Annotated in this window: 50 protein-coding genes and 1 pseudogene (2 of these 51 only partly in view); 28 read left to right on the forward strand and 23 right to left on the reverse strand. The window is 66.0% G+C overall.

The genetic code is table 11. The features are described 5' to 3' along the window. A protein-coding gene (locus AC5RVS_RS09950; RefSeq protein ID WP_494108007.1) for an MFS transporter crosses the window boundary here: on the reverse strand, positions 1–405 show its beginning. Its footprint begins 999 nt before the window's first position; the window shows 405 of its 1,404 coding nt (coding positions 1–405); the start codon lies at positions 403–405; its stop codon lies beyond the left edge, outside the window. A 224-nt stretch (positions 406–629) separates the two neighbouring features. Here AC5RVS_RS09950 and AC5RVS_RS09955 point away from each other — a divergent pair, with 224 nt between their 5' ends. Continuing rightward, the gene (locus AC5RVS_RS09955) at positions 630–1,484 is read left to right on the forward strand and encodes an alpha/beta fold hydrolase (RefSeq protein WP_494108008.1); all 855 of its coding nucleotides are present in this window, start codon (positions 630–632) and stop codon (positions 1,482–1,484) included. 80 nt (positions 1,485–1,564) lie between these two features. Here AC5RVS_RS09955 and AC5RVS_RS09960 read toward each other — a convergent pair whose 3' ends face one another. Beyond that, entirely contained in the window at positions 1,565–2,260 is a 696-nt protein-coding gene (locus AC5RVS_RS09960; RefSeq protein WP_494108009.1) for a hypothetical protein, read from the reverse strand. Between the two features lie 200 nt (positions 2,261–2,460). Here AC5RVS_RS09960 and AC5RVS_RS09965 point away from each other — a divergent pair, with 200 nt between their 5' ends. From AC5RVS_RS09965 to AC5RVS_RS09980, 4 genes are all read left to right on the forward strand, one after another. After that, positions 2,461–2,652 carry a hypothetical protein gene (locus AC5RVS_RS09965; protein WP_494108010.1) on the forward strand — a complete coding sequence of 64 codons (192 nt, stop codon included), beginning with the start codon at positions 2,461–2,463 and terminating at the stop codon, positions 2,650–2,652. Between the two features lie 66 nt (positions 2,653–2,718). After that, positions 2,719–3,042, forward strand: coding sequence for a hypothetical protein (locus AC5RVS_RS09970; protein ID WP_493988037.1), 324 nt, complete (start codon positions 2,719–2,721; stop codon positions 3,040–3,042). A 30-nt stretch (positions 3,043–3,072) separates the two neighbouring features. Further along, entirely contained in the window at positions 3,073–5,595 is a 2,523-nt protein-coding gene (locus AC5RVS_RS09975; protein WP_494108011.1) for a Tex family protein, read from the forward strand. Between the two features lie 471 nt (positions 5,596–6,066). Beyond that, positions 6,067–6,438, forward strand: coding sequence for a hypothetical protein (locus tag AC5RVS_RS09980; protein WP_493988035.1), 372 nt, complete (start codon positions 6,067–6,069; stop codon positions 6,436–6,438). A 37-nt stretch (positions 6,439–6,475) separates the two neighbouring features. Here the strand turns inward: AC5RVS_RS09980 and AC5RVS_RS09985 are convergent, their stop codons facing one another. Beyond that, a complete protein-coding gene (locus tag AC5RVS_RS09985) occupies positions 6,476–7,456 on the reverse strand; it encodes a response regulator transcription factor (RefSeq protein ID WP_494108012.1) in 981 nt (326 codons plus the stop codon). A 123-nt stretch (positions 7,457–7,579) separates the two neighbouring features. Then, positions 7,580–8,983 carry an NAD(P)H-quinone dehydrogenase gene (locus AC5RVS_RS09990; RefSeq protein WP_493988033.1) on the reverse strand — a complete coding sequence of 468 codons (1,404 nt, stop codon included), beginning with the start codon at positions 8,981–8,983 and terminating at the stop codon, positions 7,580–7,582. Between the two features lie 169 nt (positions 8,984–9,152). On the opposite strand from AC5RVS_RS09990, the gene AC5RVS_RS09995 reads away from it, so the two are divergent. From AC5RVS_RS09995 to AC5RVS_RS10030, 8 genes are all read left to right on the forward strand, one after another. Beyond that, positions 9,153–9,953, forward strand: a complete 801-nt coding sequence (locus AC5RVS_RS09995) for a purine-nucleoside phosphorylase (RefSeq protein WP_494108013.1) — start codon at positions 9,153–9,155, stop codon at positions 9,951–9,953. 11 nt (positions 9,954–9,964) lie between these two features. Beyond that, the gene (locus AC5RVS_RS10000) at positions 9,965–11,761 is read left to right on the forward strand and encodes a phospho-sugar mutase (protein WP_494108014.1); all 1,797 of its coding nucleotides are present in this window, start codon (positions 9,965–9,967) and stop codon (positions 11,759–11,761) included. 275 nt (positions 11,762–12,036) lie between these two features. Next, a complete protein-coding gene (locus AC5RVS_RS10005; RefSeq protein ID WP_494108015.1) occupies positions 12,037–12,852 on the forward strand; it encodes a type IV toxin-antitoxin system AbiEi family antitoxin domain-containing protein in 816 nt (271 codons plus the stop codon). Between the two features lie 344 nt (positions 12,853–13,196). After that, positions 13,197–13,403, forward strand: a complete 207-nt coding sequence (locus AC5RVS_RS10010; protein ID WP_494108016.1) for a hypothetical protein — start codon at positions 13,197–13,199, stop codon at positions 13,401–13,403. A 124-nt stretch (positions 13,404–13,527) separates the two neighbouring features. Then, a complete protein-coding gene (gene deoC / locus AC5RVS_RS10015; protein WP_494108017.1) occupies positions 13,528–14,250 on the forward strand; it encodes a deoxyribose-phosphate aldolase in 723 nt (240 codons plus the stop codon). 34 nt (positions 14,251–14,284) lie between these two features. Beyond that, on the forward strand, positions 14,285–14,512 hold the full coding sequence (locus AC5RVS_RS10020; protein WP_493988027.1) for a hypothetical protein: 228 nt from the start codon (positions 14,285–14,287) through the stop codon (positions 14,510–14,512). 231 nt (positions 14,513–14,743) lie between these two features. Further along, complete coding sequence (gene nhaA / locus AC5RVS_RS10025; RefSeq protein ID WP_494108018.1) at positions 14,744–16,093, forward strand: Na+/H+ antiporter NhaA; 1,350 nt, start codon at positions 14,744–14,746, stop codon at positions 16,091–16,093. Positions 16,094–16,268: 175 nt separating this feature from the next. Beyond that, positions 16,269–17,984 carry a sensor histidine kinase gene (locus AC5RVS_RS10030; protein WP_493988025.1) on the forward strand — a complete coding sequence of 572 codons (1,716 nt, stop codon included), beginning with the start codon at positions 16,269–16,271 and terminating at the stop codon, positions 17,982–17,984. 22 nt (positions 17,985–18,006) lie between these two features. Here the strand turns inward: AC5RVS_RS10030 and AC5RVS_RS10035 are convergent, their stop codons facing one another. Continuing rightward, entirely contained in the window at positions 18,007–19,521 is a 1,515-nt protein-coding gene (locus AC5RVS_RS10035) for a M20/M25/M40 family metallo-hydrolase (RefSeq protein WP_494108019.1), read from the reverse strand. Between the two features lie 330 nt (positions 19,522–19,851). On the opposite strand from AC5RVS_RS10035, the gene AC5RVS_RS10040 reads away from it, so the two are divergent. From AC5RVS_RS10040 to AC5RVS_RS10050, 3 genes are all read left to right on the forward strand, one after another. Further along, complete coding sequence (locus AC5RVS_RS10040) at positions 19,852–20,295, forward strand: VanZ family protein (RefSeq protein WP_493988023.1); 444 nt, start codon at positions 19,852–19,854, stop codon at positions 20,293–20,295. A gap of 50 nt (positions 20,296–20,345) precedes the next feature. Continuing rightward, on the forward strand, positions 20,346–21,659 hold the full coding sequence (locus AC5RVS_RS10045; RefSeq protein WP_494108020.1) for a UDP-glucose dehydrogenase family protein: 1,314 nt from the start codon (positions 20,346–20,348) through the stop codon (positions 21,657–21,659). A 179-nt stretch (positions 21,660–21,838) separates the two neighbouring features. Continuing rightward, on the forward strand, positions 21,839–23,875 hold the full coding sequence (locus AC5RVS_RS10050) for a M1 family aminopeptidase (protein WP_494108021.1): 2,037 nt from the start codon (positions 21,839–21,841) through the stop codon (positions 23,873–23,875). A gap of 74 nt (positions 23,876–23,949) precedes the next feature. Here the strand turns inward: AC5RVS_RS10050 and AC5RVS_RS10055 are convergent, their stop codons facing one another. The 6 genes from AC5RVS_RS10055 to AC5RVS_RS10080 form a co-directional block, all read right to left on the reverse strand. After that, on the reverse strand, positions 23,950–24,210 hold the full coding sequence (locus tag AC5RVS_RS10055; protein WP_493968247.1) for an SHOCT domain-containing protein: 261 nt from the start codon (positions 24,208–24,210) through the stop codon (positions 23,950–23,952). Between the two features lie 165 nt (positions 24,211–24,375). Next, positions 24,376–25,359, reverse strand: coding sequence for a hypothetical protein (locus AC5RVS_RS10060; protein ID WP_494108022.1), 984 nt, complete (start codon positions 25,357–25,359; stop codon positions 24,376–24,378). Then, entirely contained in the window at positions 25,356–26,255 is a 900-nt protein-coding gene (locus AC5RVS_RS10065) for a hypothetical protein (protein ID WP_494108023.1), read from the reverse strand. Before AC5RVS_RS10065 ends, AC5RVS_RS10060 begins: the two co-directional genes overlap by 4 nt. A gap of 4 nt (positions 26,256–26,259) precedes the next feature. Continuing rightward, on the reverse strand, positions 26,260–26,940 hold the full coding sequence (locus tag AC5RVS_RS10070; RefSeq protein ID WP_494108024.1) for a signal peptidase I: 681 nt from the start codon (positions 26,938–26,940) through the stop codon (positions 26,260–26,262). Positions 26,941–26,951: 11 nt separating this feature from the next. Then, entirely contained in the window at positions 26,952–27,527 is a 576-nt protein-coding gene (locus AC5RVS_RS10075; protein WP_493988016.1) for a SipW-dependent-type signal peptide-containing protein, read from the reverse strand. 79 nt (positions 27,528–27,606) lie between these two features. Further along, a complete protein-coding gene (locus AC5RVS_RS10080; RefSeq protein ID WP_493988015.1) occupies positions 27,607–28,146 on the reverse strand; it encodes an alternate-type signal peptide domain-containing protein in 540 nt (179 codons plus the stop codon). A 378-nt stretch (positions 28,147–28,524) separates the two neighbouring features. On the opposite strand from AC5RVS_RS10080, the pseudogene AC5RVS_RS10085 reads away from it, so the two are divergent. Next, positions 28,525–29,366, forward strand: a pseudogene (locus AC5RVS_RS10085) (response regulator transcription factor). On the opposite strand, the gene AC5RVS_RS10090 reads toward AC5RVS_RS10085, so the two are convergent. Next, positions 29,333–29,797 carry a hypothetical protein gene (locus AC5RVS_RS10090; RefSeq protein WP_494108025.1) on the reverse strand — a complete coding sequence of 155 codons (465 nt, stop codon included), beginning with the start codon at positions 29,795–29,797 and terminating at the stop codon, positions 29,333–29,335. The pseudogene AC5RVS_RS10085 and the gene AC5RVS_RS10090 overlap by 34 nt on opposite strands. 316 nt (positions 29,798–30,113) lie before the next feature. Here AC5RVS_RS10090 and AC5RVS_RS10095 point away from each other — a divergent pair, with 316 nt between their 5' ends. Continuing rightward, positions 30,114–30,380, forward strand: coding sequence for a hypothetical protein (locus tag AC5RVS_RS10095; RefSeq protein ID WP_494108026.1), 267 nt, complete (start codon positions 30,114–30,116; stop codon positions 30,378–30,380). A gap of 7 nt (positions 30,381–30,387) precedes the next feature. Here the strand turns inward: AC5RVS_RS10095 and AC5RVS_RS10100 are convergent, their stop codons facing one another. Then, positions 30,388–30,804, reverse strand: a complete 417-nt coding sequence (locus AC5RVS_RS10100; protein WP_493988011.1) for a MarR family winged helix-turn-helix transcriptional regulator — start codon at positions 30,802–30,804, stop codon at positions 30,388–30,390. Between the two features lie 95 nt (positions 30,805–30,899). On the opposite strand from AC5RVS_RS10100, the gene AC5RVS_RS10105 reads away from it, so the two are divergent. Then, positions 30,900–32,705, forward strand: a complete 1,806-nt coding sequence (locus AC5RVS_RS10105) for an ABC transporter ATP-binding protein (protein WP_494108027.1) — start codon at positions 30,900–30,902, stop codon at positions 32,703–32,705. A 12-nt stretch (positions 32,706–32,717) separates the two neighbouring features. Here the strand turns inward: AC5RVS_RS10105 and mfd are convergent, their stop codons facing one another. Then, on the reverse strand, positions 32,718–36,332 hold the full coding sequence (mfd, locus tag AC5RVS_RS10110; protein ID WP_494108028.1) for a transcription-repair coupling factor: 3,615 nt from the start codon (positions 36,330–36,332) through the stop codon (positions 32,718–32,720). Between the two features lie 135 nt (positions 36,333–36,467). Between mfd and AC5RVS_RS10115 the strand changes: the two genes are divergently transcribed. After that, positions 36,468–36,968: a DUF2505 domain-containing protein gene (locus AC5RVS_RS10115; protein ID WP_493988008.1), complete on the forward strand. Its 501-nt coding sequence runs from the start codon at positions 36,468–36,470 to the stop codon at positions 36,966–36,968. A gap of 16 nt (positions 36,969–36,984) precedes the next feature. Beyond that, the gene (locus tag AC5RVS_RS10120) at positions 36,985–37,206 is read left to right on the forward strand and encodes an SCO4848 family membrane protein (RefSeq protein ID WP_494108029.1); all 222 of its coding nucleotides are present in this window, start codon (positions 36,985–36,987) and stop codon (positions 37,204–37,206) included. 70 nt (positions 37,207–37,276) lie between these two features. On the opposite strand, the gene sufU is transcribed toward AC5RVS_RS10120, so the two are convergent. After that, positions 37,277–37,738, reverse strand: a complete 462-nt coding sequence (gene sufU, locus AC5RVS_RS10125) for a Fe-S cluster assembly sulfur transfer protein SufU (RefSeq protein WP_493988006.1) — start codon at positions 37,736–37,738, stop codon at positions 37,277–37,279. A 1-nt stretch (position 37,739) separates the two neighbouring features. After that, positions 37,740–39,056: a cysteine desulfurase gene (locus AC5RVS_RS10130; protein WP_494108030.1), complete on the reverse strand. Its 1,317-nt coding sequence runs from the start codon at positions 39,054–39,056 to the stop codon at positions 37,740–37,742. 257 nt (positions 39,057–39,313) lie between these two features. On the opposite strand from AC5RVS_RS10130, the gene AC5RVS_RS10135 reads away from it, so the two are divergent. The 6 genes from AC5RVS_RS10135 (at position 39,314) to AC5RVS_RS10160 (ending at position 46,450) form a co-directional block, all read left to right on the forward strand. Then, complete coding sequence (locus AC5RVS_RS10135) at positions 39,314–40,957, forward strand: RecQ family ATP-dependent DNA helicase (protein WP_494108031.1); 1,644 nt, start codon at positions 39,314–39,316, stop codon at positions 40,955–40,957. A gap of 85 nt (positions 40,958–41,042) precedes the next feature. Further along, complete coding sequence (gene rfbA, locus AC5RVS_RS10140; RefSeq protein ID WP_494108032.1) at positions 41,043–41,921, forward strand: glucose-1-phosphate thymidylyltransferase RfbA; 879 nt, start codon at positions 41,043–41,045, stop codon at positions 41,919–41,921. 55 nt (positions 41,922–41,976) lie between these two features. Further along, entirely contained in the window at positions 41,977–42,975 is a 999-nt protein-coding gene (gene rfbB / locus AC5RVS_RS10145) for a dTDP-glucose 4,6-dehydratase (protein ID WP_494108033.1), read from the forward strand. Continuing rightward, positions 42,972–44,429, forward strand: coding sequence for a sugar nucleotide-binding protein (locus AC5RVS_RS10150; RefSeq protein WP_494108034.1), 1,458 nt, complete (start codon positions 42,972–42,974; stop codon positions 44,427–44,429). The genes rfbB and AC5RVS_RS10150 overlap by 4 nt, the downstream gene beginning before the upstream one ends. Beyond that, complete coding sequence (locus AC5RVS_RS10155; protein ID WP_494108035.1) at positions 44,426–45,220, forward strand: PIG-L deacetylase family protein; 795 nt, start codon at positions 44,426–44,428, stop codon at positions 45,218–45,220. The genes AC5RVS_RS10150 and AC5RVS_RS10155 overlap by 4 nt, the downstream gene beginning before the upstream one ends. Positions 45,221–45,283: 63 nt before the next feature. After that, on the forward strand, positions 45,284–46,450 hold the full coding sequence (locus tag AC5RVS_RS10160; protein WP_494108036.1) for a glycosyltransferase: 1,167 nt from the start codon (positions 45,284–45,286) through the stop codon (positions 46,448–46,450). Positions 46,451–46,559: 109 nt separating this feature from the next. Here the strand turns inward: AC5RVS_RS10160 and AC5RVS_RS10165 are convergent, their stop codons facing one another. Continuing rightward, a complete protein-coding gene (locus tag AC5RVS_RS10165) occupies positions 46,560–47,693 on the reverse strand; it encodes a GNAT family N-acetyltransferase (protein ID WP_494108037.1) in 1,134 nt (377 codons plus the stop codon). Positions 47,694–47,881: 188 nt separating this feature from the next. Between AC5RVS_RS10165 and AC5RVS_RS10170 the strand changes: the two genes are divergently transcribed. Further along, complete coding sequence (locus AC5RVS_RS10170) at positions 47,882–49,690, forward strand: right-handed parallel beta-helix repeat-containing protein (protein ID WP_494108038.1); 1,809 nt, start codon at positions 47,882–47,884, stop codon at positions 49,688–49,690. Positions 49,691–49,767: 77 nt separating this feature from the next. On the opposite strand, the gene AC5RVS_RS10175 is transcribed toward AC5RVS_RS10170, so the two are convergent. The 6 genes from AC5RVS_RS10175 to AC5RVS_RS10200 form a co-directional block, all read right to left on the reverse strand. After that, the gene (locus tag AC5RVS_RS10175; RefSeq protein ID WP_494108039.1) at positions 49,768–52,995 is read right to left on the reverse strand and encodes a PKD domain-containing protein; all 3,228 of its coding nucleotides are present in this window, start codon (positions 52,993–52,995) and stop codon (positions 49,768–49,770) included. Between the two features lie 50 nt (positions 52,996–53,045). Continuing rightward, entirely contained in the window at positions 53,046–53,855 is an 810-nt protein-coding gene (locus AC5RVS_RS10180; protein ID WP_494108040.1) for a hypothetical protein, read from the reverse strand. Further along, positions 53,848–54,645 (reverse strand): CDP-alcohol phosphatidyltransferase family protein, encoded by a 798-nt coding sequence (locus tag AC5RVS_RS10185; protein WP_494108041.1) that lies wholly within the window; start codon positions 54,643–54,645, stop codon positions 53,848–53,850. Before AC5RVS_RS10185 ends, AC5RVS_RS10180 begins: the two co-directional genes overlap by 8 nt. Next, positions 54,642–55,790 (reverse strand): DUF1972 domain-containing protein, encoded by a 1,149-nt coding sequence (locus AC5RVS_RS10190; RefSeq protein ID WP_494108042.1) that lies wholly within the window; start codon positions 55,788–55,790, stop codon positions 54,642–54,644. The genes AC5RVS_RS10185 and AC5RVS_RS10190 overlap by 4 nt, the downstream gene beginning before the upstream one ends. A gap of 84 nt (positions 55,791–55,874) precedes the next feature. Beyond that, positions 55,875–56,339, reverse strand: coding sequence for an FAD synthase family protein (locus AC5RVS_RS10195; RefSeq protein WP_494108043.1), 465 nt, complete (start codon positions 56,337–56,339; stop codon positions 55,875–55,877). A gap of 496 nt (positions 56,340–56,835) precedes the next feature. Continuing rightward, positions 56,836–57,542, reverse strand: the 3' portion of a protein-coding gene (locus tag AC5RVS_RS10200; protein WP_494108044.1) for an O-antigen ligase family protein. The gene runs 547 nt beyond the window's last position; 707 of the gene's 1,254 nt are visible here — the last part of the coding sequence; the start codon falls outside the window, past its right edge; its stop codon occupies positions 56,836–56,838.

Genomic DNA, 57,542 nt, shown 5'->3' on the forward strand with positions numbered 1-57,542 from the left:
GGCGAAGCGCATGACCACCAGCAGGGCGGGCGCCCAGAAGGACCAGCCGTCCACCTGGGCGGTGGGCAGGCAGCCGATCAGGAAGGTGGCGATGCCCATGGTGAGCAGCGAAGCCACCAGCGTTCCTTTGCGGCCGAACTTGTCGCCGAAGTGCCCGAAAATGATGGACCCCAACGGACGGGCGATGAAGGCTACGCCGAATACCGCGAACGAACTCAGCAGTGCGACGGCTCCGCTGGCATTCGGGAAGAACAGCGCCGGGAACACGAGCACGGCGGCCGTGGCATAGACGTAGAAGTCATAGAACTCGATGGACGTGCCAACGAGGCTGGCAACGATGACGCGGCCGCGGGAGTTCACCGGCGCGGCAGGCGCCCCCGCGGTAACTGATGCTGGTTTGGACATTGGTGTGTCGGCTTTCGCTCGAATGAATAACTTCTGAATCTTAGTCAGATGGGTCCGCGATCCGGACAATTGTTTCAATATGTGGACCGCTGTGCTAGGCGTCCTCACCACGCCCGCCGCGTCCCCCCGTGCCGCCGTGCCGCCGGCCAAGGCTCGCCGCGGTCGCCGGTCCGCCGTAGGCTGGGTGCGGACCGTAGGAGGCATGCGCGGCAAGGGAGAGCCCGATGGAGGCCGATGAACGGCACAGGATGCTGGCGCGCCCCGATGCGGCCCTCTCCGTTTACTCCTACGGCCCGCCGCACGGTTCCGGGATTCCAGCCGTCCTGCTGATCCACGGCTACCCCGATGACCACTCGGTCTTCGCCTCCGTCGCCACCGCGCTGAGCGCCAATAGCCACGTCATCTCCTATGACACCCGCAATGCCGGGGCATCCCGAACCACCGTCGCCCATCGCAGCGCCTATCGCCTGCCCGTCCTGGTGGACGATCTCTTTGCGGTGATCGATGCCTCCGGGGCACGGGGCGTGCACCTCGTAGGACACGACTGGGGATCGATCCAAGGCTGGGCAGCGGCCCAGGATACCCGTGCCGAGGGCCGGATTCTGAGCTTCACCAGCATTTCCGGCCCGGACCTGGGCCATCTTCATCGCTGGTTCGGCCGCAGGATACGCAGGCCCGTGCTCTGGCCGCAGGCGGCAGGCCAGGCATTGCGCAGCTTGTACGTCGCCGGGTTCCAGTTGCCGGTACTGCCGGAACTTGCCTGGCGGACGCTCCTGACCCGTCCGTACGAGCGGTTCGCCAGCCGGAGGATCGGCGACAACGGTGCCCGCGGACTCGCCCTGTACCGGGCGAACTGGTACCGCCCCCAGATCCTGTCGGCCCGCTGCCGGATTCCCGTGCAGGTGATAGTCCCGCGGCGGGACCCGTTCCTCTCGCCCCACCTCGTGGACGGGCTGGAGGATTGGGTGCCGCAGTTGAAGGTCGTTGAAGTCGACGGCGGCCACTGGTGGCCCGCAGAGGCCGGAGAATCAGCTGCGCGGATGGTGAGGAGCTGGATTGCAGATTTAGCGGGGACTTGAGGTTTCGCTTGAAGGCCCCCGGCGTGCCGGCCTGGCTATCCCAGCGGCCCCCCGGGCTGTCACCGAAGGCGCGTCCGGGGCTATCCCCGCGGCCGCGCCCGGCGTGACACGGCGTAGGACGGAGCGCGCAGCTTCTCGATCCACCGGTAGGTTGCCGCGCCCGGAAGCCGGTGCACGATCGGGTCAAAACGAAGGGCGGTGTCTCCCCCGCCCTGCGCGGGCCGCAGCGTGAGGGTAGCAAACCGGCGCCACGGGCCCCACGGCTGCGCATGGAACAGCGCCAGCACCCAGTCCTCGCTGCCCAGCGCCTGTCGGAATCCGACGGGATCCGCCGGAAGTCGCCCGTTCGGCCGGAGCGTGCGGGCGGCGAGCTGGACCGGGCCGCGTGCCCCTCGGTAGGGCATCACCGTGGTCAGCGCTGCCGCACGAACATCCCGCCGGGGCTGCAGAAGATACCTTCCGACCCGGGAGGCGCCGCTGGAAGCCAGCAGGATGTCGGCCTGCGCGCCCTCTGCGGTGACCCGCAGCGCGAGCCCGATGATGTCGGGAAACCGCGGCGGCAGCCCGGCTGACCTTGACAGCCGCGCCTCGACGTCGTTGTTCCCCGCTTCGTCCAGCCACGGTATGCCGCAGGCGATGGACTTTCCCGATCTCTCCAGCCGCCCTTCAAGGTGAAGTCCGATCGGATGAATGGGCCGGGCGGGCCGCAGCGTCTTGAGCGCCGAGAAGACAAAGGCCAGGCCCCGCCCCGCCGCTGTGCCAATGTGATCTGGCATGGCTGCCGGCTCCTTCCCCCGTGACGCTGTAGCGCTTCTGCAAACGCTCGCGTCATCGCCGTCCACTGTCATGCAGGCGAGCCATTCGGGCTGCGGCACCACCATAGACAGCATACTGAGCATCAGCCTACTCTGATTGGCATCGGGCACTACGCGGACTTCGCCAAACCGGGTCCGCCGCCCCTGGCGGGAGGAAATCCATGATGAGCAGCGGCAAGGAATATTCCGGTTCCGGGGAAGAGGAAGCAGCAGCTCCCCCAGATCCGGAGCCCGGCGACGAAAACAGCACGAAATCCGAGAATCCAATGGAAACCTCCGGTCCCGATTCCAAGGATGTGCAGGGGGAAGCCGCAGCCGAAAACGCCAAGGAATCGGGCGGATACGGCTACTGAAGCCGCCGCCCCTGACTCGAGGCTGTGCCGTCCGTTTCCGTCCGCGCCGGATGGCAAGGTTGCCACATGAACAAAGTAGACGTCAGGACCGCCAGCCGGTACGCACGGGCCCGCGCCGAACCCCGCGCCCGCGCCGAAGACCGCCATGCCGGGGCCACGCGCGAGCCCTACCGCCGGGAACCTTATGTCCGGGTGCGCCACGAGGGAAAGACCTTCGATGCCAAGGCCATTTCCTGGGACCGGACCAGCGTGCAGGTGAAGTGGATGGATACGCACGGCTCCGCCCGTACCGCCTGGGTTCCCGGCAGCGAGGTCCGCCGGATCCACCGTGACGAGTCCGGCTGGCGCGACCCCTATGATGACTACGCTTTTTACTATCCCGGCACCTAGGGCAAGCCTCGAATACGGCACAATGGATCGGTGACCGAATCATCCGCGCCTGCCCCGCCCGCCCCCGCAGCAACCCCGCCTCCTGTCGATCCGGCCGCGCTCAATGCCCGGATCCACGCCCAGCTCGCCCAGGAGCTCGGCGTCCATGCCTGGCAGGTCAAGGCCGCGGTGGAAATGCTCGACGGCGGTGCCACCGTCCCGTTTATCGCCCGGTACCGCAAAGAGGCCACCGGGACGCTGGATGACGCCCAGCTGCGTGACCTCGAGGAGCGGCTGCGCTACCTGCGGGAACTGGAAGACCGCCGTCGTGCCGTGCTGGAGGCCATTGCCGCACAGGGCAAACTGACCGCCGAGCTGGAAGCGACCGTCAACGGAGCCGAGACGAAGGCGCGGCTGGAGGACATCTACCTTCCCTACAAGTCCAAGCGGCGGACGAAGGCGCAGATTGCCCGCGAAGCAGGCCTGGAGCCGCTCGCCGACAGCCTCCTGGCCGACCCGTCCCAGGATCCGCTGTCAGCGGCTGGAGGGTTTCTCAATGCCGGGCACGCCATCAATGAGCCGGCCGATGCCTTGGCCGGTGCCCGGGCGATTCTGGTGGAGCGGGTCAGCCAGGACGCCGATCTGGTCTCCGAGCTGCGCGAACGGCTGTGGCAGCAGGGCCTGGTGCGGGCGGAGGTCCGCGAGGGCATGGCTGAAACCGGCCAGAAGTTCGCCGACTACTTCGACTTTGCCCAAGACCCCGCCGGCCTTCCATCGCACCGGGTGCTGGCGCTGCTTCGGGGCGAGAAGGAAGGCGTGCTGAACCTGGACATCAGCGAAGGCAATCCGGCTCATCCGGAGGACTTCGCCGAGGCGCGCGGCCGGTTTGAGAACGCCGTGGCGTCACGGATGGGCGTGGTTGACCGCGGGCGGCCGGCCGACCGGTGGCTCCAGCAAACCGCGCAGCTGGGCTGGCGGCGGGTCCTGGTCAAGCTGGCCATCGACCTCCGTGTGCGGCTGTTCACGGCAGCAGAAGACGAAGCCGTGCGGGTCTTCGCCGCCAATTTGAGGGACGTGCTGCTGGCCGCACCGGCCGGCAACCGCGCCACCTTGGGGCTGGACCCCGGACTGCGCACGGGCGTGAAGGTCGCGGTCGTGGACGGCACCGGCAAGGTGGTGGCGACCGATACCATCTATCCGCATGCTCCGGCCAGGAAATGGGACGACTCGCTCGCCACCCTGGCCAGGCTCGCGGACCGGCACGCCGTCGAACTCGTGGCCATCGGCAACGGGACCGCTTCGCGGGAAACCGACAAGCTGGCCACCGAGCTGATCAAACTGATGGAGCCCACCCGCAGACTGCAGAAGCTGGTGGTTTCGGAGGCGGGTGCGTCGGTCTACTCGGCCTCGGCCTTGGCCTCGGCGGAACTGCCCGAACTGGATGTCTCGCTGCGCGGTGCCGTCTCGATCGCGCGCCGGCTGCAGGACCCGCTGGCGGAACTGGTCAAGATCGACCCGAAGTCCATCGGCGTGGGGCAATACCAGCACGACGTCACGGCCAGCAAGCTGGAGCGGTCCTTGGACGCGGTGGTCGAAGACTGCGTCAACGCGGTCGGGGTGGATCTGAACACCGCCTCCCCGTCGCTGCTCTCCCGCGTGGCCGGCCTCGGTACGCAATTGAGCGAGAATATCGTGGCCTACCGCAACGCCAACGGCCCGTTCGCCAAGCGCTCCGAGCTGAAGAAGGTCCCGCGGCTGGGTGAGAAGGCGTTCGAACAGTGCGCCGGATTCCTTCGCATTACCGGCGGGGCGGAGCCGCTTGATGCGTCCAGCGTGCACCCGGAGGCGTACGGCGTCGCCCGGAAGATCCTCGCCGCCGCAGGCACAACCGCGACGGCGGCGGGACGGGGCGCCCAGTCCCTGGCCGTACTGGACCCGCAGCAGTTCGTCGACGAGCACTTTGGCCTTCCGACGGTGGTGGACATCATCACCGAGCTGGAGAAGCCGGGCCGCGACCCTCGCCCGACCTTCACCACCGCCTCTTTCACCGAGGGCGTGGAAAAGATTTCCGACTTGATGCCGGGCATGGTGCTGGAAGGCACCGTAACCAACGTCGCGGCGTTCGGAGCCTTCGTCGACGTCGGCGTCCATCAGGACGGGCTGGTCCACATCTCCGCCATGTCGAACAAGTTCGTCTCGGATCCCCATGACGTGGTCAAGTCCGGCCAGGTAGTGAAGGTCAAGGTTTTGGAAGCCGATCCGGAGCGCAAGCGCATCTCCCTGACGCTGCGGCTCGACGACGAAGCACCCGCCGGCGACCGGCGCCAGCCCGGGTCCGGCCAGCCAGGCCGCGCCGGCGAAACCAGCACCCCAAAGGGCGGGGCCCGTCCCGGTCCCGCCGGGGGCAAGACAGGGCGCCGCGACGGCCGGAAGCCCGGGCGCGGCGACGGTGGCAAGCCGGGGCGCGGCGACGGACGGAAGCCCGGCGGAGGTACCGGCTCCGCTCCCGGCCCCGGCGCCTCCGCCGACACCGCAATGGCCGAGGCGCTCAGGCGGGCAGGCTTGGGAAGCTAACAAAGGAACAGCCCCAGCACCACCCTCACGTCCGGAGCACTCCCTCCGGACGGGACGAGGGCAAGGTTCTGGGGCTGTTCCTTTGCGGATGGTGGACTAACGGAGACTGTGCCTCCGGCCCCGGTTACGGGGTCTGAAACCACAGTCACCACTGTGACTGACGTCGCTTAAGGTCGCGGAGGCATCCGCTGAAGATTTGCTCAGCTTTGGCCTAAGCGTGCCGCCTGGTCCGTGCCCAACGCCCGGCCGAGACCGGCGACGCCGCGGATACCGCCTGTCGGCCCGCCTGCCCGGGAGCACGGGCAGGCAAAATTGGTGCTCAAGAGTTACCCAAGGATGCGCCCGCACGCCTCGGTTGGCCCCGACAGTCGCTTACGATGTAAGTAGTTTGAAGTCGCAACAAGTTTGAAAGGAGCGCCGCCCGATGCTCCCTTCCGGGCAGTCCTCCGCGTCCGGCCATCAGGCGTTCTCATGACCGCCATCGCGCCGGAAATGCCTCTGGTTTCACCCGCAGTGCTGGAAAAACTGGCAACAGACCTCGACGACCACGACGGCAGCATGCGCCGCCGCTTCATCGGCAATTATGTGGGGCTCTGGGAACACCGCTATGGAAGGGTTTCCAACGCCATTCTCGCCCGGGACGCCGAAGCCGCCATGGACGCAATCCTCAGTTTGAAGATCTCCAGCAGCATGGTGGGGGCCGGACGGCTCGGCCAAATGGCAGAACATCTCGAAGGCCTGGTCAACGGCCGGCTCTTTGACGCCGCGGCTACCCTTTTGGACGACCTGCGCACCTGCGGGATGACGACGACGTCACAGCTGCGCAACCTGCATCTGCAGTAGCGCGCGCGTCAGGCGGGATTTTAGCGCCGGGGTGGCGTCACTGCTTCGGTGCCAGGCTGTAGCCCACGCCGCGGACTGTCTTAATCCAGCGCGGGGACTTGGTGTCGTCGCCGAGCTTGCGGCGGAGGTTGGCCATGTGCACTTCGATCGTGCGTTCGTCGGAATCCGAAATGTAGCCGCCGGTATTGTAGGGCTCGTTGCGAAGCCGGCGGACCAGATCGGCCTTGGTCCGCACCACCCGGCCGCTTTCCATCAGGGCGTACAGCAGGTCGAACTCGCTGCGGGTCAGTTCGAGCTCGCGCCCGGACCGGATCACCGTGCGGGCACGGTGGTCGACCACGATGCCGTTGTGTTCGAGCACCCCGTCACCGGCCGGGCTGGCCGCCCCGGCTGCGACAGGCGCTGCCCCGGCGCCGGTCTCGGCCGCGAAGGCTGGCGCCCCGCCGCTTCCTGCGAGCCCAGCTACCGAAACGGCACCGGACGTCGACAGCGACAGGCCCGGATGCCCCCCGGGGCCCACCCCTGCTCCCTGCAGGACGGGTTCCGGCGCCGGTGCGGTGACCGCCGTGCCGGCCCCGGCCGGCCCTGCCGGCGTGCCCCCGCGGGTACCGCCGTCCTCCGGCAAACCGCCGTCGCTGCCCTTGACGGTACGCGGGCGGCGCAGCATCGCGGTGATCCTGGCGCGCAGTTCCCGGGGGCGAAATGGCTTGGTGAGGTAATCGTCGGCGCCGGTTTCCAGGCCCAGCAAAGTGTCCAGTTCTTCGGCACGCGCGGTGAGCATGATGATGTAGGTGTCGCTGAAGCGGCGCACCTGGCGGGCCACCTCGAAGCCGTCGATGTCCGGCAGGCCGAGGTCGAGGGTGACGACATCGGGATTGTGGCGCTTGATGGCGGCAACGCCTTCCATCCCGGAGGAGGCGGTGTACACCGTAAATCCGGAACTGGACAGGACCGTCGAGATCAGCTCCCGGATGTCCAGGTCATCCTCCACAATGACGGCAGTACGCTGCTCGCTCATTCTTTATCCCCCAACTGACTAACTTCGGTTCATCGTTTCATTGCATAGCTATTTGATGATCATAGACCTAGAAACAAACAATGTGGCGAAATAGTAGTCGGGAATGACGGCGGAATCCGCCGCCTAGAGATGCACGTGCAGCCGCCTCGCCGCCTCGGAAATGGAACCGGTCAGCGACGGGTACACCGTGAACGTGTTGGCGATATCGTCCACGTGGAGTTTTTGGCTGACCGCCAACGCGATGGGGAAGATCAGTTCGGAAGCCCGTGGGGCCACCACCACTCCCCCGATAACCGTGCCGGACCCGCGCCGGGCAATGATTTTCACGAAGCCGTCGGAGACGTTCATCATCTTGGCCCGCGCATTCGTGTTGAGCGAGAGTTTGATGATGTCGCCCTGATACTTTCCGGCGGCAATTTCCTCCTCGGTCACCCCGACGGTGGCGATCTCCGGGCTGGTGAAGATATTGGACGCCACCTGCTTGAGCTTCAGCGGCTTGACGTAGTCGCCCAGCAGGTGGGCCACGGCGATGCGGCCTTGCATCGCGGCCACCGAGGCCAAAGCGAGGACGCCGGTACAGTCGCCGGCAGCATAGATGTTCGATGCGGTGGTGCGCGAGACGCCGTCCACCTTGATGTGGCCGCTCTCGGTCAGGGCAACCCCGGCTTCTTCGAGTCCAATGCCGGCGGTGTTGGGAACGCCGCCCACGGCCAGCAGGCAGTGCGACCCCTCGACCACCCGGCCGTCGGCCAAGGTGACCAGCACGCCGTCGTCCGTTCGTTCCACGCTGGCGGCGCGGGACTTGGACAGCACCGTCATGCCGCTGCGGGCGAAAACGTCCTCGAGCACCTCGGCGGCGTCGGCGTCTTCGCCTGGCAGCACCCGGTCCCGCGAGGAGACCAGGGTGACTTTGGTGCCAAGCATCCGGTAGGCGGAGGCGAACTCCGCTCCGGTCACGCCCGAACCGACCACGATCAGGTGCTCCGGGATCTCGGTCAGGTTGTAGACCTGGGTCCAGTTGAAGATGCGTTCACCGTCCGGCTTGGCCGTGGACAGTTCGCGGGGCGTGGCGCCGGTGGCCACCAGGATGGCATCCGCTGCGACCGTCTCGGTCCCGGTGTCGGTCGACACGGCGATGGTGTTCGGGCCGGAGAGCTTGCCTTCGCCCAGGATGACGCGCACCCCGGCACGTTCCAACCCGTGGTGGATGTCCGCCGACTGGCTTTCGGCCAGCTTCAGCAGGCGGTCGTTGACCGTGCGCAGGTCGGCGTAGGCAGCCTTGGAGTCCTCGTCGAAGCGCACCCCGAGGTCATGGGCACTCGCGACCCGGCGCATGGCATCGGCGGTCGCGATCAGGGTCTTGGACGGCACCACATCGGTCAGCACGGCTGAACCGCCGAGACCCTTCCGTTCGATGATGGTCACCTTGGCGCCGAGCGAGTTGGCCACCATGGCCGCCTCATACCCGCCGGGGCCCCCGCCCAGGATCGCCAGACGCGGGGCACTGAAATCTATTTGGCTAGTCACGGACTTCATTCTGTCGCATGCCCCGCAACGCCTCAACCTGCCGGCGCGGCGTGCGGCAGGCGGCCGCCGCCCGGCACCGCGCCGGGGGCATCCCCAATGCAGGGAACGACGACGGCGATGCCCGCCTGACGCTTTCAGCAGCAGTTCGCCAGCGGGTAGGTTAGGGGCTGTGACTACAGATCCCTTTGAACTGGCCGCCGAGGCAGCCGCTTTCCTCGCCCGGCAGACCGGTGTTGCCGCCCACGATGTTGCGCTGGTGCTCGGCTCAGGCTGGGGCGAAGCCGCCGACCTCGTCGGAGAAACCACCCACTCGATTCCGGCCACGGACATTCCCGGGTTCTCCGCCCCCGCCGTCGAGGGCCATGTCGGCACCATCCGCTCCGTCCGGACGCCCGACGGCAAGCGCGTGCTGGTCCTCGGCGCCCGCACCCACTACTACGAGGGCAAGGGCGTGCGCGCGGTCGTCCACGGGGTCCGGTCGGCCGCGGCGGCAGGGTGCAAGACGCTGGTGCTGACCAACGGCTGCGGCGGACTGAACCCGGCCTGGGCGCCGGGGACGCCGGTGCTGATCAGCGACCACCTCAACCTCACCGCTGCCTCCCCGCTGGAAGGCGCAACCTTCGTTGACCTGACCGACCTCTATTCGGGACGGCTGCGCACCTTGGCGCGGGAGGTGGATCCCAGCCTGGACGAAGGCGTGTACGCACAGTTCCCCGGCCCCCACTACGAGACTCCGGCCGAGGTGCAGTACGCCAAGCGGATCGGAGCCGACCTGGTCGGCATGTCCACGGCGTTGGAGGCCATCGCCGCCCGCCACGCCGGCATGGAGGTTTTCGGTATCTCCCTGGTGACCAACCTGGCCGCCGGCATCAGCGAGACCCCGCTCAGCCACACCGAGGTCCTCGAGGCGGGCCGGGCCGCGGGGCCGCGGATCTCGCGGCTGCTGGCCGGAATTGTCGCCAAACTGTGAACGGGAGCGACATGACCGCAACGCCCGACGAGTTGAAGGCCGCCGCCGAGGCCTGGCTGCAGGCCGATCCGGACGCGCAGACCCGCCGGGAATTGCAAGACCTGTTGGCAGCGGCCGGCGGCAGCGGCCCGGAAGCCGCCGCGGTGCGGGCCGAACTGGTGGACAGGTTCTCCGGAACCTTGGCCTTCGGTACCGCCGGGCTGCGGGCCGCGCTCGGCGCGGGCCCCTTCCGGATGAACCGGGTGGTGGTGCGCAGGACCGCGGCCGGGCTGGCCCGCTTCCTGCTGGACACCGCCGCCGGCGCCTATGCGCCGCGTGCGGTGGTCGGTTACGATGCACGCCGGAACTCGGATGTCTTTGCCGCCGAATCCGCTGCCATCTTCACCGCCGCCGGCATCGAAACGTTCCTGATGCCTTCCGCCCTGCCGACACCGGTGCTGGCGTACGCCGTCCGGGCGCTGGGCTGCGAAGCGGGCGTGATGGTCACCGCCAGCCACAATCCCGCGCACGACAACGGGTACAAGGTGTATCTGGGCGGACGTGCCGTGGACGAAGGCGGCCGCGGAGCGCAGATTGTGGCACCCTACGACGCCGAGATCGCCGCCCGGATTGATTACATCCCGCCGCTGGAGTCCATCCGGCTGGCCGAGGAGGGCTGGAACGTCCTGCCGGACGGTATCGCCGACGACTACATTGCGGCGGTCACCGCGCTGGCCGACCCGCGGCTGTTCCCGCAGCGGGACCTGAGGATCGTGCTCACACCGATGCACGGCGTCGGCGGAGCCACCATGAGGGCGGTCTTTGAGCAGGCCGGATTCACCGACGTGACGCTGGTTGCCGCCCAGGCAGAGCCGGATCCCGATTTCCCGACCGTGGCCTTCCCCAACCCGGAGGAAGCCGGGGCGATCGATCTGGCCTTGGAAACGGCAGCGGAAATCGACGCGGACCTGGTGATCGCCAATGACCCCGATGCGGACCGTGCGGCGCTGGCTGCCAAGGATCCGATAACCGGCGCCTGGAGGATGCTTCGCGGCGACGAGGCCGGTGCCCTGCTCGGAGCGCACATGGCGGCACGTTTCGAAGGCCAGGACCGGCTGCGCACGGACCAGGACGCCTCCACCGATCCGATCGATGCACGGGCGGGCGAGAGCGCGGCTGCATCCCGGGTCTTCGCCAACTCGATCGTGTCTTCCCGGCTGCTGGGCAAGATCGCGGCCGATGCAGGGATAGCCCACGTGGAGACACTGACCGGCTTCAAGTGGATTTCCCGCGTCCCCGGCCTAACCTACGGGTACGAAGAGGCCCTGGGTTATTGCGTGGCACCCCATCTGGTCCGGGACAAGGACGGGATGTCCGCCGCCCTGCTGCTCGCAGAGCTCGCCGCCAACGTCAAAGCCGCGGGCCGGACGGTCTTCGACGTCCTCGATGAACTCGCGCTGAAGCACGGGCTCCACGCAACGGACCAGCTGAGCATCAGGGTGGACAACCTTGCCTTGATGGGAACGATGATGTACCGGCTCCGGGAGCGGCCGCCGTCGTCGCTGGCCGGCTCCCCGGTGGTGACCAGCACGGACTTGTCCATCGGCAGCGAAGCCTTGCCGCCGACCGACGGGCTGCTGTTTTTAGGCCAGGACGATACCCGCGTCATCGTGCGGCCGAGCGGCACGGAACCCAAGCTCAAATGCTATCTGGAGGTCATCCGGCCGGTCGCCGGCGCGGACCGGCTGGCGGAGGAACGCTCGGAAGCGGCCCGGCTGCTGGAGGCCATCAAAACCGACATCCGCACCACCCTTGGGGTGCCCGGATAGCCGGTGCGGGTCTCCGCCAATCGGGAACGGCCAGCATTCCTCCAGGGCGGCCGAGCTGTGCCAGAGCGGCCTTACGCGACGGGCCTGTGTGGACTTTCGGCCACCCTGGAGCCGGCCCGGGAACCCCAGCCTGTTCATCGGCACGGCTCCGGGCCCTCCCCCGGGCACCCGGACCACCAACACAGCCGCTCCGCCAGCGTTCCTTCGGAGTGGCGGTATCCACAACCGGCAAGGAGGCCGGCGACGCTTTCATGCCGTTGGCCAACACTGGTGCCATGGCTCGTGCAGTTCTCGACTCTCGACTGGCAGCGCTCTGGCCGCAGCAGTATGAGGTCCTGACTTCCCAAGAACTCCGACAGTACGGTGCCGGCGAGCGCTTGATCCGTGATGCTGTTCGTCACGGTGCTTTGATCCGCATTCGGCATGGTGCGTATGTCCTGGGTTCGCGGTGGATTGCCAGCACTTCCAGGCGACGAAATCTGCTCCGCATTCAGGCCCACGCCCTTGTGCCTGGTCCTGCCGGAACCTACAGCCACGCCTCCGCTGCGCGCCTGCATGGCCTGCATGTCTGGGATGTTCCGGCAACTGTTCATCTCACCCAGCCATTCCCCCCGACCAGGCACACCAGAAGCCCGGACGTCAGCCCGCACCACTCGGTCTTGCCACCCGGTGAAGTCACCGTACTGCGTGGTCCGCGCGGCGAGCCGGTGCCCGTCACCAGCTTGGAACGGACAGTTGTGGACTGTGCCAGGACCATGCAGCTTGACCGGGCTGCCATCATCGGCGATCACGCCCTTCGTAGCGGCGCGGTCCGCGAGCGGATTAACGAGATCCTCGATTCGATGCCGGGTTCTCGGGGAGTCCGCCGCGCCCGAACTGCCGTGGCCTTGCTTGATGGCCGGGCCGAGTCACCGGGAGAAACCCGCACCAGGCTGTTGCTTGGCACGTTCGGTATTCCGATGCCCGTGCCGCAGGTTGAACTAACCACGAGGTTGGGCAGGCACCGCGTCGACTTCGCATGGGAGGACCTCATGCTGATTTTGGAATTCGATGGCCGGAGCAAATACTTCGACTACAGGCCTACGGAATAGGTACTGCTTGAGGAACGACAGCGAGAGAACGCCTTATCGGAAATCCACTGGAACTTCATCCGTGTGGACTGGGCGCAGCTAGGCCGGCCGCACGAATTCCGGGGCCGGATCGCCGAAGCCATGGTGCGCGCCGCCAGCAGAACGGCCGCCCTGAAAAGTCATCCTCCGGGCGCCAAACGGGACGCGCCCCACCCCGGCCCGGGATGATGTGGCAGGGCGAGGCACACACATCGGAGCATCGACCGTGCAGCGCCTAACAGACACCCTGACCGGGGGCGAAACCTCCAGTGATTCATCACCTTCGGCACCTTTTCGGCACGGGTGCCATGTGGGACGATGCAGCCATGGGCATCGAAGAACAGCTGCCCCGTTCCGCAGGGACAAGGCATCAAAGCCCTGAGGAGGAGCCGGCGCACAAGGCCTCGGAAGAGCACATTCCTGCCGACGACGCCCGGGCCATCGCGCGCCGCCGGCAGGAAGCCGAGGAGAAGCTCGAGGAGCACCGCCGTGCGGCCGAGAAAGAGGGCCATTCCACCGGTGGCACTTACTGACCCGTAACCGGTCCCGCAACGCCCCGCGGCGGCCGTCCAAGACGGCGTGCGCCGCTCCTGTCGACGCCTGTCCGGTATGCGAGGATAGAAGTTCCTTCGAACCCAGCAGATGAAAGGGATGGCCATGTCTGAAGACATCACATCCGGATCCGCTCCGAGCGCGACCTATCACGATCCGACGTCGATCGCTTCGGTCATCGACCACACCCTGCTGAAGCCGGAAGCTTCCCGCGAAGACATCCTCACGGTCTGCGGGGAGGCGGTCGAGTACCGCTTTGCCGCCGTGTGCACGAATCCTGTCTGGACGGCCTTGGTGCACAGTACGCTCAAGGGGTCCGGGGTCAAGACCTGCGCGGTCGTCGGCTTCCCGTTCGGTGCCACTCCCAGCGATGTGAAGGTGCACGAGGCCCGCGGCGCCACGCTGGACGGCGCCGACGAAGTCGACATGGTGATCAACATCGCCGCGGCCCGGGCGAACGACCGCGCCGCGATCACCGAGGACATCGCGGCGGTGGCCGAAGCCGTCCACGCCGGCGGCGCCATCCTCAAAGTCATCCTGGAGACCCATTTCCTGACCGACGAGCAAAAGCGGATGGTCTGCGAAGCCGCAGCCGAGGCCGGAGCGGACTTCGTCAAGACTTCCACCGGGTTCAGCGGGGGCGGAGCCACCGTCGAGGACATCGCCCTCATGCGGGACGCCGTCGGGACGCGCCTGGGAGTAAAGGCCTCCGGCGGCGTGCGCTCCGTCGACGACGCGCGCGCCATGCTCCGGGCCGGCGCAACACGAATTGGCGCCAGCTCATCAGTGGCTATTGTTAAAGGTGAGCAAGCCGCCGGCGGCTACTGACGCCGCACCGCACTATTGAGGAGAAACACACCCCATGGCCCACCCCAAGCAGCGCACCCACTCGGGCGAGGGACACCTGGTCAGCAATTTGATCACCTTCGCGGTCATCATGCTGATCTTCTTCGGTTCCCTGTACGCCTTCAGCCTGGAGCCGGTCATCGGCGCCATCCCGGCCTTCGGCATCGGGCTCGGCCTGTTCACGCTGGCGTTCTTCATTCCCAAGCAGTTCATGGGCCGTTCCGACACGCACCACAACGCCTGACGTTTTCGGGTTTCCCCGGGCGCTCAGCCAGGGGGCAGGCTGGTCCTGTCCCCCTGGCTGGGCGCCGGCGTCTTTAAGGGCCGACGGCGCGCTCAGGGCCCCCTTGTCCCCGGGACGGCCCTTGGCGGGCAGCACCGCGCGGGCGTGTACACTGGCACACGGTGTGACGGGAAGCCTGGTCGTCGATTGATTCAACGAGCCCACAGGGCTTAGCAACCGTCAGGAGTCTGCATGGCCGCCCCCTCTCCCCAGGACAAAAACACCATCCTTGGCCGGGGCAGCTATCCGGAATTCGTCCGCATCAGCGAATTGATGCGCAAAGAGACCGTCGGCGGCATCCTGCTGCTGATCGCCACCGTCGCAGCACTCGCCTGGGCCAACTCGCCCGCCGCCGGCAGCTACTTCGCCATCCGCGACTTCACGATCGGCTTCGAGTCACTCCATCTCAACCTCAGCATCGGCCACTGGGCATCCGACGGCCTGCTGGCCATCTTTTTCTTCCTGACCGGCCTGGAGCTCAAGCGCGAGTTCGTGGCAGGCGACCTGCGCTCCCCCGGCCGCGCCATTGTCCCAATCGCCGCCGCCTTCGGCGGCGTCGCCGTACCCGCCCTGATCTTTGTTTTCGTCAACCTGGGCGCGGGACCGGAAGCAATGCGCGGCTGGGCCATCCCGACGGCCACGGACATTGCCTTCGCGGTGGCCGTACTGGCCGTGATCAGTTCGCACCTGCCCGGCGCACTGCGCATTTTCATCTTGACGCTGGCCGTGATGGACGACTTGATCGCCATCGCCATCATCGCGTTCTTCTACTCCTCCGACGTGCAGGTGCCGTACCTGCTGTGGATGCTGCTGCCGCTGGCTGCCTTCGCGTTCCTGACGCACAGATTCGCCAGGTTCTTCGCCCGGCACCACCTGGCAGCCTGGGTCATTCTCCTCCCGCTGGGCATCATCGCGTGGGGGCTGATGCATTCCTCCGGCGTACACGCAACTGTGGCCGGCGTGCTGCTGGGCTTCCTGGTCCCCGTGCTGCGCAGCAAGAAGGACGGCGGCCCCGACGCCGGCCCCGGACTGGCCGAGCAGCTGGAGCACCGTTTCCGTCCTCTCTCCACGGGATTCGCGGTGCCGGTCTTCGCGTTCTTCGCCGCCGGCGTCGCTCTCGGGGGCTGGGAGGGCATCAGCCGGACCTTTACCGACACGGTAGCGATTGGCATTGTCGCCGCCCTGGTGATCGGCAAGCCGTTGGGCATCATGCTAACCACCTGGCTGCTGACCAAGTCCACCAAGGCCAGCCTGGACCCGTCGCTGAAGTGGATCGACGTGTTTGGCGTGGCCATACTGGCCGGCGTGGGCTTCACCGTTTCACTGCTGATCAACGATCTGAGCTTCCCGCTCGGATCCGACCACCACGACCATGCGAAAGTAGCCGTCCTGGCCGGTTCACTGGCCTCCGCGCTGCTGGCGGCCGTCATCCTGCGCGCCCGCAACCGGCATCACCGCGCACTCGAAGAGCTGGAAACCGCGGATGCCGACCAAGACGGCACTCCCGACGTGTACCAACAGGACCGGCACGCGGCGGACTGACCCGCCAACCGGGGGCGCAGTACCCCAACACACCACCGCTGCGACTCGCGTCACAGACCGCATCGTTCCACCGTGCGGGGCAGCACGCGTGCCATACTGAACCAGTCATGGCCAGCCCCGGCTCCGGCAACGCAACCGACAACGAGGGCTGCCCGGAGTAGGGGGACCTTCGATCATGTCTGCCGCACCAAGTCCACTGTTGTCGTGGCTGACCGGACGCCGGCAGTTCCATGAGCTGCCCCTGCGCGCACGCGTGTTCCTGAGCCATCTGCCGCTCTGCGTTTCCGTGACGCTAACCGCGGTGATAGCCGCGGTATTCTTCCCGGAACTGCTGGCCAACGCGCAATTCACCGGCGGACTCATCGGCATGGCCGTGTTGTGGATCCTCGGCGCCGCCATCCCCTGGGACCGGCTGCCTTATCCGTCGTACTGGGTTATCCCGCTGCTGGACTTCGTCGCCATCGGGGCCCTTCACCACGGCGGCGGGACGGTACTCTCCGGGGTCGGCCTGTTGGCGGTCTTCCCGGTGTTCTGGATGGCCTGGTCGGAAATCGCCCCCGCCGCCGCGCGCATCGTCAGCTTCGCCGCACCGCTGCTCATCGTCTGGATTCCGGTGTTCACCGGTCCGGAGCCGGTAACGCCGGAAACCCTGTTTGGCCCAATCCTGGTCCCCATCGTGACCTTGGCAGTCTCCATCACGGCGTCCGTTTTCTCGTTGAGCATGACGGCACAGCAGCAAGCCCTGGCCCGCAAAGACCGCGAGCTGCGGGCCCTGCTGGAGGAAAGCAAGGTACATGTGCGCCGGCTGGACACCGTCCTGAACGCCGTCGCGGTGGGGGTGCTTGTCACCGACGCCGAGGGCCGTGACATCCTGAGCAACGTGCAACAGGAGCGGGACCGCTTGGTGGCCATGCCCCAAGGCATCGACAATCCGGACGAGGCCGATTTGCTGGTCTTCGAAGCGGACCGGACGACCCCGGTAGTCCCGGAAGACCGCCCCATCCGCCGTGCCGTCCAGGGTGAGTCTTTTTCCGACCGGCTGGTGTGGATCGGTGACGGAGAAAGGCAACGCGCCATGTTGTGCACGGCGCGCCCCATGCAGAATGACCTCGGCCAGTTCGACGGCACCGTGATGGCCTTCAGCGACGTCACCGACCTGGTCAATGCTCTGACGGTGAAGGAAGAGTTCGTCGCCAGCGTCTCGCACGAGCTCCGCACCCCCCTGACGTCCATCATGGGCTACCTGGACCTCGCGCTCGAGGACGCCGACCAGCTGCCGCAACACGTCACCGCTTCCCTCGACATCGCCATGCGCAATTCCGAACGCCTCCTGCAACTGGTGGAAGACCTGCTCTTCACTGCCTCCGGAACGCTGAGCGTCGAGCCCCGCCGCACGGTGTTGGCCGACCTCGTCGCCACCAGCGTTGCGTCGGCCATGCCGAGGGCGGAACACGCGGGCGTGGACCTGGCCATCGATGCCGCCGACGGGCTGGAAGCGGAGATCGATCCCAACCGGATGGGACAGGTGCTGGACAACTTGCTCTCCAATGCCATCAAGTATTCGCCCGACGGCGGCCGGGTCACGGTGCGGACCCTGGCGGCCGACGGCGCCGTCAGGCTGGAGGTCAGCGACACCGGCATGGGCATGTCGGAAGCCGATCAGGCCGAAGTCTTCACCAAGTTCTTCCGGACCAGTTCCGTCCGGCAAGCGGCCATCCCCGGGCTGGGGTTGGGGCTGGCCATCAGCAAGTCGATCGTGGAAGCACACGGCGGCACACTGACGTTCACGAGCACCTTGGGAGCGGGCACGACATTCAGCGTTTCGGTTCCGCAGCTCAGCGAACAGGGAGGCCGTCCGGAGACGGCCTCCCTGGGCCAACTGCTGCCGTAGGGGACAGCGCCGGTCCGGTGGGTTAGCGAACGGCCTGCGGCCCCTTGAACAGCATCTTGGTGCTGCCCGTTCCCTTGCCCTTGGCCGTGCCGTTCACCACTGAGGTCGTTTCAGCGAAGGTCAGCGTGGTGTGCGCAATGGCATCGGCCATCTGTTCCAGTACCACGAGGTCCACGTTCGCGAGCGTGTCGCATGCCTCGTGGTAGCAGGGATCATAGGCCACTCCCGCGGTGCCCCCGTAGATTGCTGCCTGTTCTTCGGTCTTGATCTCCTCGGCGCCGGTAAACAACCCTCCGGCCGGAATGCCGTTGTTGATGAAGGCGAAGTAGTCCGAGCGGCCGTCGAAGGCCGTCGGCTCCGAGGCGAGTCCCTGCGAGGCGAAGTAATCTTCGAAGACGCGCTCGATGGTGGCAGAGCCGTTAGGCCCGGCCAGCCCAAACGCATCGCCGTCGCCGTCATACACGAAGCGCACGGCATTGGGCGAACCGACCATGTCGAAGTTCAGGTTGAGCGCGTGCTGCTTGATCTCACGCTTGCTCAACTGGGACACGTAGTAGTCCGAGCCGAGCAACCCGTCTTCTTCACCGCCCCAGAAAGCGAACCGCACCCGGTTTTCCGGTGCGTCACCCGATGCGGCCAGCTGAAGCGCCGTTTCCAGGATCGCCGCGCTGCCGGAGCCGTTGTCGTTGATGCCCGGGCCTTCGGATACCGAATCCAAGTGTGCGCCGACCACGACGGTGCGGTCCGCGCGCCCGGCCGTGTCGGCGAGGATGTTAAATGTCTCCGTCACGACGATCTCGGCGTCCACCGCGATCCGCAGTTCCAGGTCGGCGGTCCCGGCCAGCTCGGCCCCCAAATCGAAGCTGGTGCTGACGGCCGGGATGGCCTGTGGCGTTCCGAGCGTGCCGCCGAACACGTCAAGCCGGTCCGGCGTGCCTCCGTTGCCTTGATTGAAGATGACCACGCCGACGGCGCCTGCTGCCGCGGCATTCGAAACCTTCGTGGCGAAATCGCACGTACCGCGCTGGATCAAGGCGATGTTTCCGGCGGGGAAGCTTACGAAGTCGGTCGCCTCGCAGCCGCTGGTAGAGGCCCTGTCGCCTGCGAGGTTGATATCCACCGCGGTCACCGGTGCCGTGACGTCGCCGGAGGCGGAGTAATCCATGGCCAGGAACTCCTCCCCTGCCGTGTAGACCGTCGGCGTCGGAGCGACCTGCTCGAACTCTTGGCCGTGGAGCACGAACCGTTCGTAGGAGAACACCTGCCGAACGGGCGTGTAGCCGGCGGCCGACAACTGAGCCTCGATGTATTGGGCCGCCGCCTCGTAGCCGGGCGTGCCCGCAGCGCGGTTGCCGCCGTTGGCATTGGCCGCGTCCTGCAGGGCCTGCAAGTGGCTAACGATGTTCTCGGCCGTGACCGCGTTCCGCAGGGTGCTGGTGTCTGTCCCCTTAGCGGCTTGAGCGGGCAACCCGGTTCCGAACGCCAATGCGGTGGCGGCAGCGATGGCCGCACCCCGCATGAAACTGTGGGTCTTCATGCTGGTTCCTCCATAAAGTGTGGATGGAAGGATCCCGCTGTCCCCGCAGCAGGATCCTGCCCGGAAGCTACCCCATGGCCCCGGAAAGCGACAGAGCCAGCTCGTGATACCCCTCACAAACACCTGAAAGAACCATTTCAGCCTTGCAAACTGCCGGTCTCCGGGTCGCTGTGCAACCGCCCCGCACCGCCCGGCTGGGGTCGCTGTGCGACCGCCCCACACCGCCCCGGCTGGAGCCGCTGGGCGTCCGACCTCGGTGGCACACCGGTACCATGGCATTCGGTCGTCTGCGCATCAGCGCTCGGCGGCCCACGGCGGAGAGGAAGACCGATGCGGCTTCGCACGTCCCGGGAGGGGACCCGCCTGCTGCTGTCCCTGCTGTTGGGCGGCTACGCCCTCCTCGTCGCCGTCGCCGTGTTGTGGCCTACTCCGGTGGATGCCGGCGCGAACAGCACCATCCTGGCGGTTCTCGCGGCTCTGCATGAAGCAGGCGCGCCACGCTGGATCGACTACAACCTGGTCGAATCCGGGGCCAACGTTTTGATGTTCGTGCCGCTGGGCCTGTTGGCCGCCCTCCTTATCCCGGCCGGTCTGCGCTGGTTGACGCCGGCCGGAGCCCTCTTGCTCTCCGGCGCCATCGAGTGGGCGCAGCAGGCGTTCCTGCCCGGCCGCTATGCCGCGCTGCAGGACGTCTGGACAAACACCCTTGGCGCAGCCCTCGGCACCGTGCTGGCCTATGCGTGGCTGGAACACCGGCAAAACCGGCAGCGGTAACGCGCTAAAGTCGAAGTAGTCTCTACTCAAGGCACGTGTAAAGGACCACCATGCGAATTTCCGTCATCGGCTGCGGCTATTTGGGCGCCGTGCATGCCGCGGCCATGGCCAAGCTCGGACATGACGTGGTGGGTATCGACGTGGATGAACGCAAGGTCGCCGAACTGCAGGCCGGCCGCGCCCCGTTCTTCGAGCCGGGCCTGCCGGAACTGCTCGCCGAGGTCCAGCAGACCGGCCGGCTGACGTTCAGCACGGAGATGGCCGACGCGGCCGGAGCCGCCGTGCACTTCGTGTGCGTGGGCACGCCGCAGCGCAAGGGCGAGAACGCCGCCGACCTGCGCTATGTCGATGCCGCCTTCACGTCCCTGGCCGTGCACCTGCGCCCCGGTGACGTGGTGGTCGGCAAGTCCACCGTGCCGGTGGGAACGGCGTCACGGCTCGCCGAGGAAATCCGGGAGGTCGCCCCGGCGGCCATCCTGGCCTGGAACCCGGAATTCCTGCGCGAAGGCCACGCCGTCAAGGACACGCTGACCCCGGACCGCTTTGTCTACGGCGTACCTCCGGGCGCTCCCGGTGAAGCCGCCACGGCGGCCATGGACCAGGTCTACGCGACGCCGCTGGCCGACGGCACACCGCGACTGGTGGTCGACTATGCCACCGCCGAACTGGTCAAAGCCGCGGCAAACTCGTTCCTGGCCACGAAGATCTCCTTCATCAACGCCATGGCGGAAGTATGCGAAGCCGCCGGGGCCGACGTCACCGCCCTGGCTGACGCCATCGGCATGGACGAGCGGATCGGGCGCAAGTTCCTCAACGCCGGCGTCGGCTTCGGCGGCGGCTGCCTGCCCAAGGACATCCGCGCCTTCATGGCCCGGGCGGGCGAACTCGGGGCGGACCAGGCCCTGACATTTCTGCGTGAGGTGGATGCCATCAATATGCGCCGCCGCACGCGCGTGGTGGAACTGACCCGAGAGCTCTGCGGCGGGTCGCTGATCGGAAAGCGCATTACCGTGCTCGGTGCCGCGTTCAAACCGCAGTCCGACGACGTCCGTGATTCACCCGCGCTGTCTGTTGCCGCCCAACTGCAGCTGCAGGGCGCCACGGTCACCGTCACCGACCCGGAGGCCCTGGCCAACGCCAAGCAGCGTTTCCCGGAACTTAGCTATGAACCGGATACCAAGACGGCGATCGCCCGCGCCCACGCGCTGGTGCTGGTGACCGAGTGGAATGAATACCGCGAGTTGGATCCGGTCGTCGTCGGAAGCCTGGTAGACGAAAAGAACATCCTGGACGGACGCAACGTGCTGGACCCGGCAGCGTGGCGCCAGGCGGGATGGACCTTCAAGGGCATCGGCCGCCCCTAGGTTTTTCCAAAGTTTGGCCTTCCAGAATGGGCCCGTACAGCCAAGCTGTGCGGGCCCATGGTCGTATTCGTTGACAGTGGTCCCAAACAGGAGCATGTTAGGTGAATGGCCAGCGCTTGAAGCCGCCGACCCCGCTCATTCACGGGTCCGTGCAGCCTTGGCCGATGGGGGGACGTTGCATGATGGCTCGGAGGGGTCTTGCCTTGGTTGCGGCCGCGCTCTTGGGCGTGTCCGGCTTGGCGCTGCCTGTCGCTCCGGCCGTCGCAGCCCCCAATCCCGGCGGGCATGTCTTCGAGCCCGGCTCCGCCACCCTGCATGACGAGTATTTCCCTGACGCCGGCAACGGCGGCTACCAGGTGGCCCACTATCGACTGGACTTGCTGTATGACCCGCCCACGGATCGGCTGGACGGCACCGCCACGATCACGGCGCAGGCCAAGCAAAACCTTTCGGAGTTCAGCCTGGACCTGGATGGTCTGGACGTCGATTCCGTCAGCGTCGACGGGCGGGACGCACGCTTTGCCCGGACCGGAACCAAGCTCACCATCACCCCCACCCGGGGTGTACCGGACGGCGGCCGCTTCACCGTGGTGGTGGCGTACTCCGGTATCCCCCGAACCCTCGCCCTACCCGGCCCCGCCGGGTTCATCCATACCGACGACGGCGCTCTCGTCACCGGCCATCCGGAGAGTGCGCCAACCTGGTTTCCGGTGAACAACCATCCCAGCGACCGTGCCGGCTACACCTTCAACATCTCGGTGCCCAACGGCTGGCAGGCGGTGGCCAACGGCTTGCAGGACGGAAGGGAAGCCGAGTCCGGCCGCACCGTCTACACCTGGAAGGCTGACGAGCCGCTGTCGCCGCATTTGGCGACCATCGCCGTCGGGCATTTTGACCTGTCGGAGCACACCGAGGACGGCATCAGCTACGTGGACGCGATGGATCCGGCGCTGAAGGAGGTGGTGGTCCCGCGCAACGGCGACGGGCTTGCCTGGACACAGAGCGACAATGCGAGCTACAAGCGGCTCACCCGCACGGCCAGTGTCCCCCCATCCGGCGGTGAGCTCTCGTTTTGGATGCTGCGGGACACGGAGCCCGGTTGGGACTATGCCTTCGTGGAGGCGCGCACGCCCGGCGGCAATGATTGGACCACGCTGAAGGACGACACCGGACTCGCGGACGACGAAACGGGCAATTCCTGCCCGGCGTGGCATCACGTGCACCCCTTCCTGAAGCACTACCAAACGGACGACGGCGGCGGTTCCTGCAGTGCAGAAGGCGCCACCGGTCAATGGTGGGCGGCCACCGGTGCCAGTGACGGCTGGGAGCACTGGAAGTTCGACCTGGCCGACTACGCCGGCGAAGATGTGGAGCTGTCCATCACCTACGCCAGCGACATCACCGGGCAGAACGACGGCGTGTTCGTGGAGGACATCCAGGTGCCGGGAGGGGAAGGGTCCACGTCCTTCGACAGCGACGGCGACCGCTGGGACGGCTGGGAAGTGCGGCGTGCACCGGACGGCAGCCCGGAGAACGCGAACGGCTGGACGGCCGGGTCCGCGGCTCCTCCTTCGCAGGGGTACAAGATCCAGCAGTCGCTGGACAAGCAGCCCCAGATCATAGAATTCCTGTCCACCGTGTTCGGCAAGTACCCGCTCAAGAGCGCCGGCGGAATCATTGACCGTTCCGAGCACCTTGGTTTTGCCCTTCAGATGCAAGGCCGGCCCGTCTATCCCATGGACGGCTTCTACGATGAGGCCAGCGGAAATGCCATGATCGTCCGGGAATTGGCGCATCAGTGGACCGACTCGCAATTGCCTCCGCCGCGGTGGCGGGACAGTTGGCTCAACCAAGGCCTTGCGACCTATGCCCAGTGGCTCTGGAACGAACAGCAAGACCTCGGCAGCGCCGATGATACGTTCGATTTCTACGCCGGCATCGCGGCCGACGACGACTTCTGGCAAGTACGGGTGTCGGATCCGGGCGTCGATCAGCTTTTCGCGGGCAATGTCCAGACCCGGGCCGCCATGGCGCTGCACGCCCTGCGGGATGACGTTGGCGACAGAGACTTTTTCAGGCTTTTGAAGATCTGGGTCCGGGACGGATCAGGCAATCCGGGCGATTTCCAAAAGCTGGCCGAGGACATCACGGGCAAGGATCTGGCCGCACTCTTCAAGACCTATGTGTCGACGGCTGGGAAACCGGGGGTCCTGTAGCAGCAGGGTGCCGCGCAGGCGGGGCGCCGCGCAGGCGGGGGCGGGAGTTACCCGTCAGCGACTCCACTCAACGGCTAGCGGTCTTCGCCGAGGACCCGCAGGCCTTCGCGGTAGGCATCTGCCGTCAGCTCGCCGCGCGCGAACCTTTGGTCAAGGATCTGTCGGGCCGTGCTCCGCCGATGCGACTGTTGTACTTGGCCTGCTGCCGCTGCCAAAGCATCTTCGACTTCGCGCGGTCTCAGCCCCATGAACGCACGTATCACCAGGACCGCCAGCAACGCCACAATCGCCAACAGCAGCAGTCCAAACAGCCATGCCAAGCCCATATCTACCATGATGAAAGCACCCCTTCGATCACGACGGAACGATGGCTTCTCTACTCCGTTCCCCTAGGGTCAGGATACGCGTCCGTTCCGACAACCAACAGGGACGGGTCCACCGATCCGCCGCCTGTCTTCAGGGTTTTTGGCAGGACGGCCTCCCGAAGTCCGGAGGCCTTCCTACTCCGGCGGAGCAGCCTCATGGAGTGTCGTGCCCCATGGGAAATACTTCAGGGTCTTGTAGACCGGATCGCCGGCAACAGTTCCGCTCATCGGCTGGATCCGCACGCGGTAGTCTGCAAAGAAGTCCCCGCCGGTCCGGGAGAACGGCAGCTCAAAGTCCGCGCCGGTCGCCTGCACCGTCGTTTCAGCGCCCCAGCCGTTGGCTGCGAGCAGGGACACGTCGTAGGAGGTGGTGCCGGCCGATTCGTTCCAGCTGAAGGACACGTACCTGCGGTCGCTGGCGGGCGCACTGACGGTTTGCTTCACGCTCGTCAACGGCCCCAAAGGCGGATGCTGTTTGGCGTCGTAGTAGCAGTTTTCCACGTTCGAATGCTGGTATTCGTACGCCAAGTAGGCAGCATCGCCGGCGATAGCACCGTTCATCGGCTGGATGCGCAAGCTGTACTGCGTGTAATAGGGTGCTTTTGTCCCGGCCCCGTTGAGGGGATTGCCAAGCCGGTCGGAAGGAACCCGGGGCATGCTGAATGTGACCGATTCGCCTTTCACCTCGGCCGCGTGGTTGTAACGCGGATCATCTGGGGTGAGCGTGACGATGTAGTGCGTGAAGTTCGAGGCGCGGCTCCAACTGAAGGTGACGTCGACCTTATCGCGGTTCACCAACTCCGCCTTGGTTTTCCCCACCACGCATTGCGCGGACTTCCGTCCCGGCCCTATGGGGCGGGGCTTCAAGTGGGCGCCGGCCGCAACGCGGGTTCCGCCGGATCCCGACGGCGGGCCTTGCACCGGGCCCACCGTAACGTTCAGGGTTGCTGTAGCCGTCTGCTTCCATTTGGCGGCAGCGACGGGCACGCCAGCGCCGAGCAGAATGACCAGGAAAAATGCCACCAAGGCCGGCGTGAAACCGGGCAGTGCCCTCAACCGCACCAGAAAACCGGGGCCTCCGGCGGAATCCGGCGCGTCGGGTTCGCGAGGCGTGCTCATGAGCGCTTCCTTCGTTTCATGAGGACCACAGACAGGGTTCCCATCAGGCCCAGAGCTACCGCCAGCCACCTGCTGCTGTTGGCAAACACATTGCTCTCAATCCAGGTGGCGGGCTGTGTGGCGCGACCTGGTTCGGCCGCCGGTGCACCCGCATCGCTCCCGGGCAACGGGAACGCATGGTCTTCGGAATCAGCAGCCCCGCCGGTGTCGGGGGCCTGTTGACCGTGTAGCTCGGTGTGGCCAATGGCGTCTGTACCGTTTCCGGTCGAGCCAGCGGCGCCCGCGCGGCCCGGCCCGCCCACGGGATCGGCAGCTGCCTCGTCCGGCGGCGGGACGCCCGGATTGGATCCGGTGCCTGCCGGGCAGGCGGCGCGGGCCGCCTGTCCGCTCGCCTGCAACGTCACTGTCACATCCACATCGGCGGTCTTGAGCCGGGTTTCATTCGCAGCCTCTTTGTCGAGGCGCAGTGTCATGTCCAGGCGCAGGATCTCCCCCGCCTCGAGAATCCAGACGGTGTTGATACGGGAACAAGACCACGGCCCGGTCAGCGAGGCTTCGCCGGCAGGTTCCTCGCCTGACTCGACCTGCAGGACCAGATTCCTGGCGATCTCCAAGTCGGCGTCGCCGACGACGCCGGCCACGGTCAGCGCTCCGGCGTCGCTGCCGTTGTTGCGAATCCACAGGCCGTCCGTGATGGATCCACCGGGTACCAGCGGGGCACTCTGTTCAAACAACGGTGCCTGAAGCCTGGACGCGAAGTTCCGTCCGTCCAGGCTGAGCTGCAGACGTTCTTCGGCCGCGAATGCCGGACTGGCCGGCGCCAGAACCAAGAGGATCAACAGGACCGAAACCGAGGCGCGCCAAGCGCCGGGTCGTCGTTCCCTTCGTCCGGTCATCGCGCTAAATCCTGTTCTGTTCCCTGAGCGAACGGCGGGTCGGCAGCACTTCCGTCTGCGGCCCGGGAGTGGTGCGGGCGCAGATGTCGTCCCGGGCATCCGTCGCCGGCTCCTCCTTATCCCCTCCTGCCGGACTGGACGGGACCCCGGCGACGGCACCTGAGCTGCCTTGTGGCCTCCGCTGGCGGAGTCCACGAATCACGGCAAAGCTGCCATACGCAATGAGCGCGAGGGCTGCAAGCTGCACCAGGCTGCCTCGCCCGCCTTGTCCCAGGGCGTTGGCAACAAAGCCGACCGCGGGCACGGCATAGAACAGTTTGCCGCGAACCTGCACTTCCATGACGGGCATCTCGTCTTCCAGGGAGTTGTTATCCCCCTTGGTCACCAGCAGCCGCTCTCCGTCCTGGGCCGAGATGATCGCGGTGACGCGGTGGGTGATAACGACGGGGCGGTTGGATTCCACCTGATAAGTAATGATGTCGCCGGCACGCAGCTCTTCGAATGGGACAGGCTTCACCACCAGAAACGTGCCGGGCGCGTATTTGGGCGCCATGGAGTTCGTCAGCACCGTGTATGTCTGGGACCCGGTAACCAGAGGTATAACGACCAGCACCAGTGCTGCCAGGGTGACCGTCAGGAAGGCCAGGTAGGCAAGTCCCCTGCCTATCAGGCGAACAACATGCATGAGCTTCTCTCTCACATCTGAGCCGCAGACAACGGAATGGAAATCGCTGTAGACGAACCCTCCAGGGAGGCTGGTACGTCATCGGCGAGTTCCACCTGGAAACAAAAGGCGCGCGCTTGCCCCTTTGCCAAGCGGAACGAAGGGAGCGCATCCGGGTCGGCACCAAAAAGGGCAGGGTTCGAGCAGGAGGCGAGATCCCCAGCGGCTGCGGACGTGATTTTGAGGAATCTACCCAGCTCCTGCGATTCGATAATCGGCGCTACTGCCACCTTCGCCTCAATGGCGAAATCGGCAGTGGCATTGGTCTCGTTCGTCATGAGGACGCCGGCATATACAGTGCCGCCGGGCAGCACGGCGCCCGCTGGTTTCGTGGACATTGCAAGCGTCGCCGGAGCACCGTTGGCCAGCGTCATTTCCATGTGCCGGCTTCCGTCCCCGCTGAGGGCGACTGTGAAGTCGGCAGCCTGAACGGTGCCGGCATCGGCCGATACGCTGGCATTCCAGAGGGCATACGTGCCTTGAACGGCGAGCATACCCAGAAAAACCGCACCTGACATCAGCGCCGCTGCCGTCGCAAAACGCCGCATCCAACTCCCCCTGCCTCCCACTGGCTGGAGCCGACGCCCAGCGGGCCTGCTGACTGTCAAAACGAGGCAACTGTCTCCGCTACCTCACGGGCGTAGGCGTAACCTGCTCAAGCTTGAATGCCACGTTGCTGAAGTCATACTTCGCGTTCACGCTCTGCCTCTGTGCGGTGTCCGCGTTGAAGGTAAAACTCACGGACGCTGTGATGCCCTCGACCGATTTGGAGAGGACGTTGGTTAGGTCAACGCCTTCCTTGGCCAGGGTGACTTCCGGCTTACTGATCGTTCCGTCGACGAAGGCTGCGTCGAGAACGTTCTTCCCGTTTTTCCCGTCCACGCTGAGTTTCGCCTTGATGGCGTTGCCCTCAAGAACAACGTCCAGGTTTTGCTTGTAAGTCAGAGTCTCGCCGGGAATGATTCTGTGGGTTGTGAGATCCACGGGGGCGTCCATCAGATTGCTCGTCCAGATACCCTGCTCTGCTGTCAGGTTGAGGTTACCGGCCTGGATTGTGCCCATTTGTGCGGTCTGGCCCGCATTCCATGCCGCCAGTGTTCCGCCGCCACCGAGGAGCAACAGTGCGCCCGCGCCGATCGCGATAGTGCCCTTAACCATCTTGTTCATCTTTGACCTCATGCTGTGCTGACCCGGTAGGACGTTCCTCCCGCAACTTCAACTGTCATCGGCCCGGCCAAAGATGAACCGTTGAATGTGCTGAAGGTTCTCGAAATTAGTGGCGTGACGGCCGTGGGAACCTTAAGAATCCGCTCTAACCTCAAGATGAGGACGCAGGAGCAAAACGGAACACGCTGCCGACGACGGAACAAGGTCCACGCGTGTGTTTTACCGACTGTGAGACAGTACGGGGCTTGAAAGGTTGAACGTTGCACAAGAGCAGTGCATCGTAGCTAAGAGGACTCTCCAGAGACGCCCGCAAATCGGCTCAAGCGGTCTGTCGGCTGCACGCCAGGATTCGGCAGGACACACAAGAAATTGGGATAGATGGACACTCCGCAAGTAGCCGTCGTCATAGAGAATGACGAAGACATCCGGCGGCTCATCAGTAGTGTTCTCGCCCAGTCCGGGTTCTCGGTTCATTCTGCTGCCAGTGGCCAGGAGGGTGTAGCTGCGGTGAGGGATTACTGTCCCAGTATCGTGACCCTGGACGTGGGGCTGCCGGACTTTGACGGGTTTGAGGCCGCACGGCAGATCCGCATTTTCAGCGATGCCTACATACTCATGCTCACGGCGAGGTCGAATGAAATCGATACGGTGCTGGGATTCAAGTCGGGCGCGGACGATTACATCAACAAACCGTTCCGACCGTTCGAACTGCGGGCCCGGGTGTCGGCCATGCTCCGCCGTTCCCGCAATACCGGCCCGCTGTCGACGCAGCCCCCGCGGCCAAATTAACACCTGCCGCTGCCGGGCAGCCCGCGTCCCCCTCCCATCCTGCCCCGCGGACTGCCGGAGGGAGCGACGGCGGTGGCGCCGAAGCGGTTGCGCTCGGCACCTACGACCACAACGGCCTTTCGTTGGACTATCCGACACGTACGGTAACCGTGGACGCGGCAGCCGTGGAGTTGACCCGAACGGAATTCGAATTGTTGCTGACCCTCATGGACGGCGGCCGGAACGTCCGCAGCAAGCAGGACCTGGTGCGGCGCCTGCGGTTTGAGGAGTTTGATACCGGCTCATTTGTTTCGGAGGCGGACGAACGCGCCGTCGAGGTCCACATGGCCAACCTGCGCCGCAAACTCGGAGATGATCCGCGTTCGCCGCGGTGGCTGGAGACCGTTCGCGGATTCGGTTACAGGATGGCCCCATTGTCCGTCGCCAGGTAATCCGCAGCAAGGCGCTGCATCGTCTCGTCGCCGCACCTTCCGATCGGGTCAAGCAGATCCCGTGCCGTCGCGAACGCTTGCCGGTTCCCCTCCGCGACTTCGACGGCCAGGATTTGAACCTGCCGGCCCATGAACGACAGCCGCAGTGCCCCTGCCACGCTGCTGGCGGTCTTGATGCTCAGGGAAACATCCATGACCTTGTTCACGTCCTGTTCCAGGACCGCTTGTACCAGCCGCGTTCTCCGAACATCCCACATGTCAATGTAGTCGGCCACGAACCGCCGGCAGGCGTCTTCATCCCTCAGGTCCCTCGCCAAGGCCTGCAGTACCGGCACCGAGACCACCGGTAGTGCGCAGGCAGCCAGGACGAGGGACACTGCGTGTTTGCCTTGGTCCGTCTCCTGTACATCGTGCTGGGGAGGAAAACTCATAGCTGCCAGTCTGGCCTTGGCAGCTCAGGAAGCCGGGCGGCGCGGGCCGAAGATCGGCCAAAGGAAAGCTGAATGAAGCGGCGACCGTTGACGCCGGGGCGCCCCGTGCCGGGCTTCACGACACGACCCGGCTGGATGGCGCGATTCCGGCGCCGGCTACCTAAGATGGCTATGCCACGTCTGTGCGTACAACACCCGTTCCTGATGGCTGAAAGGCCAGTTAATGCCCACTCCTGCCCAAGACACCAAACTGCCGAGCCGGCGCGACGTTCGCACGGGCGCAGCCGACCCTGCGCCCCCAACGGGCATGATTCCAGTGACTCCTCTCGTGGCCAAGCCGTCCGGCGACCCGTATCCGGCCCGACGGGAGTTGCGCACCGGCCTCATCCAAGTAGTGGCCCCTGCGGCCGGGCAAGCGGCCGGGCCTACGAAGTATGTTCGTATCGAGAAGCCGAAAACCGGCTCCTCCCGTGCCGCGCAGCGTTCCAAAGCACCCCAAAAGACGGTCAAGACCGCCTGGGTGGTGAGCACCGTCGTCGTGCTTGGTGCGCTGGCCGCCTTGTGGTTCGCGTTCTTGCGGTAGGCCCGCCTTAGTCCTCCGCCGACGTGAGCTTGGCCAAGAGGGAAGAAAGCTGGGAGCGTTCCGCTGCAGACAGGACGCCAAAGTACTGTTCCGCATGCTTCACTTGGACTTCCCGGATGGCCTTTCCTATCTCCCGCCCAGCCTCGGTCAGGCCGACCACCGTGGCCCTGCGGTCGGCCGGATCAGGCTCCCGCAAGCACCAGCCCCTCTCCTGCAGGCCATCGACGATGTCGGTCGCCGATCGCGGCGCTATCCGAAGGCGCTCGGAAAGTTCGCCCAAACGCAGCGGGCCGTGCTGGCGGAGCACGCGCAGCGCCCTCGCTTGTGACGGGGCGACGCCGAGCGGGGCCATTCCCTCCCGGGTGCCCCTCCTGAGTTGACGCGACACGGCCCAGAACGCATCCAGTAAACTTTCGTCTGCCACGGGAATAGGCTACCAAGTTTCCCTGTTGTAACCTCATATTGAGGCAACCTCAGCAATGCGGGCGGCGCACGTTGCCCCCTTCATCACGGATCGAGGTGGTTCCGACGGAAACCTTCGGAATAACCCCCGGCCGCGGTCCCGTAAGGGAGCCGACGGCCGCAGAAAGAGAACAAGCCCGGCACGTACCGCTGAAGCGGATCGCCGCCCTTTTCCGCCCCTACCGGGGAGAACTGGCCCTCGTTACCGGCATCATCATCGCGTCCTCCGCCGCCGCCATGGCCTCGCCGTTCCTCCTGCGCGCCGTGATCGACACGGCCCTGCCCCGCCAGCAGCTCCCGCTGCTGGCCTGGCTGACCGCAGGGATGCTGGCCGTCGCTGCCGTCACGGCCCTGTTCGGCGTCTTGCAGACCTGGATCGCAACGCGGGTGGGCCAACGCGTGATGCACAGCCTGCGGACCGAGGTCTTTGCGCACCTGCAGCGCCAGTCCGTCGGCTTCTTCACGCGGACACGGAGTGGGGAAATCCAGTCCCGCATCACACACGACATCGGTGGCATGCAGTCGGTCGTCACCTCGACCGCAACAGGCATCGCCACCAACCTGACCACGGTTGTCGCCACGGCAGTGGCCATGGCCGCGCTGTCCTGGCAGCTGTCGCTGATCTCGCTGTTGGTCATGCCGCCGGCCATTGTGCTGACCCGCAAGGTGGCCAAGGTGCGGCGGGAGTTGACAGCCCGCCGCCAGCGGGAACTGGCCGACATGAATGTGACCATCGAAGAATCGCTCTCGGTCAGCGGAATCCAGCTGAGCAAAACCCTGGGCACCGGAGACGACCTGGCCAACCGGTTTTCTGCCTCGTCGGAGCGGCTGACCGACCTGGAACTTCGTTCCGAACTGGCCGGGCGCTGGCGGATGGCCACCATGAGCATCATCTTTGCCGCCGTACCCGCCGTCATCTACTTCGCCGCCGGCCTTCCGGGGGCCGCAGGGAACATCAGCATCGGCACGGTGGTGGCGTTCACGGCACTGCAAGGCGGCCTCTTCCGGCCGTTGCTCGGACTGCTGAACGTGACGATCACCGTCACCAGCTCGCTGGCGCTCTTCGCCCGGATCTTCGAGTATCTGGACCTGCCGGTGGAAATCGCGGAGCCGGCCTCCCCCACCCCGGTGGATCTGTCGAAGGTAGCGGGGCATGTCCGGTTCGAGAACGTCAGCTTTAGCTATCCGGACAGCGAGACACCAGCCATCGAGCATGTAAACCTTGCCGTCCCCGCCGGTTCCACCCTGGCCTTGGTGGGCCCGACCGGATCCGGAAAGAGCAGCCTGGCCTCCCTGGTGGCCCGCCTGCAGGATCCGACGGAGGGTCGCGTCACCATCGACGGCGTGGACCTCCGCTCCCTGCGCCTGGCCGATCTGGCGTCCATCGTGGGAGTGGTCAGCCAAGACACCTACCTGCTTCACACCACGGTCCGCGAAAACCTCCGCTATGCCAAGCCGGATGCCAGCGATGCCGACATCGAGCAGGCCGCACGGGACGCACAGATCCACGACCACATCGCGGCATTGCCCGACGGTTACGACACCGTCGTCGGCTCACGCGGGCACCGGTTCTCCGGCGGAGAGAAGCAACGCATTGCCATTGCCCGGACCCTGCTGCGCAATCCCCCGGTGCTGGTGCTGGACGAGGCAACCAGTGCCCTGGATACCCAGACCGAACACGCGGTCCAGCAGGCCTTCGACCGGTTGGCCGCCGGCCGCACCACCATCACCATTGCCCACCGGCTCTCGACTGTCCGGAATGCCGACCAGATCGCCGTCCTCGAGGCCGGGCGGATCGTCGAACGAGGAACGCACGAGTCCCTGCTCGACGCCGACGGCCGGTACGCGGCGCTGGCAGCCTAGGCGCACGCGCCGTTACTCCTTGAACACCGCGTCGATGACGCCCTGCGCCCATTCAAGGATGGCCAAGTCGGCCAGGTCCTTGCCACCGATCCGAGCGGTCTTGGGCTTGGGGACGAGGATGAAGTCCAGCGCCGGCTTCACCTGCGATCCCGGATACATCCGGTTCAGCCGCATCACCTTGGACTCCGGCAGTGCCGCGGGCGCGAACTTGATGAAGTTGCCCTGCACCGCCACATCGGTCAGCCCGGCAGCGCGGGCCTCGACCCGGAAGCGCGCCACTGCCACGAGATTGCGCACGGGCTCCGGCAGCTCGCCGTAGCGGTCGGCCAGCTCGGCCACCACTTCGTCGATGGCTTCGCTGGTAGTTGCCTGCGCCAGCTTCCGGTACGCCTCCAACCGCAGCCGCTCCCCCGGCACGTAATCGTGCGGCAGGTGCGCGTTGACGGGCAGTTCGATCTTCATCTCGGCGACCTTCTGCTCGGATTCGCCGCGGAAATCCGCCACCGCCTCGCCGACCAGCCGGATGTAAAGATCAAAACCGACGCCGGCAATGTGCCCGGACTGTTCTCCGCCCAGCAGGTTGCCCGCGCCGCGGATCTCCAGGTCCTTCAGGGCCAGCTGCATGCCGGCGCCCAGTTCGTTGTGCGCAGCCACGGCCTTCAGCCGCTCCAGGGCCACTTCGCCCAGCGGTTTCTCTGCGTCGAACAGGAAGTAGGCGTACGCCCGTTCCCGGCCGCGGCCCACCCGCCCGCGCAGCTGGTGCAGCTGTGAGAGGCCGTACCGGTCCGCCCGGTCGACGATCAGGGTATTCGCGTTGGAGATATCCAGCCCGGTCTCGATGATGGTGGTGCAGACCAGGACGTCAAAGCGCTTCTCCCAGAAGTCGATAATGATCTGCTCCAGCCGCGACTCGCTCATCTGCCCGTGCGCCACCTCCACCCGCGCCTCGGGGACCAGTTCCCGGATCCGTGCCGCCTGCCGCTCGATCGACGACACCCGGTTGTGTACGAAAAAGACCTGTCCTTCGCGCATCAGCTCGCGCCGGATAGCCGCCGTTGTCTGCTTGTCCGTGTAGGGGCCAACATAGGTCAGCACCGGATGGCGCTCCTCCGGCGGCGTGGCCAGGGTGGAGGTCTCGCGGATGCCGGTCAGCGACATCTCCAGCGTCCGCGGGATGGGTGTCGCGGACATGGCCAGGACGTCCACGTTGGTCCGCATCTTCTTCAACGCTTCCTTGTGCTCGACGCCGAAGCGCTGCTCCTCGTCCACGATGACCAGGCCCACGTCCTTGAACTGGACCTCCTTGGACAGCAGCCGGTGCGTTCCGATGACGACGTCGATGCTGCCGTTCCTGATCCCTTCCATCGTGTCCTTGGCTTCCTTGGAGGTCTGGAAGCGGGACAACGCCTTGACCCTGACCGGAAACCCGGAGAAGCGTTCGCTGAACGTCTCGAAGTGCTGCTGGGACAGCAAGGTGGTGGGAACCAGGACAGCAACCTGCTTGCCATCCTGGACCGCCTTGAACGCGGCCCGCACCGCGATCTCGGTCTTGCCGTAGCCCACGTCGCCCGAGACCAGCCGGTCCATCGGGACTTCGCGCTCCATGTCCGCCTTGACCTCGTTGATGGTGGTCAGCTGGTCGGGCGTTTCGATGTAGGGGAAGGCCTCTTCCAGCTCGCGCTGCCACGGGGTGTCCGGTCCGAAGGCGTGCCCCCGGGAGGCCATCCGGGCCGAATACAGCCGGATCAGTTCCCCGGCAATCTCCTTGACCGCCTTGCGGGCCTGGCTCTTGGTCTTTGCCCAATCGGAGCCGCCCATCTTCGACAGGGCCGGGGCATCTCCGCCGACGTAGCGGGTCACCTGGTCCAACTGGTCCGTCGGCACGAACAGCCGGTCCCCCGGTGCACCGCGCTTGGCCGGGGCGTATTCCAGCACCAGGTACTCACGCATCGCCTTGGTGGGCCCGGCGCCGGTGGACCGCTGCACCAATTCCACGAACTTCCCCACGCCGTGCTGCTCATGCACCACAAAGTCGCCCTCGGTCAACTGCAGCGGGTCCACCGCGTTGCGCCGCCGCGACGGCATCTTGCCCATGTCCTTGGTGGAGCGCGCGGTGGCCCGGCCCAGCAGGTCGGCTTCTGTCAGCAGGCCCAGCTTCAGCCCGTCGAATACAAACCCCTTGCCGGTGCTCGCGGTGGTGATTTCGATGATCCCGGGCTGCGGTTCGCTCTCCAGCGATTCGACGCGGGAGGCCGGGATCTGGGCATCGTGGAAGAGTTCGGCCATGCGGGCGGCGGGGCCCGGGCCTTCGGTCGCCACGACCACACGCCATTGGTCGCGCACGCGGGAACCGATGAACTCCATCATTTCGGCCACATCGCCCTGGTAGCCCCTCGGCTCCCTGGCGGCGATGGTCAGCGTGTCGATGTCCAGGACGGTTTCGTCGTCGGGGTTGAACGAGGTGATGGACCACCAGGACACCTGCCGTTCTCCGGCCGTCGCCCGGGTGTCCGCCAGCGAACGGAAGCCGGCCTGCTCCAGGTCCCCTTGCAGCGCCAGGTCCAGCGGCGCATCCCCGCCCTCCGACGCCGTCGCCCACGCGGCCGCCAGGAACTCGTCGTTCGTCGTTTCCAAGTCGTGTGCGCGGCCGCGCACTTTTTCCGGCTCAATGACGACGGCGATGGATCCGGGCGGCAGCTCCCCGATGAACGGCACCATGGCGTCCACCAGCACCGGCGACAGCGATTCCATGCCTTCGACGGCGACGCCCCCGGCGATCTTCTCCAGCATGTCAGCCGCCGCCGGCATCTGGCCCTTCAGCTTTGCGGCGCGGCTCATGACCGAGGGCGTGATCAGCAGCTCCCGGCACGGCGGGGCGTACAGCTGGGCCGGGTGCTTGACGTTCTCGCCGGCCAGGGAACGCTGGTCCGCAACGGCGAACCAGCGCATCGATTCGACCTCGTCGCCGAAGAACTCGATCCGGACGGGGTGGTCGTCGGTGGGCGAGAAGACATCCAGGATCCCGCCGCGGACCGCAAACTCGCCGCGCCGGCTGACCATGTCCACCCGGGCGTAGGCAGCTTCGGACAACCGCCGGACCACGTCGGTGAAGGTGACCTCGTCGCCGACCGTCAGCGAAACAGGCTGCAAATCCCCCAGCCCCTGTACGAGCGGCTGAAGCACCGCACGCACCGGCGCCACGACCACCCGCAACGGCGCCGCCCCGTCGTCGTGCTTCAGCCTGCGCAACACCGATAGCCTGCGCCCCACCGTGTCCGACCGCGGCGAGAGGCGCTCGTGGGGCAACGTCTCCCAACTGGGGAACTCCTCGATCGACTCATCCGGCAGATAGCTGCGCAGCGCCGCCGCCAGGTCTTCGGTCTCGCGTCCCGTCGCCGTCACCGCCAGCACGACGCCGGCCCCGGGTACGTCACCTTGCGCGGCCCCCTGGCCGGCGCCCGCCTCCAACCCCTGCACCATCTCGGCCAGCAACGCTGCCCGCAGGCCGGGCGGCGCGCCAATTTGCAGATCCTCGCTGCGTTCTGCCACGGGCCGGGCCGACTGCAGCCGTACCTTTGCGAACGATTCGTCCTGGGCGAGGGCTGTGCGCAGTCCGTTCAGGCTCATTGTGTTCCATCTTCTTCCGGTCGGGCGCAACACGAATACCCCCCAGTTCGGCGCAACTGAGGGTCAGGGACCAACTTTACCGCGCACAGTAGGATGGGTGCTGGCCCAACCAGTTCCGAGAATCCGGGAGTCTTCATGGCGCTCAGCGCTTCCACCACCCTTCCCTACCCAGCAGCCAAGGTCACCGAGGCCTTCACCGACGAGGCGTTCCTGCGCCACATCAGCGAGTTGGTCGGCGGCACGTTGGAGTCCGTGCAGCGCGACGGCGATGTATCGGGCGCCTTCACGCTGACCGTCGTCCGCAAGGTTCCCAGCGCTAGGCTGCCGGAGATCGCGAAGAAGATGCTGGGCGACTCGCTCACCGTCACCCAAACGGAACGGTGGCAGGCGCCGGCGGCCGACGGTTCCCGCACTGCTGACGTCAGCATGAAGGTGGCCGGCGCCCCTGTGGACGTCAACGCGGTCCAGCAGCTCGTTGCTGACGGAGACTCCACCCGAGTGGACCTCAGCGGAGACGTGAAGTCTTCCATTCCGTTCCTGGGCGGCAAGATCGCCGCCGCCGCCGAGCCGATGCTCGGTAAGGCTTTGAACATCCAGGCGCAGCAGGCCGAGGCCTGGCTGTCCGGCCGCGTCTGATCCGGGAGCCCCTGCTGTGAATATTCCGGCTGCCCTGGCCTGGGTACTGATCCTTGCCGGCGTCTGGCCTTTGCTTGTCTGGGCACCGCATCTTGTCCGGGTGTCGAAGGATCCGCGCTCCAAGGACCAGAAGGGTGCGATGACCCGCTACTTCACCATGGAGTTCATGAAGGCGACCACCTCCATGATCCTGGGCATCGCCACGCTGGTGATCGGTGCCCGCGGACTGGCGGGCTAGGCACCAAGCCAGCAAGCCAAAGGAGGGGCCGGGCCGCGCTACTGCGCTGCCCGGCCCCTTTTGCGTCCAGTCAGTTCGCCGCCAGCAAGGCTTCCTCCAGCGCCACCCACGCGAGCATGGCGCACTTAACCCGCGCCGGGTACCGGGAGACGCCGGAGAACGCGGCCGCATCTCCGAGGATTTCTTCGTCGGCCTCGACACTCCCGCGCGAGCGCATCAACTCGCGGAAGTTGTCCACCACCTTCAGCAGCTCCTCCCGCTCCATGCCCTGCGCCAAATCGCTCAGCACCGACGCGGAGGCCATCGAGATGGAGCAGCCTTGGCCGTCCCAGCTGACGCCGGAGAGCATGGTTGCAGCGCCGTCCTCGTGTACGGCGGCCCGCAGCGTGATTTCGTCGCCGCAGGTGGGATTGAGCATGTGCGACTCGCCGGACTTGTCGCCGGGCGGCGGATCCGCCAGGGGCGCCCCGTGCCGTTTCTTGGCGTGCTCCAGGATGATCTGCTGGTACAGCTGCTGCAGTTCAGCACTCACGTCAGTTAACTCCAAAGAACGGGCGGACCCCGGCGACGGCCTCCAGGAAGGCGTCGACGTCGTCCGTGGTGTTGTACAGATAGGTGCTGACGCGGGTGGTGGCCACCAGGCCGAGCCGCCGGTGCAGCGGCTGCGCGCAGTGGTGGCCGACGCGCACGGCGATGCCCTTGTCGTCCAGGAACTGGCCGACGTCGTGGGCATGGACGCCCTCGACATCGAAGGCGGCCAGCCCGATCCGTTCGGCGCCGGCAGCCGGGCCGAGCACCCGGACACCGTCGATGGCCTCAAGCCCGGCCACCAGCCGCTGGCCCAGTTCCGCCTCCCAGGCATGGATCCGGTCCATGCCGGTCTCCTGGAGGTAGTCGACCGCCGCGGCCAAGGCCACGGCCTGCGAGATGCGTTGGGTCCCGGCTTCGAAGCGTTGCGGGGACGGCAGGTACTCGGCCTGCTCCATGGTCACGGTCGTGATCATGGAACCGCCGGTCAGGAACGGCGGCATGGCGTTGAGCAGCTCCGCCTTCCCGTACAGCACGCCGATGCCGGTGGGGCCCAGCATCTTGTGCCCGGAGAAGGCAGCGAAGTCCACGTCCAGGGACTTGACGTCCACGGCCAGATGCGGCACCGACTGGCAGGCATCGAGCACGACGACGGCGCCCGCCTCCCGCGCGAGCCCCACCAAAGCCTCCACCGGGTTGATGGTCCCCAGCACATTGGAGGCATGGGTGAACGCCAGCACCTTGGTGCGCGGACCGATGACCTGCGCTGCCTCGTCGAGGCGCAGCGCACCGGCGTCGTCCACCGGGATGAAGCGCAACGTGGCGCCGGTGCGGAAGGCGAGCTCCTGCCAGGGGATGAGGTTGGCGTGGTGCTCCATCTCGGTAACCACCAGCTCGTCGCCGGGCCCCAGCGCAAAACGCGACGCGGCCTCCCCGCCGCGGCCGGCACTGGCGTTGGAAAAGGCATAGGCGACCAGGTTGATGGCTTCGGTGGCGTTGGAGGTCCAGACCACTTCGTCGATGCCGGCATTGATGAAGCCGGCGACGGTTTCCCGCGCGTTCTCGAAAGCATCGGTGGCGGAGACCGCCAACATGTGCGCGCCGCGGTGGACGGCGGCGTTGCGCTGTTCGTAGTACTCCTGCTCCGCCTCCAGCACGGAGAGCGGATTCTGCGACGTGGCGCCCGAATCCAGGTAGACCAGCGGCGAGCCGTTCACCTGCTGGTCGAGGATCGGGAAGTCGTTGCGGATGCGCCGCGCCTCGGCGTTGTCGATCATGCCGGCGGCATGCTTGAGGGTTGCGGGAGTGGATACCACAGACACCTGGGGTGCTCCTTGGATCGATGGTTGGAACCAGTTTGTCCCGCTATTGGCCGACAATACGCAAGACAAGTCTGCGCTAATCATCCCACTTCACCGGGTGCGGGGTCACCTGAGCCATGCCTTACCCGCAGGCCTCGCGGACCCCGAACGACGGCAGGACGGCCGCTTGGCCGCCCTGACCGGCTATACAAAGTCCTGCGGATTGGTTAGAAACGACACTAAACACCACGTCATTGACCCGACCTTCCAGGAGCCTGATGCCAGATTATTCCCAGACGCCCGACCACGGCGAATTGCGCAGGGTGGCCGAAGAAGCTTTCGGCTGGGACGTCCTTCGCGAAGGGCAGTTGGACGCCATGGCTGCGGCCGCCCGCGGTGAGGACGTCCTGGCCGTGATGCCATCGGGTCACGGAAAGTCCGCCATCTATCAGGTTCCCGGCGTCGCGTTGCCGGGCACCGCCGTCGTTATTTCTCCGTTGATTGCGCTGCAGTACGACCAGGTGGATGCCATCAACGGCGATCTGGGCGCACAGCGGGCCTTCGCGGTGAATTCGCAGCTGAGGGCGTCCGCGGAACGGGCGGCGTGGGACGCGATGGCCAGCGGCGAGGCGAAGTTCCTTTTCCTGGCGCCGGAACAATTGGCCCGTGAAGAGACCCTGCGGCGGTTGGCGGAACAGGACATCTCGCTGCTCGTGGTCGACGAGGCGCACTGCATCTCGTCTTGGGGACACGATTTCCGACCCGACTACCTGATGCTGACCTCGGTGGTGAAGCGGTTGGGGCACCCGACGGTCGTCGCCCTGACGGCCACCGCATCACCGCACACGAGGACGGAGATCGTCGACCGGCTGGGCATGCGCGACCCGTTCATTAACGTGCAGGGTTTCGACCGGCCGAACCTGAACCTCCAGGTCCTGCGGCATCACGAGGACGGCGGCAAGCGGCGGGCCGTGGTGGACCAGGTGGCCGAACTTGGCGGGCCCGGCCTGTTATACACGGCCACCCGCAGGGACACCGAGAGATACGCCGCCGAGTTGGCCGAGCGCGGCCTGCGGACGGACGCCTACCACGCAGGCCGGAAGGCGGCGGACCGGGAGGCGATCCACGAGCGTTTCCAGGAGAACGGGGTGGACGTGGTCGTGGCTACCTCCGCCTTCGGCATGGGGATCGACAAGCCGGATGTGCGGTTCGTGGTTCACGCGGACATCCCGGATTCGCTGGACAGTTACTACCAGGAGATCGGCCGCGCAGGACGGGACGGTGACCCGGCGCGGGCCATTTTGCATTACCGGTCGGAGGACCTGGGCCTGCAGCGTTTTTTCGCCGGCGGCGCCCCAGACCCGGACGAGCTCGCAGGTGTCTTCAGCGCCGTCCGGGAACACGGGCCGCTCCGGTCCGCCGCGCTGCGCGAACACACCGGCCTGTCGCAGCGGAAACAGTCCCATCTGCTCAACTTCCTGGAGCACGGCGGCAGCATCACCGTGAACCGCAAGGGCTACCGGGCGGTCGGCGGCGCGGACCCGGCGTCGGCTGCGGAAAGTGCGCTGGCGGAAGCCGATGCGCGGCACCGGATCGACGAGTCCCGGATCGAAATGGCCCGCGGCTACGCCGAGACGGATCACTGCCGGCGCGACTGGTTGCTGAACTACTTCGGCGAAGAGACGGACGGCTACTGCGGCAATTGCGACAACTGCGAGGCGGGGTCGCAGGCTGCGGCCGAAGCCCGGGAGGCGGCAATGCCGGCGGGTTATGAGATCCAGCGCCCGGTGAAGCACCGCGAGTGGGGGCCCGGCATCGTCATGGGCACCCAGCCCGACCGCATCACGATCCTGTTCGAATCGGTTGGCTACAAGGACATCGCCCTTTCGGCCATCGAGGCGGACGAGGGCCTGTTGAAGTAAGCGTCAGCAGTCTCCCCCGCTTCCAAAGCATTTTATTCTTCGACACCTCTATACAAAGCCAGTCATTCACGCTAGAAATGACGCTATGCGGGGGATAATTCTGGCTGGGGGGACAGGATCACGATTGCATCCGATTACCCTGGGTATCAGCAAACAACTTGTGCCGGTCTACGACAAGCCGATGATTTACTATCCGCTTTCGACCCTTATGTTGGCAGGGATCCGGGACATCCTGATCATCACAACACCGGTGGACGCACCCCAATTCCAAGCCCTGCTGGGCGACGGGGCACAGTTCGGACTGTCGCTGACCTACCGGCAGCAGGAGGCGCCCCGCGGCCTGGCCGAGGCTTTTATTATCGGTGCCCAACACATCGGAACAGAGTCGTGCGCTTTGGTTTTGGGTGACAACTTGTTTTATGGTCCCGGACTGGGGACGCAGCTCGAGGCGATGACGAATATCGAGGGTGCCGTTATCTTCGGTTATTGGGTAGCCGACCCGCGCGCCTACGGGGTTGTCGAATTCGACGCAAATGGAACGGCTATTTCCATCGAGGAAAAACCACGCCAGCCCAAGAGCAATTACGCCGTTCCCGGACTGTATTTCTACGACAACGACGCCGTCGAGATGGCTCGGACCTTGCGGCCCTCAGCACGGGGGGAACTGGAAATCACCGATCTGAATCGGCTCTACATGGATCAGGGGCGCCTGACCGTGAAAATCCTCCCCCGCGGCACGGCCTGGCTGGACACGGGGACCTTCGATTCCCTCAACGATGCTTCCAACTTCATCCGCACTATTGCGAACCGTCAGGGCATGCCCATCGGCTCGCCCGAGGAAGTCGCGTGGCGGATGAAGTACATCGACGACGAGCAGCTCCGCGGCCACGGCCAGTCACTGGGCAAGAGCGGCTACGGCACTTACCTTTTGGACCTGCTCGAGAGCACCCGCTATGGGCGATGACCGAGCTTGGCCGGGCGGCGAGCCGCACCTGGAGCGGACAGCTCCGGCGGGAACTATGCGAAAGCTACTGGTAACCGGAGGTGCCGGTTTCATCGGTTCGAATTTTGTGCGCCATGTGCTGGCCCACACCGATGACCAGGTAACCATAGTGGACAACATGAGCTATGCGGCCAATGCCGCTTCCCTCGACGGCCTGCCCGTGGGCCGCTGCCGCTTGGTGCACGGCGATGTGGCCGATCCACAAGCGGTTGACCACCTGATGGCGGATCATGACGCCGTAGTGCATTTCGCGGCGGAGACCCACAACGACAATTCGCTGGTGAATCCGCAGCCGTTTCTGCACAGCAACATCATGGGGACGTACACCTTGCTGGAGGCTGCGCGCCGGCACGGTACGCGGTTTCACCACATCTCCACGGACGAGGTCTACGGCGATCTTCCACTGGACGGGTCGGAACGGTTCACCGAGCACACGCCGTACAATCCGTCCAGTCCGTATTCGTCGACCAAAGCCGGCTCCGACCTGCTGGTTCGTGCATGGGTACGCTCTTTCGGCGTGAACGCGACGCTGAGCAATTGTTCCAACAACTACGGCCCGTACCAGCATGTGGAGAAGTTCATCCCCCGGCAGATCACCAATATCCTGACCGGCCGCCGGCCCAAGCTGTACGGGGACGGCCGCAACGTGCGCGACTGGATCCATGTGGAGGACCATTCCTCGGCCGTACTGCGCATCCTCGACGACGGACGGCCGGGCGAAACCTATCTCATCGGCGCCGACGGCGAACGCAGCAATCGCGAGGTTTTGGGCATCCTGCTGGACTTGCTCGGCCGTCGTTCGGACGATTTCGACCTGGTGACAGACCGGGCCGGTCACGATCTGCGCTACGCCATCGATTCCAGCAAACTTCGCGGGGAGCTCGGCTGGGAGCCGAAGTTTGTGAACCTTGAGGCCGGTTTGGCAGATACCGTTGCCTGGTACCGGGACAATCCCGGTTTCTGGTCCGGTGCGAAAGCATCGACTGAGCTGTTCTACGCGGGCCGCGGCCAGTGAGCGCCGCAAAGCACGCCGTCGAGCAGACTCCGATCCCAGGGCTGCTGGTAGTTTGCCTGCCGGTCTTCGGGGACAACCGGGGCTGGTTCAAGGAGAACTGGCAGCGGGAAAAGCTCATTTCCCTGGGGCTTCCAGACTTCGGCCCGGTGCAGAACAACGTCTCCTTCAACGCCAAGGCCGGAACCACGCGCGGCATCCACGCCGAGCCGTGGGACAAATATGTCTCCGTCGCGGCCGGCAGGATCTTCGGAGCCTGGGTCGACCTGCGCGAAGGCCCCACCTTCGGCCGGCGGTTTTGCCTTGAACTGGGACCGGATAAGGCGGTATTCGTACCGCGCGGCGTCGGCAACGGCTTTCAAACGCTGGAGCCGGACACGGTCTACAGCTACCTGGTCAATGACCACTGGAACGCCGGGGCCCAGGCGGAGTACGTGTACCTGAATGCAGGGGACGAATCCGCCGCCATCCCGTGGCCGATTCCGCTCGCCGAGGCCGAACTTTCCGAAAAAGACCTGCACCATCCGCGCCTGCCGGCGGTGGCACCCATGAAGCCGCGGCGCATCCTGGTTCTGGGGGCGGACGGCCAGTTGGGCCGGGCCCTGCGCCAGGTGCTGCCGGAAGCCGAATTCGCGGCCCGGACGGACTTCGACCTCGCGCACGAGGAGTCCTACCGATCGCGGGACTGGAGCGGCTATCGCACCATCATCAACGCCGCCGCCTACACCGATGTGGAGGGCGCGGAGAGCAGCGAGGGCCGCCGCCTGGCCTGGCAGCTGAACGCTGCCGCCGTGTCGCGACTGGCGTCCACGGCGACCAAACACCGGCTCACGCTCGTTCACCTTTCCTCGGACTATGTGTTCGACGGATCCCAAGAGCCGCATGCGGAAACCGAGCAGCCTTCGCCCCTTGGTGTCTACGGCCAGTCCAAGGCCGCCGGCGACGCAGCCGCCGCGGCAGCCCCCCAGCATTACATTGTTCGAACCAGCTGGGTGGTCGGGGACGGCGCGAACTTCGTCCGTACGATGGCGAAGCTGGCTGCCCGTGGCGTCTCCCCCTCCGTTGTCGCCGACCAGCGCGGACGCCTCACCTTCAGCCGCGACCTCGCTTCCGGAATCCTGCACCTGTTGGAGAGCGGGGCCCCGTTCGGCACCTACAATCTGACCAACTCCGGTCCTGCGACCAGCTGGGCGGAGGTCGCCGCGGAAGTCTATCGCTTGCTGGGCAAGGACCCCCAGCAGGTGGCCCCCGTGAGCACCGCTGAATACCTCGGCTCCCGTCCGGCCGCACCCCGACCGGCCCGGAGCACCTTGGACCTGGCGAAGATCGAAGCCGCCGGCTTCCGGCCCCCGAGGGCCTTCGCTGCGCTGCGGGACTATTTGAGTACAGATCCCGTCTCCGGGCCGCTGGCGGCAGGCATGCCTCCACTAACCGTTTCCGAAGGGCCAACCCAGTGACACTCCCAGCCCCCCGGCGCATAGAAAACTCGAGGTGCGCGGGCAACCCCTGGCTCTTCCTATCGCCCCATTTGGATGACGCCATATTGTCCTGCGGCGCCCTCATTCAAGCCGAGGCCGGGCGTCGCGAGGTGACGGTGGCGACCATCTTTACCGAATCAGCGCCGCCGCCGCATACGCGATCGGCACGCACCTTTATGCGGCTGGCCTGCATTGAGGACGCCGCGGCACTCTTCGAAGCCCGCCGCGCCGAAGACCTCACAGTGCTGCGGAACCTGGGCGTAAAGAATGTGCACTTTGGCGCGACAGACGCCATTTACCGTCGGCGGAAGCCCGGGCCGGGCCCCCTGGGCCTCCCGGCCCGCCTCCTGCCGGAACTGGGGCACCGGTACCCCACCTACCGATTCAACATTGTGCAGGGCCGGATCGCGCGCGGCGACCGTCACCTTATGGCCGAGCTGGGCAGCAAGGTGGAGCAGCTGATGGAGCAGACCCAAGCCGAACTCATTTTCTGCCCCCTCGGTGTCGGCAGGCATGTGGACCATTTGGTGACCAGGGCTCTGGGCACGGCATTCCCCGAGCAGGTCGTCTATTACTCCGATTTCCCCTACAACCAGTCCTCTGAACCGGAGGCTGCGTTCCTTGCCAAATATCGGTTGGAACCCTGGCACTGGGACACGGCGATTGCGGCCAAAGAACATTGGATCCGCCAATACCGCACCCAAGCCGACGCGCTGTTCCCCGACGGCCGCATTCCGGCGGCGCCGGAATCATATTTCGCGCCGCGATGAGCGGCACTGGTCCTCAATTGACGGGCAGTGCGCCGTCCCGAAGCACACAGGTGAGGGGATCCTATGACTTCAACCGATAATCCGCTGCGCGTACTCGTGGCCCAGCCCTCCGCAGACCTGTACGGCTCGGACCGGGTGCTGCTCGAAACCGTCCAGGCCCTGCTGGAGCGCGGAGACCGGGTAGCGGTGGCGCTGCCGGGACCGGGGCCTCTGGTGGATGAGCTGACCCGACGCGGAGCCTTGGTGGAGTACTGTCCCACCCTGGTGCTGCGCCGATCCCTGCTCTCGCCGGCGGGGTTGCTTCGTCTGGCAGGCGAGAGCCTCTTGGGGTTCTGGGCGGGAATTCGAATAATGCGCCGTTATCGTCCGGACGTGCTGTATGTGAATACTGTGACCATCCCGCTATGGCCGCTGGTCGGCTGGCTGTCCCGTGTACCAACCGTTGCCCACGTCCACGAAGCCGAGAGCCATACGCCTCGCAGGTTGCAGCTCGCCATGGCGCTTCCGCTGCTGCTTGCAGACCGGATCGTGGCGAATAGCCGCTTCACCGCAGACACCCTGGCACACGCGCTGCCGGCCCTGCGAGGCCGCGCCCGCGTGGTTTACAACGGCGTGCCGGGACCGGCAGGGCCGCCGCCCGCCCGCACGGCCCTCAACGGCGGCCTGCGGGTGGCCTACGTGGGCCGGCTCTCGCATCGCAAGGGCGCGGACCTGGCTCTGGAGGCGGTGGCGCGGCTTCGGCAGCGCGGCGTGGCCGCCACCCTGGCTATTGTCGGTGCCCCGGTCCCCGGCTATGAGGACTACGAGCACGGGCTGCGAGGCCGGGTCCAAGAGCTGGGCCTTGGGGACGAGGTCCTCTTCCACGGCTTCCAGCCGAACCCTTGGGACGTCCTGGCGGGCGCCGACGCCGCGGTGGTTCCCTCCCGGCTGGACGAGTCGTTCGGCAACACAGCGGTGGAAGCGGTGCTCGCCTGCAGGCCGCTGGTAGCCAGCTCGGTCCCCGGGCTGCGCGAGGCCGCCGGCCCTTATGCCAGCGCCCAGTTTACCGCGCCGGACGACGCCGTGGCACTGGCGGACGCCTTGGAACGGGTAGCCGTGGACTGGGAGCGTTTCCGTGCCGCCGCTGCCGGCGACGCCGCTGCCGCCCTCGAACGCCATGCCCCGCACCGGTACCGGCGCAGCATCGCGGAAGTCGTCGCCGGCACGGCCGGCATGCGCCGCAGACGCTGAACACACGGACCTACGAGGAGGGGATTGCCTTTACCGCCCCTTCTTGTGCAGCGGCCGGCGTTGTCGGTCCGGCGTTGAGTCCAAGCTGCCCGCCGGACGTCGGCGCATATCACGTGGTGTGCGAGGCGTTCTTCACGGCCCGGGCCGCACGGCGCCGCGCCCTTGCTTCAAGGGTCTTCTTGGCTACCCGCCTGGCCCGGAGGTAAGCGCTTCTGCCCAAGACATATGCACGGCCCCGCAGGGTGGCCATCACCCGCACTTCGTAGAGCGGACGGCGCCGTGCGCCAAAGTCAGCCTTGTAGGATTCGTCCCCGACGGTCAGGTCGAAGAACCGCTGGCCGCGCCCAATCGCGTCTTTGGCAAGCTCCTCTACGATCAGCAGGCCAAGCGAGTAGTTGCGCAGGCGTTGCATGTCATAGCCCACCAACAGGAAGAGGTCGCGGTCCGGAGCGACCAGGTCGAAGGCGATCGCAACCGGCTCGCCGCCCACCTCGAGCACGGCCAGGGTCCCTGGCGCGCCGGTCTTGACGCTGTCCCGCACCACAGCACAGTAGAACTCAAAGCAGTCCGGGTCCTGCACTAAGTCGACCCCCCTGCGTTCCGCAAAGCGTGCGGCACGGAATTCCTGCATGCGTCGCATGAGGTCGTCGACGGCGGCGACGTCGGTGATCTTGACCAGGCGTTTCTCGCCCCTGGGCCGTAGCCGTTTGTGCTTACGGTCCAGATGGCGGACGAAGCCGGCGTCCAGGCCGCCGCGCCACTCCTCAACGGAAGATGCGAGGGACATCAGGTGCGTATTGTAGAGATGCCTGGAGCTCGTGGCCCCGGCCAGCAGCGCGGTGAGGGCATCGGGAGAGTCGGCGACGCGCTCAATCCTCAGCAGGTCGAACCGACCCAAGGCCTCACGGATGCGGCGTGCTATCGAGGGATCGGCATGGAGTCCGGCAGTTTCGTCGAGTACCGGAGCCGCGTAGTCGGCCATGCCCAAGTCGGCGTACTCTACGAGGCGGATCTGACCCAGCCGGCGGCGGACGAACGGCAGGACGAGGACCAGGTCACCACTGTCGCGGCGGACAGCCACCACGACCTTCTCCGCTCCCCGGGCGGGTGCGAGCACGTTGTACAGTCGGTCCAGCCAGACGCCGTGCTGAAATGGCGTCGCATCGGATCTTCCATAGAGGTCTTCATACTCGCTGCTGAGAAAGTCGAAGTCGTCCTCACGCTGCACTGTGAAGCAGGACATAGCCAGCCCTTTCGGTCCGGGCGGCGCAGCCCCAACAGGACGTGGCTTGCCGCGTCGATGCGCTCGAGCCTGCCGGCCCTCTTGAGGGTCAGCCGGTGCCCGGTCAGTCTAGCCGACAGGGTTGCCGCCCGCGGCTAACGGCATTACGGTTGTGTAACTTCTGCCCCACCAGAGCGGGGAGATCTGCGATGACGGATGGTTCCACCTCGCGGCGCGGCGGGCTGTCGGGGAAGCATTTGGCCGCCGCTGCAGTTACGGCCCTTGGCCTGCTGTGCCTGCCTGCGTCCTTGTTCGGCACGTCCGCCGCCGACCGCGGGGACCCGGCTTCCGTTTCCGCTGCGGCAAAGGCCCCCGCTGCCACCCCGGTTGGCGTCGGAGCCTTGGTGGTTTCGCCGGAGGGCTCGGACGATGCCGCCGGAACCTACGAGGCGCCGCTGCGTACCCTCGTGGCTGCGGTGGACAGGGCTACCTCGGGCCAAACCATTGTGCTTCGGACCGGAAGCTATCACGAGTTCGTGACGATTCCGCCAGGCAAGAGGATCATCATCCGGTCCTACCCGCGGGAAGAGGTCTGGCTGGACGGCAGCCTGCCCGTAACAGGGTTCGCCCCGAGCGGGAGCGTTTACGCAGTCGACGGTTGGACGACCGAGTTTGACGCCAGCCCCACCTACAAGCGCGGCGCCCCCGACGGGGCGTCACAGGGCTGGCAGTTCGTCGACGACAAACACCCCATGGCGGCGCATCCGGACCAGATCTGGATCGACAACGTGCCCCAGCGGCAGGTAGGCAATCTGTCCGAGGTTGAGGCGGGCACTTTCTACGTGGACTACGCCGAAGACCGCCTCTACCTCGGCTCCAGCCCCCAAGGCCGCGTCGTCCGCGCCAGCATGCTCGGCAGGGCACTCAGTGTTCAGGGAGCCGGATCCGAGCTGCACGGCGTCGGGATCCGCAGGTACGCGACCTCGGTTCCGCAGATGGGGGCCGTGACTATTGAAGCTCCGGGCGCCGTGTTGGACGGTGTGACCATAACCGACAATGCGACCACCGGCCTGTTTGTCGGGGCTGGCAGAGCATCCTTAACCAACGTCACGGTGGCACGCAACGGAATGCTGGGGGTGGCCGCCACATATGCCGACGGCCTGCAGGTGTCCGGGTTGCTGGCTGAGCAGAACAACACCGAACGCTTCAACTCCTCGCCGGTATCGGGTGGGGCCAAGGTCGGCCGCACACGCGGCGTGGAGATCAGTGACTCGGTATTCCGTGGCAATGCCGGGCCGGGGCTGTGGTTGGACGAATCGGTCTTTGATGCGTCCGTCCATGGGAACGACATGCTGGACAACTCCGGCCACGGACTGTCCCTGGAACTTTCGGCCAAGGCGGCCGTCGTCAACAACGTCATAGCCGGCAACTCCGGGCACGGACTGAAAGTCAACAACACCAGCGATGTGCAGGTTTGGAACAACACATTCAGCGCCAACGGCCGCGCGATTAACGTCGTCCAGGACGGCAGGCGTGCCAGCGACCGGCACACGCCCGGACACGATCCGCGGCAGCCCTTCCCTGACCCCGCCATGTCTTGGATCAGCGGACCGGTTGTCGTGCGCAACAACATCATCGCCAACCCGGGCTCCAATGCGGACTGCCTGCTGTGCGTGGAGGACTATTCCGGAACCTACAGTGCCAAGGAGCTCAGGGTCACAGCCCTGGGCAACGTCTATCATCGGGTCTCGCCGGCTTCACCGGAGTCGGTCGCGATCTGGGCGATGGACTCCGGCAGGTCCGCTTCGTTCGCGAGCCCTGACGAATTCAGTGCAGCCACCGGCCAGGAACGGCACCACCTGTATCTTGAAGGTGCTAATCCGCTGGGCTCCGGTTACCGCCCGGGCAAGATGATCACCAGCAGGGATTCCACGGTCGCCCGACCCCTGCCTCGGGAGATCGCGAGGCTGGCAGACCAGCCGGCCGGTATGCGCTCGCTCGGCGCCTTCGCCAGGTAGCCGCAGACCCCGGCCGGGGACAGGAAGCGGGGCGGAACCCTTCAGTTCCGCCCCGCTTGGTGCTGCTGCCGGTGGCATCAGTTTGTCGCTGTCACCGCCAAGTCATCGAACGAGGCGAAAACCGGCGTATTGGTGGCGGAGCCGGAGGCATACACGCCCAGCCCGACAGCTCCTGGAACCTGCAGTTCCGCCGTCGAGTCCGTGCCCGACACTAGCCAGCCGGCAGGCTCCGGTGTTCCGGCAGGCCACAGCTTTGCCCGGACGGTTGTCGGTGAGGTTCCCGTGACCTGCAGACGCAGCTGCAATTGTTGCCCGGCTCGGTAGGTCAATCCGGCAACGGTGGCCTGCGCGAGTATGGTCTCCGTGGAGCCGAGGGCCCGCAGGGCCTGCAGTGTCACCGCCCCATTGGAGGCCACCCGGACCGTGGCCAGGTACTGCCCGGTGGTGCCGATCTGCCGCCCGGTGACGTCCACAAAGATGCCGCCGCCGGTGGCGGGCTTATCCAGGGAAAACCGCACGCTGGTGTCCGTCCCGGTTGCGGATACCGAGTTCAGGGAAGCGCCTGGCCCGTGCCCTGGGGCATTCATCCGGATTCGCCCCACCCCGTCCGCGACCGTGAAGTGGGAGGACGTTCCGCGAAGCGTCCATGCTCCGCCTTTGTCTGCGCTGCCCCAGCCGGAAGCCAGAGTGCGCCCAAAGGCATCCGCAGCCAGACTTACCGCCGGTGCCGGACCCGCCTGCACGGTGACATTCTGCGTTGTGCTTCGCGCCGCGCCGTCGTCGTCCGTCACTGTCAGCTTCACGGCATAGGTCCCGGCCTTCGCATAGGTGTGGGACGCCGTTGCTCCGCTGCCGATACCGCCGTCGCCGAAGTCCCAGGCGTATCGGGTAATGGTGCCGTCCGGATCCGTCGAGGCAGAGGCGTCGACCGCAAGTTTTAGTTCGGTGGCCTTGGCGGTAAAGGACGCCGTGGGAGCCACGTTGGCCGCCGCGCCGGTGCTGCCGGCAGTGAAGTGGTTCTTCACCTGGGCGGCGCTGAGCACGTTCGGGTAGATGGCCACCTCGTCGATGTCCCCGGCGAAGTAGGCACTGGTCGGGAGCGGGGTCCACGACTCCAGGCTGTCCCCGCCGATCCGCCAGTAGCCCATCACGTCCTGGCCCTTGATGACATCGGTCCGCTGCGCCACCCGCTGTCCGTCGACGAAGAGTTGCATGCCGTTGGCGCCGAGCGTGGTCGCGGCATGGTGCCACTTCCCGTCGTTGTAGCTGGCGGCGCTGCCCACGGACTGCCGCACGCCGTTCTGCCTGACGCCGAAGTACAGCCGGCCGGTGTCCGCCATATACAGGTGCCGGTCCATCAGGTCGGAATTGACCGTGGTGGAGTTCGCGTAGCCGAGCAGTTTCCCGCCGCGCGTGGTCTTGGTGCGGAACCACAACTCCGTGGTGAACGTATTCGGCGGCCGCACGCGGGAAGTCACGGCGGTGAAGCCTGTAGGCGTGCCCCCGAAGGTGGCGGCGGTGTCGACGTCGCCCGCCACGGCGCCTGCGGTGCCCGGGGTGACGCCCGCGTTCAGCTGGAGGTCGTCTTTGCCCACCTGGTCGAACACCGTGCGGCCGGTCCCGCCAAACCGCCAGTAGTTGGCCGGTTGGTCCGCCTTGACCGTGGCGGCATAGGCGCTCGCGGGCGGATCTACCGCCGCTGCGGTGACCGTGACGGTGTTGCCGCGGACCTCGACTCCGTTGGGATCCGTGGCAAAGATGCGGTAGCTGTACTGCCGTCCTGGGACCAGCCCGGAGTCCAGGAACGTCATGCCCGGCCTGTCCCAGAAGGTCGATTCCAGGCTGGTGGTGTGGACCGGTGTGGCAGTGTTGCCATCCCGGATCACCTTGTAGGTTAGCTTCTTGTTGTCCATGTCCCAGTTCGCCTGCCAGCGTATGCGCACCGTCCCCTTCTTCGGCGAGCTAAGCGTGGGTGTGAAGTTGGCTCCGAGGACTTCCGGTCCCCGCAGGTTCGGCGCGTTCTGGCGCACCGTGTAGCGCACCAGCCCCTGCTGCGCCGCTCCGTTGACCCTGGTGAACTCGCCGCCCATCACCACGAACTGGCCGTTGCCGGCGACTGACCACGGTCCCTGGTTCTGGCCGGTGAAGGTACCTGTATTCATGGACGGGAACCAGTTCTGCAACTCGGGACGCGGCAGCCCTTCGAAATTGGTGTAGTTGTAGAGCTCCCGCTTGATCGTTCCGCCCACCGCCTTGCTGAAGGCCAGGCCGCGGTACCACTGCCAACTGACTTCCTGTGGGAAACCGTCGATATTCGAGCAGGTGTGCGGGTGACCGGCGATGTAGACCTGATTGGGCTGCCCGGCAAAGACCGAGTAGGTGTCGCCGTGGCAGTCCTCGAGCCATTCGGTCTTCAGATCCGACCACTTGATGGACACCACGCCCTCCAACGTACTGGTCCGCCCGAAGGTGTATCCGCTGGCGTAGAAGTGTGTGCCGTCCGAGGTCAGGCTGGTGATGGATCCGTTCGTGCTGCCATTCCGAACATAGTCGTTTGCCGGCAGCGCGAACTGGGTTCCGGTCGCCGTGTTTAACACCCCGAGCCCATAACCGGGCCGGCTCGAGCCGTTCAAGGTGGTGAAGGCGCCGCCGACGGCAATCTTGGTGCCGTCTCCGGACAGGGCCAGGCCGTTGACTTGGCCTCCCGCCGCCTGCGGCGTCCAGTTCAGCAGCGCGGCGTCGGACGCCCGCACGGCCGCCAGTTTCCCTCGCGCCACGCTGCCCACGTAGTTGAAATTGCCGCCGAAATAGACGGTGCTGTTCGTGGGGGCGATGGCATGGACGGATGAGGAGGCCTGAGGCCGGAAGCCTTGAATCAACGCACCGGTAGTCGGGTTAAGCGCCACGATGCGCGAGACGGCGGTGGTTCCGTTGTACTGCGTGAAATCTCCGCCTACGTACAGCCGGGTACCGTCCGGCGAGGCCGCGAGGGTGAGCACCTGGGCATTGAACCTCGGGGCGAAGGAACCGATCAGCGCGCCGGTGGTGAGGTTGTAGGCCAGGATGTTTGCCCTGGCCACCTCGTTGGTTCCGGCCGGCGAGCCGGCAGGCCGGGCTGAGGTGAAGTTCCCGCCGGCGTAGACGGTATTGCCGATGACCACCTGCGACCAAACCACGCCGTTGATCTGGACGGTAGGCAGTCCGTCCGCGCTGACGGTAGCCGGGGTCAATGGATTCGCGGGGTTTGCTGGCGCCGTATCTGCGTTCGCGGTCGGGACGCCCACGATCGCCATGGAGGCGATCAATGCGGCTGAGGATAGGAAAACAGCGCTCCTGCGCCATGGAATATGCATAGCTATCCTGCCTTTCTTGGAGCTGCGCCTTCGAACGCAATCACGGAATCGGACGCGGAATAGTTCAGGTAGATGCGCACCTGATCCCGCAGTTCCTCGGGTATTTGGAAAACAAAAGTGCCGGAGGCGCTCTTGCCCGCGGCGACCTCCTGTGGGAAGAGCTCTGTGCCGTCACCATCGAGCTGGATGGCGGGAAGTTTCTGCGGACCTGCCTCCACCGTGATCTCGGCGGTGTCCAGTTTCAGCTCCTTCGCCGATGTGTTCCGCACTTCCACCACGAAGCGGATGGCTGGCCCGGCGATCTGGCCAATGCCTTCCGCTTTGGCATGGATAGCCTCGATTTTGGAGACGGCGGCGATGCCACCTGCGACCTCGGCGGCTTCCCGCAGCTGGACCGCCTGGGCGACGGGCTTCGGCGTGGCCGCCTGTTCGGCGTCCTTGGCCACCGCCAGCGAGCCGGCCGGCTCCTTGACCGCAGGCTTGCTCCCGGGGTCCTCCTTCGTGGCCGTGTCTGACTTCGTCTTGGGCGCTGGTTTGCCAGCTTTATCGGCTGTGTCTTTGGAACTGCCGGCGTTGTCGGTCTCCGGTTCCGCGGTACGCTCTGCCGCGGCGGAAGCCACGGCGGCAGGCGACGGTGCCGGCGTCGTCACCGGAGCGCCACCCGTGGCGACCGAGGCAACGGCTATTGCCGCCGCCGCTGCTGCGGCCACCAGGAGCGGCGCGATCCCGCGCCTCCGGAACCACGTTGCCTTGGTGCCTTCGCTTTGGGGCAGGCCTTCCTCTCCCACCGGTTCATCGCTGCCGCTACGCATGCCGTCCCCCTCCCGGCTTAGGACCGGCCCCGGGATCGAGGCGTCCCAATTCCCGGAACCACTTCACGCAGGCCAGCACCAGATAGGCCAGGTTCGCCGCGAAGAACATTGTGTACAGTGCCATGAACAACGAAGGTGCGCCCACGAAGAGGAACACGAAGCAGAGGATGCCGTAGTCCGTCGGCAGCAAGGCCAGGGACTTGAACCTGGACCCCGCCTGACGTGTGACGGCGACGCCGGCTTTGACTGTTCGCGTCTTCCGGAGCTGTTCGGTGAGGATCATCGTGAAGAAGCCGACCCCGTCGACCAGGCAGTAACCGATGGGGATCAGAAGCCAGCCTGGATCCTCCAGGCCGAACGTGCGGTATGCACACACCAGAACCGCAAGATGCAGGCTGGAGTTCTTCACGCTGTCCAGCACATGGTCCAGCCATTCGCCGCTGAGCGAGCCCCCGTTACGCAACCGGGCCACTTGGCCGTCCGCGGAGTCAAAGGCATAGCCAACCGCCAGGCCGGCCCACACCACGGGTCCGACCCAGGCAAGGCCTTCTGCCGGCGCGAACGCCAGCAGGACGATAGCGGACAACGTGAACAGGGCGCTGATCGCGCTGACCATGTTCGGCGTCAGCCCGGCCCGGTATGCTGCAGCAGCGAGGATCCTTCCGGCCCGGCGGTTGACCAGGACGGAATATGCCGGGGCTCCCGGAGCCACGGATTTCTGCGCCTTGGCCAGGATCCTGACCGTCTCCAAATAGCTCGGATGAGCCTGCCCGAGCAGGTGGCCGGTCATGCCACACCTGCCGGAATCCGGTCCGCGGCGAGGGTTGGACGACGGCGGCCGCCGGACTGCCGCACCGCACCTGCGTACAAATCGCGGCAGAGCTGCTCATAACCGTCGGCGACCACATCCCAGTCGTAGTTGGCGGCGCGCTGCTGCCCCTGCAGGCCCCGCCTCTTGGCCGCCTCCGGGCGCGCCTCGGCGGCGGCTGCAAGTGCGGCCACCTCCGCAGGAGTGGAAAAGTAGCTGCCGGTCTCGTCCAGGACCTCGCGGTTGAAGTTCACGTCGAAGGCGTTCGTGGGTGCCGCCGCGCCGATTGCCCGCAGCAGCGAGGGATTGGTGCCGCCGACGGAATGCCCATGCCAGTAGACCAGCGCGTTGGCATAGAGCTGGTCCAGCAGTTCCTGATCCCAAACCCCGCCGAGGAACCTGACCCGCTCGTCCGCCCTTTCCGTGACGCGGCGGGTGTACTCGTGGCCATAGGGACAGCCACCGACCACTACCAGCGGCAGTTGCGCTTCGCTGGCCACGTAGCCTTCCACGATGAGGTGGACATGGTTCTCCGGCTCGAATCGGGCGACTACCAGATGATACCGGCGCGGCTCCAGTCCGAGCTCGACCAGCCGCTCATGCCGCCCGGAGTCGATGATGGGCGCTCCGTAGGTGATCAGCCGGGTGGCTGCACCGAATTCCTCCGTGTAGTAGTCCTGGATGCCGGCGGCGTCCGCGATCAGGGCGTCGGACCAGCGGACCGCCATCGACTCAGCCAGCCGATAGTACTTCTTCCCGACCGGCCCCCACTTGGCGCGTTTCCACTCCAGCCCGTCCATGTGCGTGGCCACCGGGATCCGTGCCGCGCGCAGCAGCGGCAGCCACGGGGCGTTCGCGGCATTGAACACTACGGCCACGTCCACGCGGTTCGCCGCCAGATGGACAGCTGACAACCCGGAGTGACTCAGCGTCTCCACGCTGCGGCGACGCAATGCCGGCAGGTGCACGAGCCGCATGCCGGCGTACTCGCGGATTGTGGTGTCTGCTCCGGTTGTGTTTCGGCAGTAGACCACAATCTCGTGCCCGCGGGCCGCCAGCCGCCGGCCTACCTCGTCCACGCACGTCTCAAAACCGCCGTAGCGGGCGGGTACTCCCCGCGTGCCCATTAGAGCAATGCGCAAATGCCCTTGTTGATTATTTGGTGTTGACATGTTCCCATCCCCCAGCATGGTTGTGTCCTGGCCGGCCGGTTACTCATTCACCACCGCGCCGGGTGGCCGCCCCCGGGCCGGCCCGGTGGCGCTGAGCGCTGCCAGGGCTTGGCGCAGCGCCGTACTCGAGGTATGGACGGTGTACGGGAAATAAATCACCGAGACTCCGACGGAGGCGAAATCACGCTCCAGCCGGCGGCCCTTCTCCGTGTCCTTCCAGTCGTCGCCCTTAAAGAACACGTCAAAGCCGACATCCGCCCACGTCTGCAGCCGGTTTGGCGAGACCTCGGCCACTGCCCGGTATACAAATTTGATGTGGCGGACGATTTCCAGGCGCTCCTGCAGCGGTACCACGGGATAATGCCCCTTGGTCGCGTAACAGATTTCGTCGGAAACGACGCCCGCAATCAAAGAGTCACAGCGCGAGCGGGCGTGGCGAAGGATATTTAAATGCCCGACATGGAACAGGTCGAATGCTCCCGCGGCGTACCCAACTATTGTCATGGCATTCCCCCCAGAATGGATCCCCCACGTTGCCCCATCAGTGCCCTGCTCAGCTTCTGCGCGGCAACAACCGGATTCACGGATCGTGTTACCGCTCCGCTACCTCAATGCAAAGCCTAGGAATAAACAGCGGTGCGCGCATGAGTGGGGGGTACGTAAGTCAAGCCGACACATTACTCACAAGCAGCCGATGGAGTTAGCGGCAGACGGGAACATTACTCACAGCGGGTGGCGCATCACTTACAGCGAGTCGCACATACTCACAGCAGGCTGGCGGATGGTCACAGCCTGGTTAGCATCCGTGGTCAACATGCCCGCCGCCGGACCACCCGCGCTGTTGCTACCCTCCACAAATCAGCGGGACTGCGGTCAGCGGACAGAGCACCCGAATCTTGAGGCGTGAACCCACTGCCCGAGGGAGTCGTCCGGACCCGTCCCGGCTGCGCCCCGATGCCGCCGTTGCGCAGCCTAGGCGATGGAGGTGGCGCTCGGCCACTCAGGCGCCGCTTAGGCCTTCTTTTGGTGCTTTTGCGAGATGATCTTTCGGCTGCGGGGGCCCCTCGTTGGCTAAGTGAAACGGCCGGGCGCTGGCGCTTACCTTTTCCAGCAGCACTGACAAGGTGAAGAAAACTACAAAGTCCACGCTTGCATCTACCAAGCCGTTCTCGGTCACGCTGCGAATCAGGAGAAACAGCAGGGCTGCGTTGGTCATGGAGCCTAAATGTGGGTTGCGCAGGCTGTCCCGCACGCTATAGACGGTCCACAGGGCCAGCAGCAGCAACCCCACTATCCCTGCCTGGGATAACGTCGAAATCCAGCTGGAGTCGAAGACCTGACTGTCCCAATGCTGGCCGGCCACAGAAACCTGCTTGACCGAAAGTCCACCGCCGATCCACCGTTCCCAAGTGTTAAAGGGAATTTTCAGTACGGCTTCCCAGCTAATGGTGCGTGAATTCAAGGTGAGGAGCGACGCACTGTCCGCCCGGGTAAGGATGTTGGTCAAGACCGGTGTGTACACGGCCACAGCGAAGGCTGCTGGAACAGCGGCAATGACCGCGGCGGCAACAATGATCGGCGGCTTTCGGACCTGCAACAGGACCACCACGACCGCTGCGGAAAGGGCGAACAGCGCGGTCCTGGAGCCGGTGGCCACCACCAGACCGGTCAATCCGGCAAAAATGGCCAGATGTCTGGCTGCGGAGC

This window comes from Arthrobacter sp. Y3221048 (assembly GCF_059092685.1).

Excerpts from the sequence above, each read along its gene's own strand:
- AC5RVS_RS09970 (WP_493988037.1), top strand. The coding sequence starts at position 2,719 with ATGAACAAAGTAGACGTCAGGACCGCCAGCCGGTACGCACGGGCCCGC.
- AC5RVS_RS10000 (WP_494108014.1), top strand. The coding sequence starts at position 9,965 with ATGACCGCAACGCCCGACGAGTTGAAGGCCGCCGCCGAGGCCTGGCTG.
- AC5RVS_RS10070 (WP_494108024.1), bottom strand. The coding sequence starts at position 26,940 with ATGCATGTTGTTCGCCTGATAGGCAGGGGACTTGCCTACCTGGCCTTC.
- AC5RVS_RS10050 (WP_494108021.1), top strand. The coding sequence starts at position 21,839 with ATGATGGCTCGGAGGGGTCTTGCCTTGGTTGCGGCCGCGCTCTTGGGC.
- AC5RVS_RS09960 (WP_494108009.1), bottom strand. The coding sequence starts at position 2,260 with ATGCCAGATCACATTGGCACAGCGGCGGGGCGGGGCCTGGCCTTTGTC.
- AC5RVS_RS10045 (WP_494108020.1), top strand. The coding sequence starts at position 20,346 with ATGCGAATTTCCGTCATCGGCTGCGGCTATTTGGGCGCCGTGCATGCC.
- AC5RVS_RS10055 (WP_493968247.1), bottom strand. The coding sequence starts at position 24,210 with ATGGTAGATATGGGCTTGGCATGGCTGTTTGGACTGCTGCTGTTGGCG.
- AC5RVS_RS10170 (WP_494108038.1), top strand. The coding sequence starts at position 47,882 with ATGACGGATGGTTCCACCTCGCGGCGCGGCGGGCTGTCGGGGAAGCAT.
- AC5RVS_RS10065 (WP_494108023.1), bottom strand. The coding sequence starts at position 26,255 with ATGACCGGACGAAGGGAACGACGACCCGGCGCTTGGCGCGCCTCGGTT.
- AC5RVS_RS09965 (WP_494108010.1), top strand. The coding sequence starts at position 2,461 with ATGATGAGCAGCGGCAAGGAATATTCCGGTTCCGGGGAAGAGGAAGCA.
- AC5RVS_RS10190 (WP_494108042.1), bottom strand. The coding sequence starts at position 55,790 with ATGGGCACGCGGGGAGTACCCGCCCGCTACGGCGGTTTTGAGACGTGC.
- AC5RVS_RS10010 (WP_494108016.1), top strand. The coding sequence starts at position 13,197 with ATGGGCATCGAAGAACAGCTGCCCCGTTCCGCAGGGACAAGGCATCAA.
- AC5RVS_RS10020 (WP_493988027.1), top strand. The coding sequence starts at position 14,285 with ATGGCCCACCCCAAGCAGCGCACCCACTCGGGCGAGGGACACCTGGTC.
- AC5RVS_RS09985 (WP_494108012.1), bottom strand. The coding sequence starts at position 7,456 with ATGAGCGAGCAGCGTACTGCCGTCATTGTGGAGGATGACCTGGACATC.
- deoC (WP_494108017.1), top strand. The coding sequence starts at position 13,528 with ATGTCTGAAGACATCACATCCGGATCCGCTCCGAGCGCGACCTATCAC.
- AC5RVS_RS10035 (WP_494108019.1), bottom strand. The coding sequence starts at position 19,521 with ATGAAGACCCACAGTTTCATGCGGGGTGCGGCCATCGCTGCCGCCACC.
- AC5RVS_RS10090 (WP_494108025.1), bottom strand. The coding sequence starts at position 29,797 with ATGAGTTTTCCTCCCCAGCACGATGTACAGGAGACGGACCAAGGCAAA.
- AC5RVS_RS10185 (WP_494108041.1), bottom strand. The coding sequence starts at position 54,645 with ATGACCGGCCACCTGCTCGGGCAGGCTCATCCGAGCTATTTGGAGACG.
- AC5RVS_RS10005 (WP_494108015.1), top strand. The coding sequence starts at position 12,037 with ATGGCTCGTGCAGTTCTCGACTCTCGACTGGCAGCGCTCTGGCCGCAG.
- nhaA (WP_494108018.1), top strand. The coding sequence starts at position 14,744 with ATGGCCGCCCCCTCTCCCCAGGACAAAAACACCATCCTTGGCCGGGGC.
- AC5RVS_RS10060 (WP_494108022.1), bottom strand. The coding sequence starts at position 25,359 with ATGAGCACGCCTCGCGAACCCGACGCGCCGGATTCCGCCGGAGGCCCC.
- AC5RVS_RS10135 (WP_494108031.1), top strand. The coding sequence starts at position 39,314 with ATGCCAGATTATTCCCAGACGCCCGACCACGGCGAATTGCGCAGGGTG.
- AC5RVS_RS09955 (WP_494108008.1), top strand. The coding sequence starts at position 630 with ATGGAGGCCGATGAACGGCACAGGATGCTGGCGCGCCCCGATGCGGCC.
- AC5RVS_RS09980 (WP_493988035.1), top strand. The coding sequence starts at position 6,067 with ATGACCGCCATCGCGCCGGAAATGCCTCTGGTTTCACCCGCAGTGCTG.
- AC5RVS_RS10075 (WP_493988016.1), bottom strand. The coding sequence starts at position 27,527 with ATGCGGCGTTTTGCGACGGCAGCGGCGCTGATGTCAGGTGCGGTTTTT.
- AC5RVS_RS10180 (WP_494108040.1), bottom strand. The coding sequence starts at position 53,855 with ATGCGTAGCGGCAGCGATGAACCGGTGGGAGAGGAAGGCCTGCCCCAA.
- AC5RVS_RS10040 (WP_493988023.1), top strand. The coding sequence starts at position 19,852 with ATGCGGCTTCGCACGTCCCGGGAGGGGACCCGCCTGCTGCTGTCCCTG.
- rfbB (WP_494108033.1), top strand. The coding sequence starts at position 41,977 with ATGCGAAAGCTACTGGTAACCGGAGGTGCCGGTTTCATCGGTTCGAAT.
- AC5RVS_RS10195 (WP_494108043.1), bottom strand. The coding sequence starts at position 56,339 with ATGACAATAGTTGGGTACGCCGCGGGAGCATTCGACCTGTTCCATGTC.
- AC5RVS_RS10030 (WP_493988025.1), top strand. The coding sequence starts at position 16,269 with ATGTCTGCCGCACCAAGTCCACTGTTGTCGTGGCTGACCGGACGCCGG.
- AC5RVS_RS10165 (WP_494108037.1), bottom strand. The coding sequence starts at position 47,693 with ATGTCCTGCTTCACAGTGCAGCGTGAGGACGACTTCGACTTTCTCAGC.
- rfbA (WP_494108032.1), top strand. The coding sequence starts at position 41,043 with ATGCGGGGGATAATTCTGGCTGGGGGGACAGGATCACGATTGCATCCG.
- AC5RVS_RS10160 (WP_494108036.1), top strand. The coding sequence starts at position 45,284 with ATGACTTCAACCGATAATCCGCTGCGCGTACTCGTGGCCCAGCCCTCC.
- AC5RVS_RS10080 (WP_493988015.1), bottom strand. The coding sequence starts at position 28,146 with ATGAACAAGATGGTTAAGGGCACTATCGCGATCGGCGCGGGCGCACTG.
- AC5RVS_RS10115 (WP_493988008.1), top strand. The coding sequence starts at position 36,468 with ATGGCGCTCAGCGCTTCCACCACCCTTCCCTACCCAGCAGCCAAGGTC.
- mfd (WP_494108028.1), bottom strand. The coding sequence starts at position 36,332 with ATGAGCCTGAACGGACTGCGCACAGCCCTCGCCCAGGACGAATCGTTC.